General features: G+C 56.5%; 54 protein-coding genes, 1 pseudogene and 1 riboswitch (1 of these 56 only partly in view). Of the genes and pseudogenes, 33 read left to right on the forward strand and 22 right to left on the reverse strand.

Annotated elements, in window-relative coordinates:
* Positions 1 to 386: 386 nt before the first annotated feature.
* On the forward strand, positions 387 to 1610 hold the full coding sequence (locus C2U68_RS16390) for an exo-alpha-sialidase (RefSeq protein ID WP_140913549.1): 1224 nt from the start codon (positions 387 to 389) through the stop codon (positions 1608 to 1610).
* 70 nt (positions 1611 to 1680) lie between these two features.
* On the opposite strand, the gene C2U68_RS16395 is transcribed toward C2U68_RS16390, so the two are convergent.
* The 4 genes from C2U68_RS16395 to C2U68_RS16410 are packed head-to-tail and all read right to left on the reverse strand — an operon-like array spanning position 1681 to position 3530.
* Complete coding sequence (locus tag C2U68_RS16395; RefSeq protein ID WP_140913550.1) at positions 1681 to 2037, reverse strand: YciI family protein; 357 nt, start codon at positions 2035 to 2037, stop codon at positions 1681 to 1683.
* Positions 2034 to 2549, reverse strand: a complete 516-nt coding sequence (locus C2U68_RS16400) for an SRPBCC family protein (protein WP_140913551.1) — start codon at positions 2547 to 2549, stop codon at positions 2034 to 2036. The genes C2U68_RS16395 and C2U68_RS16400 overlap by 4 nt, the downstream gene beginning before the upstream one ends.
* Positions 2546 to 3040 (reverse strand): VOC family protein, encoded by a 495-nt coding sequence (locus C2U68_RS16405; RefSeq protein WP_140913552.1) that lies wholly within the window; start codon positions 3038 to 3040, stop codon positions 2546 to 2548. The genes C2U68_RS16400 and C2U68_RS16405 overlap by 4 nt, the downstream gene beginning before the upstream one ends.
* A gap of 7 nt (positions 3041 to 3047) precedes the next feature.
* Positions 3048 to 3530: a VOC family protein gene (locus C2U68_RS16410; protein ID WP_140913553.1), complete on the reverse strand. Its 483-nt coding sequence runs from the start codon at positions 3528 to 3530 to the stop codon at positions 3048 to 3050.
* A 391-nt stretch (positions 3531 to 3921) separates the two neighbouring features.
* Here C2U68_RS16410 and C2U68_RS16415 point away from each other — a divergent pair, with 391 nt between their 5' ends.
* The 3 genes from C2U68_RS16415 to C2U68_RS16425 all read left to right on the forward strand — a co-directional run bounded on the left by C2U68_RS16415 (position 3922) and on the right by C2U68_RS16425 (position 6882).
* Complete coding sequence (locus C2U68_RS16415; protein WP_140913554.1) at positions 3922 to 5202, forward strand: amidohydrolase family protein; 1281 nt, start codon at positions 3922 to 3924, stop codon at positions 5200 to 5202.
* 94 nt (positions 5203 to 5296) lie between these two features.
* Entirely contained in the window at positions 5297 to 5899 is a 603-nt protein-coding gene (locus C2U68_RS21275; protein WP_186289643.1) for a VPLPA-CTERM sorting domain-containing protein, read from the forward strand.
* A 167-nt stretch (positions 5900 to 6066) separates the two neighbouring features.
* Entirely contained in the window at positions 6067 to 6882 is an 816-nt protein-coding gene (locus C2U68_RS16425) for a PP2C family protein-serine/threonine phosphatase (protein ID WP_140913555.1), read from the forward strand.
* A gap of 7 nt (positions 6883 to 6889) precedes the next feature.
* Here C2U68_RS16425 and C2U68_RS16430 read toward each other — a convergent pair whose 3' ends face one another.
* Positions 6890 to 7582 carry an FHA domain-containing protein gene (locus tag C2U68_RS16430; protein WP_140913556.1) on the reverse strand — a complete coding sequence of 231 codons (693 nt, stop codon included), beginning with the start codon at positions 7580 to 7582 and terminating at the stop codon, positions 6890 to 6892.
* 339 nt (positions 7583 to 7921) lie between these two features.
* Between C2U68_RS16430 and C2U68_RS21280 the strand changes: the two genes are divergently transcribed.
* On the forward strand, positions 7922 to 8086 hold the full coding sequence (locus tag C2U68_RS21280; RefSeq protein WP_186289644.1) for a hypothetical protein: 165 nt from the start codon (positions 7922 to 7924) through the stop codon (positions 8084 to 8086).
* A 153-nt stretch (positions 8087 to 8239) separates the two neighbouring features.
* Here the strand turns inward: C2U68_RS21280 and hemL are convergent, their stop codons facing one another.
* From hemL to gmk, 3 genes are all read right to left on the reverse strand, one after another.
* Positions 8240 to 9517, reverse strand: coding sequence for a glutamate-1-semialdehyde 2,1-aminomutase (hemL, locus tag C2U68_RS16435; protein WP_140913557.1), 1278 nt, complete (start codon positions 9515 to 9517; stop codon positions 8240 to 8242).
* A gap of 158 nt (positions 9518 to 9675) precedes the next feature.
* Positions 9676 to 10140: a hypothetical protein gene (locus C2U68_RS16440; RefSeq protein WP_140913558.1), complete on the reverse strand. Its 465-nt coding sequence runs from the start codon at positions 10138 to 10140 to the stop codon at positions 9676 to 9678.
* A 23-nt stretch (positions 10141 to 10163) separates the two neighbouring features.
* Complete coding sequence (gmk, locus tag C2U68_RS16445; protein WP_140913559.1) at positions 10164 to 10778, reverse strand: guanylate kinase; 615 nt, start codon at positions 10776 to 10778, stop codon at positions 10164 to 10166.
* 118 nt (positions 10779 to 10896) lie between these two features.
* On the opposite strand from gmk, the gene dnaA reads away from it, so the two are divergent.
* From dnaA to rlmN, 9 genes are all read left to right on the forward strand, one after another.
* The gene (gene dnaA / locus C2U68_RS16450; RefSeq protein ID WP_140913560.1) at positions 10897 to 12213 is read left to right on the forward strand and encodes a chromosomal replication initiator protein DnaA; all 1317 of its coding nucleotides are present in this window, start codon (positions 10897 to 10899) and stop codon (positions 12211 to 12213) included.
* A gap of 37 nt (positions 12214 to 12250) precedes the next feature.
* Entirely contained in the window at positions 12251 to 12433 is a 183-nt protein-coding gene (locus C2U68_RS16455) for a hypothetical protein (protein ID WP_140913561.1), read from the forward strand.
* 91 nt (positions 12434 to 12524) lie between these two features.
* Positions 12525 to 13331: an ABC transporter substrate-binding protein gene (locus tag C2U68_RS16460; RefSeq protein WP_140913562.1), complete on the forward strand. Its 807-nt coding sequence runs from the start codon at positions 12525 to 12527 to the stop codon at positions 13329 to 13331.
* A gap of 104 nt (positions 13332 to 13435) precedes the next feature.
* Positions 13436 to 14743, forward strand: a complete 1308-nt coding sequence (locus C2U68_RS16465; protein WP_260839376.1) for a DUF3422 family protein — start codon at positions 13436 to 13438, stop codon at positions 14741 to 14743.
* 117 nt (positions 14744 to 14860) lie between these two features.
* Positions 14861 to 15310 carry a hypothetical protein gene (locus tag C2U68_RS16470; RefSeq protein ID WP_140913564.1) on the forward strand — a complete coding sequence of 150 codons (450 nt, stop codon included), beginning with the start codon at positions 14861 to 14863 and terminating at the stop codon, positions 15308 to 15310.
* 338 nt (positions 15311 to 15648) lie between these two features.
* Positions 15649 to 16320, forward strand: a complete 672-nt coding sequence (locus C2U68_RS16475; protein ID WP_140913565.1) for a TVP38/TMEM64 family protein — start codon at positions 15649 to 15651, stop codon at positions 16318 to 16320.
* A gap of 247 nt (positions 16321 to 16567) precedes the next feature.
* Positions 16568 to 17020, forward strand: a complete 453-nt coding sequence (locus tag C2U68_RS16480; RefSeq protein ID WP_140913566.1) for a TerB family tellurite resistance protein — start codon at positions 16568 to 16570, stop codon at positions 17018 to 17020.
* A 28-nt stretch (positions 17021 to 17048) separates the two neighbouring features.
* Positions 17049 to 17405 (forward strand): hypothetical protein, encoded by a 357-nt coding sequence (locus C2U68_RS16485; protein WP_140913567.1) that lies wholly within the window; start codon positions 17049 to 17051, stop codon positions 17403 to 17405.
* 60 nt (positions 17406 to 17465) lie between these two features.
* A complete protein-coding gene (gene rlmN, locus C2U68_RS16490; RefSeq protein WP_140913568.1) occupies positions 17466 to 18545 on the forward strand; it encodes a 23S rRNA (adenine(2503)-C(2))-methyltransferase RlmN in 1080 nt (359 codons plus the stop codon).
* A gap of 157 nt (positions 18546 to 18702) precedes the next feature.
* On the opposite strand, the gene C2U68_RS16495 is transcribed toward rlmN, so the two are convergent.
* Positions 18703 to 19140, reverse strand: coding sequence for a transposase (locus C2U68_RS16495; protein ID WP_409563861.1), 438 nt, complete (start codon positions 19138 to 19140; stop codon positions 18703 to 18705).
* On the opposite strand from C2U68_RS16495, the gene C2U68_RS16500 reads away from it, so the two are divergent.
* From C2U68_RS16500 to C2U68_RS16510, 3 genes and pseudogenes are all read left to right on the forward strand, one after another.
* On the forward strand, positions 19104 to 19238 hold the full coding sequence (locus C2U68_RS16500) for a transposase (RefSeq protein ID WP_140913569.1): 135 nt from the start codon (positions 19104 to 19106) through the stop codon (positions 19236 to 19238). The genes C2U68_RS16495 and C2U68_RS16500 overlap by 37 nt on opposite strands.
* 221 nt (positions 19239 to 19459) lie before the next feature.
* The gene (locus C2U68_RS21845) at positions 19460 to 19696 is read left to right on the forward strand and encodes an IS3 family transposase (protein ID WP_409563862.1); all 237 of its coding nucleotides are present in this window, start codon (positions 19460 to 19462) and stop codon (positions 19694 to 19696) included.
* A pseudogene (locus C2U68_RS16510) lies at positions 19689 to 20051 on the forward strand (IS3 family transposase); the annotation flags it as partial. The gene C2U68_RS21845 and the pseudogene C2U68_RS16510, both read left to right, overlap by 8 nt.
* Positions 20052 to 20072: 21 nt before the next feature.
* On the opposite strand, the gene C2U68_RS16515 reads toward C2U68_RS16510, so the two are convergent.
* Both C2U68_RS16515 and C2U68_RS16520 read right to left on the reverse strand, forming a co-directional pair.
* A complete protein-coding gene (locus tag C2U68_RS16515; protein ID WP_140913571.1) occupies positions 20073 to 20519 on the reverse strand; it encodes an NfeD family protein in 447 nt (148 codons plus the stop codon).
* Positions 20520 to 20521: 2 nt separating this feature from the next.
* Positions 20522 to 21442, reverse strand: a complete 921-nt coding sequence (locus C2U68_RS16520; RefSeq protein WP_140913572.1) for an SPFH domain-containing protein — start codon at positions 21440 to 21442, stop codon at positions 20522 to 20524.
* A gap of 102 nt (positions 21443 to 21544) precedes the next feature.
* Here C2U68_RS16520 and C2U68_RS16525 point away from each other — a divergent pair, with 102 nt between their 5' ends.
* Positions 21545 to 21808, forward strand: a complete 264-nt coding sequence (locus tag C2U68_RS16525) for a hypothetical protein (protein ID WP_140913573.1) — start codon at positions 21545 to 21547, stop codon at positions 21806 to 21808.
* 8 nt (positions 21809 to 21816) lie between these two features.
* Here the strand turns inward: C2U68_RS16525 and C2U68_RS16530 are convergent, their stop codons facing one another.
* From C2U68_RS16530 to C2U68_RS16540, 3 genes are all read right to left on the reverse strand, one after another.
* A complete protein-coding gene (locus C2U68_RS16530) occupies positions 21817 to 23769 on the reverse strand; it encodes a DUF3488 and DUF4129 domain-containing transglutaminase family protein (RefSeq protein ID WP_140913574.1) in 1953 nt (650 codons plus the stop codon).
* A gap of 2 nt (positions 23770 to 23771) precedes the next feature.
* Positions 23772 to 24611 carry a DUF58 domain-containing protein gene (locus C2U68_RS16535; protein WP_313901417.1) on the reverse strand — a complete coding sequence of 280 codons (840 nt, stop codon included), beginning with the start codon at positions 24609 to 24611 and terminating at the stop codon, positions 23772 to 23774.
* A gap of 107 nt (positions 24612 to 24718) precedes the next feature.
* A complete protein-coding gene (locus C2U68_RS16540) occupies positions 24719 to 25624 on the reverse strand; it encodes an AAA family ATPase (RefSeq protein WP_140913595.1) in 906 nt (301 codons plus the stop codon).
* Between the two features lie 134 nt (positions 25625 to 25758).
* Here C2U68_RS16540 and C2U68_RS16545 point away from each other — a divergent pair, with 134 nt between their 5' ends.
* Positions 25759 to 26103, forward strand: coding sequence for a TraR/DksA family transcriptional regulator (locus C2U68_RS16545; protein WP_140913576.1), 345 nt, complete (start codon positions 25759 to 25761; stop codon positions 26101 to 26103).
* Between the two features lie 64 nt (positions 26104 to 26167).
* On the opposite strand, the gene yihA is transcribed toward C2U68_RS16545, so the two are convergent.
* The gene (gene yihA, locus C2U68_RS16550; protein ID WP_140913577.1) at positions 26168 to 26779 is read right to left on the reverse strand and encodes a ribosome biogenesis GTP-binding protein YihA/YsxC; all 612 of its coding nucleotides are present in this window, start codon (positions 26777 to 26779) and stop codon (positions 26168 to 26170) included.
* 110 nt (positions 26780 to 26889) lie between these two features.
* Between yihA and C2U68_RS16555 the strand changes: the two genes are divergently transcribed.
* From C2U68_RS16555 to C2U68_RS16570, 4 genes are all read left to right on the forward strand, one after another.
* The gene (locus C2U68_RS16555; RefSeq protein ID WP_140913578.1) at positions 26890 to 27570 is read left to right on the forward strand and encodes a c-type cytochrome; all 681 of its coding nucleotides are present in this window, start codon (positions 26890 to 26892) and stop codon (positions 27568 to 27570) included.
* Positions 27571 to 27616: 46 nt separating this feature from the next.
* The gene (locus tag C2U68_RS16560; RefSeq protein ID WP_140913579.1) at positions 27617 to 28234 is read left to right on the forward strand and encodes a thiol:disulfide interchange protein DsbA/DsbL; all 618 of its coding nucleotides are present in this window, start codon (positions 27617 to 27619) and stop codon (positions 28232 to 28234) included.
* A gap of 110 nt (positions 28235 to 28344) precedes the next feature.
* Complete coding sequence (locus C2U68_RS16565; protein ID WP_140913580.1) at positions 28345 to 29883, forward strand: GGDEF domain-containing protein; 1539 nt, start codon at positions 28345 to 28347, stop codon at positions 29881 to 29883.
* A gap of 12 nt (positions 29884 to 29895) precedes the next feature.
* Positions 29896 to 31209, forward strand: coding sequence for a GGDEF domain-containing protein (locus C2U68_RS16570; protein WP_140913581.1), 1314 nt, complete (start codon positions 29896 to 29898; stop codon positions 31207 to 31209).
* Between the two features lie 58 nt (positions 31210 to 31267).
* Here C2U68_RS16570 and C2U68_RS16575 read toward each other — a convergent pair whose 3' ends face one another.
* Positions 31268 to 31951 (reverse strand): hypothetical protein, encoded by a 684-nt coding sequence (locus C2U68_RS16575; protein ID WP_186289645.1) that lies wholly within the window; start codon positions 31949 to 31951, stop codon positions 31268 to 31270.
* Between the two features lie 231 nt (positions 31952 to 32182).
* Positions 32183 to 33856, reverse strand: a complete 1674-nt coding sequence (locus C2U68_RS16580; RefSeq protein ID WP_313901418.1) for an exo-beta-1,3-glucanase — start codon at positions 33854 to 33856, stop codon at positions 32183 to 32185.
* A gap of 284 nt (positions 33857 to 34140) precedes the next feature.
* On the opposite strand from C2U68_RS16580, the gene C2U68_RS16585 reads away from it, so the two are divergent.
* Positions 34141 to 35868, forward strand: coding sequence for a multicopper oxidase domain-containing protein (locus tag C2U68_RS16585; RefSeq protein WP_140913583.1), 1728 nt, complete (start codon positions 34141 to 34143; stop codon positions 35866 to 35868).
* 60 nt (positions 35869 to 35928) lie between these two features.
* Here C2U68_RS16585 and C2U68_RS16590 read toward each other — a convergent pair whose 3' ends face one another.
* Positions 35929 to 37581: a multicopper oxidase family protein gene (locus C2U68_RS16590; protein ID WP_140913584.1), complete on the reverse strand. Its 1653-nt coding sequence runs from the start codon at positions 37579 to 37581 to the stop codon at positions 35929 to 35931.
* Positions 37582 to 37821: 240 nt separating this feature from the next.
* Between C2U68_RS16590 and C2U68_RS16595 the strand changes: the two genes are divergently transcribed.
* Complete coding sequence (locus C2U68_RS16595) at positions 37822 to 40458, forward strand: UPF0182 family protein (protein WP_140913585.1); 2637 nt, start codon at positions 37822 to 37824, stop codon at positions 40456 to 40458.
* Positions 40459 to 40479: 21 nt separating this feature from the next.
* Here the strand turns inward: C2U68_RS16595 and C2U68_RS16600 are convergent, their stop codons facing one another.
* A complete protein-coding gene (locus C2U68_RS16600) occupies positions 40480 to 40926 on the reverse strand; it encodes a sigma D regulator (protein WP_260839377.1) in 447 nt (148 codons plus the stop codon).
* A gap of 90 nt (positions 40927 to 41016) precedes the next feature.
* Here C2U68_RS16600 and C2U68_RS16605 point away from each other — a divergent pair, with 90 nt between their 5' ends.
* Positions 41017 to 41844, forward strand: coding sequence for a hypothetical protein (locus C2U68_RS16605; protein WP_140913586.1), 828 nt, complete (start codon positions 41017 to 41019; stop codon positions 41842 to 41844).
* Positions 41845 to 41918: 74 nt separating this feature from the next.
* Here C2U68_RS16605 and C2U68_RS16610 read toward each other — a convergent pair whose 3' ends face one another.
* The 3 genes from C2U68_RS16610 to C2U68_RS16620 are packed head-to-tail and all read right to left on the reverse strand — an operon-like array spanning position 41919 to position 43872.
* Positions 41919 to 42395, reverse strand: coding sequence for a hypothetical protein (locus tag C2U68_RS16610; protein ID WP_260839378.1), 477 nt, complete (start codon positions 42393 to 42395; stop codon positions 41919 to 41921).
* Between the two features lie 56 nt (positions 42396 to 42451).
* Positions 42452 to 43285 carry an SDR family oxidoreductase gene (locus C2U68_RS16615; RefSeq protein WP_140913587.1) on the reverse strand — a complete coding sequence of 278 codons (834 nt, stop codon included), beginning with the start codon at positions 43283 to 43285 and terminating at the stop codon, positions 42452 to 42454.
* On the reverse strand, positions 43282 to 43872 hold the full coding sequence (locus C2U68_RS16620) for a DUF4124 domain-containing protein (protein ID WP_140913588.1): 591 nt from the start codon (positions 43870 to 43872) through the stop codon (positions 43282 to 43284). The genes C2U68_RS16615 and C2U68_RS16620 overlap by 4 nt, the downstream gene beginning before the upstream one ends.
* A gap of 79 nt (positions 43873 to 43951) precedes the next feature.
* On the opposite strand from C2U68_RS16620, the gene recC reads away from it, so the two are divergent.
* The 7 genes from recC to C2U68_RS16655 form a co-directional block, all read left to right on the forward strand.
* Positions 43952 to 47053: an exodeoxyribonuclease V subunit gamma gene (recC, locus tag C2U68_RS16625; RefSeq protein ID WP_140913589.1), complete on the forward strand. Its 3102-nt coding sequence runs from the start codon at positions 43952 to 43954 to the stop codon at positions 47051 to 47053.
* A complete protein-coding gene (recB, locus tag C2U68_RS16630) occupies positions 47043 to 50555 on the forward strand; it encodes an exodeoxyribonuclease V subunit beta (RefSeq protein WP_140913590.1) in 3513 nt (1170 codons plus the stop codon). Before recC ends, recB begins: the two co-directional genes overlap by 11 nt.
* Positions 50556 to 51086: 531 nt before the next feature.
* Positions 51087 to 51166: riboswitch (cyclic di-GMP riboswitch) on the forward strand.
* Between the two features lie 74 nt (positions 51167 to 51240).
* Entirely contained in the window at positions 51241 to 52071 is an 831-nt protein-coding gene (locus C2U68_RS16635) for a hypothetical protein (RefSeq protein ID WP_140913591.1), read from the forward strand.
* A gap of 81 nt (positions 52072 to 52152) precedes the next feature.
* Positions 52153 to 52941: a hypothetical protein gene (locus C2U68_RS16640; protein ID WP_260839379.1), complete on the forward strand. Its 789-nt coding sequence runs from the start codon at positions 52153 to 52155 to the stop codon at positions 52939 to 52941.
* Complete coding sequence (locus C2U68_RS16645) at positions 52938 to 54638, forward strand: sialidase family protein (protein WP_140913592.1); 1701 nt, start codon at positions 52938 to 52940, stop codon at positions 54636 to 54638. The genes C2U68_RS16640 and C2U68_RS16645 overlap by 4 nt, the downstream gene beginning before the upstream one ends.
* Before the next feature lie 53 nt (positions 54639 to 54691).
* A complete protein-coding gene (locus C2U68_RS16650) occupies positions 54692 to 55270 on the forward strand; it encodes a hypothetical protein (protein WP_140913593.1) in 579 nt (192 codons plus the stop codon).
* A 214-nt stretch (positions 55271 to 55484) separates the two neighbouring features.
* On the forward strand, positions 55485 to 55734 hold the 5' portion of the coding sequence (locus C2U68_RS16655) for a YncE family protein (RefSeq protein WP_222101924.1). The gene runs 209 nt beyond the window's last position; the window shows 250 of its 459 coding nt (coding positions 1-250); its start codon is at positions 55485 to 55487; its stop codon lies beyond the right edge, outside the window.

Genomic DNA, 55734 nt, shown 5'->3' on the forward strand with positions numbered 1-55734 from the left:
GTGAATCGATTGCAGCATGCACCGCCGGCACCGAGGCCGTCAAGTTGGGGCGAGAACTGCTGAGCCTTGCTCTCGATATCATTCGACCGGACAGCCACTCAGCGGGTGCGGCGGCAAACGCCAATTCGGCTCCGGCATCAGCCGAGTTGTTGTCGGGCTGCGACAAAGCGACAATGCCAACGCCTTTCCGATGCGGGGTTCAGTGCGGACAGACGCGATTTGGCGTATAAACACCCAATCGGCGGTTCCAGGATGACCGCCCAATTCGACATTCGCATTATGCCGGATATGGCGTAGTGCTAATCTACCGTTCCCGATTCCTAAGCCGCGCCGGTGGCTCGATTCGGGTGGAATATTAATCCGGCAGCGATGCAGAGGCATTAGGTATGAACATATTCAAGCGGGCGGAAACAACCCGATTTGCAGTCCTGGTTTTGCTGGCGAGCGCTAGTTCCGCGGCCCTCGCCGACCGGCCGATGCCGTGGCGGGAACTGACCGTGCCGGCGGCCGATAATAGCCAACAACACCATCTGGAAAAAACCGCGGCCGGGGAACTGATCCTGAGTTGGGTCGAAGTCGACGGCCGGGCCAGCACCGCCAAATTTGCGGTGCTGGAAAAATCCGGCTGGAGCCTGCCGTTAACGGTAACCCGCGAGGACGGCAAACTGGCCGATCCGCCGGTGGTGCTGGGTTTGAGCGACGGCAGTCTGGCCGCGGCCTGGATGCCGTATCCGAAGGAGTCGGCGGACCGCTACGCTGCGGATATTTACCTGGCGCGCTCGATCGACGGCGGCCTGAGCTGGAGCGCGCCGCTGAAACCCTACGGCGAGGCGGCACGGATCTACGACGCGCAAATGTCGCTGGCGGCTCTGCCGGGCGCGCGTCTGGCGTTGGTCTGGACCGATATGCGCTTCGCCAGCCACGCTCCGGACGCCGATAAAAAAGCCAACCGTTACCAGTTGATGTCGACGGTGGTCGCCAAAGAGTGGCAGGCCAGCCCCGAGCGGATTCTGGACAACGACGTTTGTTCCTGCTGCCGCAGCTACACCGCGGCACTGGGCGAACGCTTGCTAACGGTGTACCGCGACCATGCCGCCGGCGAAATCCGCGATATCAGCGCAGTGCGCTGGCAACCGGCTAACGCAACGCCGCAAATCGGCGGCGTCCACGCCGACGGCTGGGTGATCGGCGGTTGCCCGAGCAACGGGCCGTCGGTCGATCTGGCGCCGACCAATGCGGTGGTGGCCTGGTTCAGCGCCGCCGACGGCAAGGGCCGAGTCAAGGCGGCGTTCTCGCACGACGGCGGCGAAACGTTCCGGGCGCCTATCGAATTGGATGCCGACGCCAGCGGTTACGCCAACGCCGTGTTGCTGGAAGACGGTTCGGCACTGGTCAGTTGGCGCGGCCGGCAGGGGCCGGACGACGAGTTACGCGTCGCCAGGCTCGGCGAGGACGGTAAAATCAGCCGGCGCACCACGCTCTACCGCGGCGGCTTTCCGAAATGGCCCAGCAAGTATCTGGCGACGCAAGTAATCGGCAACCAAGCCTACGTGGCCTGGACCGATCCGGCTCTGAAGCGGGTACGACTGGCCGTGGTCGAATTGAATTGAGCCGGCACCGGTTTCCACTCGCGGCTAAAGCCTAAGTTGCCGGCAGCTCCGAGGCTACGCTTCGGCTAAATCACGACCCCGGCAAACCGTCCAATTCGATCAACGGCCGGACCTCTACAGTGCCCTTGCGCGCCATCGGGATGCGTTCCGCCGCGGCCAGCGCTTGATCCAGGTCCGGCACGTCGATCAGGTAATAGCCGCCGAGTTGCTCGCGAGTTTCGGCAAACGGACCGTCCGTGATCAGAAGCTTGCCGTCCCGCACCCGGACGCTGGTCGCCAGCGCGGTCGGTTGCAATGGGCTGGCGGCGACGAATTGGCCTTTGGCCGCCAAATCCTGCGCCAGTTGGCGCGATTCGTCGTAACAGGCTTGGCGTTCGGCTTCGGCCAGGTTTTGTTCTTCAAAATAGATCAATAGCAGATATTTCAAGTTACCTCCTCCGCTTGGCGATTCTTCAGATAAGCCAGCATTTGCTCCAGCGCCTTGCCCCAGCCTGCCTCGAAGCCCAGCGCCGCGTGTTGCTCGCGGCCGGCGGGGTCGGCGTGCAGTACGGTGGCTCGATACAACGTGCCTTGCGGGTGGTCGCTCAACTCGATGATACCGGTCATCGCAAAATCGCCGCAGGCTGCGGCATTACCGGAGCCGAACGGTTTGGGCCGGAAGCCGGGCAGCAGCGTATTGGTCCAGACCAAACGCCGGTGTTCGACGATTTCCAGGTAGCAGCCGGCATGCGGAAACTCGGCACCTTCCGGCGAGCGCATCGTGGTCAAAAAGGCGCCGCCGGGTTTCAAGTCGATTTCGCAGGCTACGGTCTGCCAAGGCAGCGGGCAAAACCACGGCATCAGGTGTTCCGGCACGGTCCAGGCCTGCCAGATTTGTGCTCTGGGCAGGTCGACGCTACGTTCGAATACCAGGTCGAGTTGCGGGTCGAATAAGGTCATTTGCTGTCTCCTAAAAAAAGCCAGGCCGCGGCGGCCTGTTCCAACGCGGCGATATCGATCTTGCGCATTTGCAGCATCGCTTGCATCACCCGCCCGGCCTTGGCCGGATCGGGATCGCCGAGCAAGCGGCCGAGCGCGGTCGGTACGATTTGCCAAGGTACGCCGAAGCGGTCGGCCAGCCAGCCGCATTGGTTGGGTTGGCCGCCCTCGGACAGTTTGTCCCAGTAGTAGTCGACTTCGTCCTGGGTTTCGCAATTGACGACAAACGATACCGCTTGATTGAAACCGAATGCCGGGCCGCCGTTCAACGCGACGAATTCCTGGCCGTTCAGGACAAAGCCGGCGGTCATCAGCGTGCCTTCCGGCAATGGCGCGCCGGCCGGGTAACGGCTGAGGTTCAGGACTTTGCCGTCCTTGAATACCGACAGGTAGAAATTCATGGCCGGTTCGGCCTGGTCGTCAAACCAGAGACACGGGGTAATCGTTGCCATGGTTGCCTCAAGCGCAATCGCCGCCGGCGGCGAGCAACTCATCCATCTTCGCTTGAAATTCGCTGCCGTCGACATCGGCGACGTGGGTCGCCAACATCCATTGGTGGCCGAACGGGTCGCTAACCACCGCCATCCGGTCGCCCCAGAATTGATCGGCTGGTTCCATTACCGGCGTGGCGCCGGCCGCCACGGCCTGGGCAAATCCGGCATCGACGTCGTTGAGATACATGTGCAGTTTGACCGGGGTACCGCCCAACTTGTGCGGCGAGGCCGAGCCGGCATTCGGGTATTCGTCGGAAATCATGAAATGCGATACGCCGATGGTGAATTCGGCATGGCCGATTTTGTCGCCGGGCATAAGCAGGCGCATGATTTCGACGGCGCCGAACGCCTGCTGGTAAAACGCCAATGCGGCGGCGGCATCGTCGACGGTCAGATAAGGTGTGACGCTTTGGTAGCCTTCGGGGATCGGTTTGATGGGTGAGTTCATCGTTTGCTCCTGTGTCGTAAATGAAAGGGTTCGCCAGCTAGTCGAACGGCAAACCCGGAAATCGACAAACACCAACGATATTTTTCCTCCTGGGGTTCCGTCCGGCCCAATGCCCGCCGCCCAAGCCAATCCGGGCCGGTTAGTCCAGACCGCCGTCCTGTCAATCAAGCTCGCAGTCATTCCGCCCATTTAATCCGTTTGCCATAACAAAGACTCCGTTGCGCATAAAACCGGGCGCGGTTAAACCGATACCATACGCACCGGCCCAGCCAGCAAATATTGCCTGATAACACAATGACTTAGTTGATCATGTACTGCGTTTGGCGATGCGGCGGGCCGAGCCGGTTTTTTATTTCGGACATAACTACAACTCACGCGACAAGGACACCTTATGCCACGCCCCCAAAGATCGTTTACCTTGAATACCCTGGCTTTGGCCGTATTGGCCGCCTCCTGCCCGAGCTTCGCCGCCACCGCTCCGGTATCCTGCAAATTAATCAGCGCTGCCCGTCTGTTCGACGGCAACGAAGTGCAATTCAACAAAAGCGTGCTGGTGGTCGGCGACAAAGTAAAGGCTGTCGGCGATTACGCCAGCCTGAGCGGCCAATGCGCGACCCGTTACAACCTGGGCGACGCGACGATTCTGCCGGGCTTCATCGAGTCGCACGCCCACGTCACGTTTCAGAACGTCAGCAAGGACAAAATCCTCGAGCACGGCATTACCACCGTGCAGGATACCGGCGGCCCGTTGCTGCCTCCCCAAGGCGGCAACGGCAGCCTGCGCCTGCTGAGCACCGGGCCGATTCTGCAAGCGCAGGGCGGTTATCCGCTGAATGTGTTCACCCCGGACGATACCGGCGGCGGTTACGACAAGGTTGGTTTGGCCATCGCCGCCAATGCCACGGAAAGCCAAGTCAGAGCCATCGTGCAAAATCTGGTGGCCGGCGGCGCCTCGGCGATCAAGATCGCATTGGAGCCGGGCGGCGAAGCCGGTGCGCCGTGGATGATGTCGCACGGCCACGGCGAGGTGCCGGCCGCACCCTGGCCGGTATTGTCGCAGCAGCAAGTGGCCTGGATCGTCAGCGAAGCGCATAACCACGGCAAGCGGGTACTGGCTCACGTCGGCGAAAACAGCGGTTTCGAGCTTGCCTACGCGGCCGGCGTCGACATGTTGGCTCATATGCCGTGTTCTGCGCTCAACGCCGAATTGCTGCATTCCGCGGTACACGACGGCATGGAATTCATGACCACGATCGATACCTTGGCCTCGTGCGGCGCCGGCCTCTACCAAAACGCCCATACGGTGGGCCACGTGTACCAGGAACATGCCGGCGAAGGCTTGGCCTTCCCGCTGGTTTACGGCTCCGAAATCGCCCACGACAACGTGCCGTGGGGCATCAACGGCGAGGAATTGCATCTGATGTTGCACATGGGCAGCGGCGATTCGATCGATTTCAGCGACGTACTGAACGTATTGCGCTCGGCCACCTCGGCCGCCGCCGCGCGTTTGGCCACCGGCATTCCCGGACTCGGCACGCTGTCGACCAACGCCCCGGCCGATTTGATTGCGGTCAAGGGCAATGCGCTGGAGCGCTTCAAACTGCTGGAATACCCGGATCTGGTCATGTCCGGCGGCAAACTGGTGGTGAATAAATTCTCGCCGACCCGCTAACCGTCGCGCTAGCGACTACCCGTCGGCGCAGCGCCATCGCGGCGGCGGGTATGTACCGGTTTCCATTCTTTAATCGCTTTTATCCGATACGGCCATGAAAAAACTTCATCTCGCATTATTTTGTTTCGCTTTATCCATTCTGAAGGTCGGCAACGCCGATGCCGCCATTTTGAGTTTCGACGACGTGACCGCCGATGCGGAAGCAGCGATCGCCGACGGCTACGCCGGGTTGAATTGGTCCAATTTCTGGGTGCAGAACCCGCAATTGGCCCAGGTCGCGGATTTCGATTCCGGCTTTTACCACGGCGTGGTATCGGCGGACTATTCGGCCTTCAACGCCGACGGCGGCCCGGCCAGTATTCGCTCGAACAGCTTGTTCGATTTCCGCTCTGCATATTTCGCTGCCGCTTCGCGCTGGGGCATGCAGATCACTGCCAGCGGTTACCGGAACGGCGACCTGCTTTACCAACAGCAATTGCTGGTCAACACCGACGCCGCACAGTTGTTCAACCTGAACTTTGCCGGCATCGATACTTTGGAGTTCGTTGCCAGCGGCGGCGAGGACTATCTCGGCGCCGGTTTCCATTTCACGCTGGACAACGCAGACATCGCGGCACCGGTGCCGTTACCGGCGGCAGTGTGGCTGTTCGGTGCCGGCTTGGCCGGACTAATGGGTTTGCAGCGACGTAGCGCATAGATTGCTGACGATTCCGTACAAACTGAAACCGCCTGCGGGCGGTTTTTTTATGCGGCTTGCTGGCGTTGGGGCCGGCAATTCGGCGCCTCGACCTTGACAATTGGGCCGGTTACGGCCACTTTTCGCTAGCGCAGTTCGATAAATTGCCCGTTCTGAAGGATACCGCCATGCCGGCCGCACCCATTTTCAACCGTTACTTCGTTTATGGCGCCAGCGACCGGGGCCGAGTACGCGAGATTAACGAAGACACCATCCTGCTCAGTCCTGAAACCGGGATCTGTTTGCTGGCGGACGGCATGGGCGGGCATGGCCGCGGCGATATTGCCAGCCAGCAGACCGTCGCCGAGGTCGAGCGTCTGATCGCCCGCCATCTGCCGCCCGTGCCCGCCAGCCGAACGCCGGCTTGGCTGGGCCGCTGGTTCAAGTCGGCCGAACCGTCCGATCCCCATCTGCCGGCGCGGCAACTCGATTTGCTGGCGGACCTGCTCCGCGAAGCCAACCGTACGCTTTACCGACGCAACTGCGAACGGGGAGCCGCCGACGGTAGCGGTTGCGGCACGACCTTGGTCGGCTGCCGGCTTCTGCCCGACTTAGCGGCGATGCAGATATTTCACATCGGCGACAGCCGTTTGTACCTCTGGCGCGGCGATGCGTTACAGGCCTTGACCGCCGACCACTCGTTGCTGCGGCAGTGGCAGGATGCCGGCCGAATCGGCGAACCGCCGCCCGGCAACCGCTTATACCAAGCTATCGGCCCCAATCCGGCAATCGAGCCGGAAACCCAAGTGGTTGAGATAGCTCCCGGCGACGGCTTTTTATTGTGTTCGGACGGTTTGACCGGCATGTTGGGGGACGCTGAAATCGCGGCCTTGCTGGCGGGTCTGAGCCCGGCAAATCTGGAAGCAAAAACCCTGGCTTTAATTGCCGCCGCCAATGCCGCCGGCGGTAAAGACAATATCTCGGTGATATTGATCTGCCAGTAATGCCGTTCTATTGCTCGACGTATTTCATCAATACTTTTTTCACCAGAATATTGTCGTCGTGAACCAGACGAACTTGCTGGCCGACTTCGCGGCCGTTCAGGCGGATGTGTTTGTCGACGACGGGCGTCAGGTAATAGTGGTCGCCGAGGCGGATGATTTCTGCGATCAGTTTCGGCGTAAACCAACCGCCCACCCGCACGTTACACTGCGGGCCTTTGCCTATCGTGTAGTAATCCTTGTTCAACAACAATTTATTGATATTGCGTGCCTCGCCGTGCATCAGCAAGGCCTGGTTGCCGGGCCGAGCAGCCGCTGCGGGCTGGCTCGAACCGGTCGCCGGGTTGACCAGCAACGTGCGGTCGAAATCGTCTAATTGGGCGGAGAGGGCCGGGTTCAGGCCTGGCGCCGTGGGTTGGTCCACAAATTTCAAATCATGCTTGCCGACGGTAACGACGTCGCCGAAACGAAGTTTGTGCCGGCCGGCAATCTTGGTCCCGTTCAAATAAGTGCCGTTGGTGCTGTTCATGTCCTCCAGCCACCATTCGCCGTCTTGGCGGGAAATCGCCGCATGCACCAGCGATACACCCTTGTTGCCGATATACACCTGGTTATAGGTCGCCCGGCCGATACTGCAGGCCTGATCGCCGATCTCGACTACGTTTTGCAGCGAGCTGTTGAAATAAATCTCGACAAAACTCATAGCTCCACCCCCGCGCTGAAATTGGTCACCCGCACAAGTATTGGCCGGAGCGGTCAAAAAGTCATGAATTAATTCGGTTTGGCTGGCCTGGAAAAGCGCGTCGTCCGAGATTTGGACGCCGAGAAACCTGAGCGGGCGTACAAATATCGGCCGGCGATTTTACTTTCCTTACCGCCAAGCCTTGCCAAATTCGGCGTGAAATCGTATTAGTCGCGGCACAATGGCGCTCGAAAATCGGCAGCGCTATTGAAAAACCGGGATGGCGCCTCCATGTTACCGGGCCGGCCCCCCAGATCGGGCTGATTAGCCTTAAAGATTCAGACTTAACGGAGAAAATGTATGTTGAAGAAATGCCCTCATTGCAACCGTGTCAGCGACACCGACGATTTTTGTACGTTGCATGGTAAGGCTCGGGTCACGATGAAACCGGTGATCGATTTCAAATCCACGGCCATTCAAGAGCCTAAGGTACAAAAGACTGCAACGGACCAGGATCTGCTCTAATCCGGCCAAAACCGACGGCGGGCGGCTCTTCCGACGGCCATTCGGCCTGGAGCCGCCTGCGATCTCTGATCCCGGCCGCAGAATTCGACCGGCCGCCAGCAACTCCCCCCGCTTTCTTATCCGCCGCCGATTCCGCTCAGGCGGACTACCGGCCTAAACCTTAAAGACCGTGGTGGCGGCCTCTACGGTAGCCTGCAAATCTTGATCGGTATGCGCCGCCGAAACAAACCCTGCCTCGAACGCCGACGGCGCCAGATACACGCCCTGATCCAGCATCGCATGGAAAAAACGTTTGAAGCGCTCGACATCGCAGGCCATGACCTGGGCGAAGCGGGTGATGGATTTTTCGGGGCTGAAGAACAGGCCGAACATGCCGCCGACCTGGTTGGTGGTGAACGGGATGCCGGCTTGGTCGGCGGCGGTTTGCAGGCCTTGCAGCAGTTTGGCGGTTTTGGCGGCCAAGGCGTCGTAAAAACCCGGCGCGGAAATCAGTTCCAGGGTTTTCAGGCCGGCGGCCATTGCCACCGGGCAGCCGGACAGGGTGCCGGCCTGATAAACCGGGCCGAGCGGGGCGAGGTATTCCATGATCTTGCGGCTGCCGCCGAAGGCGCCGACCGGCAAGCCGCCGCCGATGATTTTGCCTAGCGTGGTCAGGTCCGGTTTTATGCCGTACAGGCCTTGTGCGCCTTGCAGGCCGACGCGGAAGCCGGTCATGACTTCGTCGAAAATCAATACGCTGCCGTAGCGATCGCAGACCTCGCGCAGGGTTTGCAGAAAGCCCGGCTCTGGCGGGATGCAGTTCATGTTGCCGGCCACCGGCTCGACGATGATGCAGGCGATTTGCTCGCCAAGTTCGGCGAAGGTTTGTGTGACCGCGTCGCTGTCGTTGTAAGCCAGGGTGATGGTGTCGGCGGCCAGTGCGGCGGGGACGCCGGGCGAGCTGGGTACACCCAGCGTTAATGCGCCGGAGCCGGCCTTGACCAGCAACGAATCGGAATGGCCGTGATAGCAGCCTTCGAATTTGACGATTTTGTCCCGGCCGGTGTAACCGCGCGCCAGCCGCAGGGCGCTCATCGTCGCTTCGGTGCCGGAGCTGACCATGCGCACCATGTCGATCGACGGCAGCAGCTCACAGACTTTTTGCGCCATCACGGTTTCGATTTCGGTCGGCGCGCCGAAGCTGAGGCCTTTTTCGGCGGACACTTTGACGGCGTCGATCACCGCCGGATGGGCGTGGCCCAAGATCATCGGCCCCCAGGAGCCGACGTAATCGATATAGCGCTTGCCTTCGCTGTCCCAGACGTAGGCGCCCTGGGCGCGGTCGAAGTAAACCGGGGTGCCGCCGACGCCTTTGAAGGCGCGTACCGGCGAGTTGACTCCGCCGGGAATGACTTGTTGGGCTTGGGAGAATAGTTCGCTGGATAGTGTCATGGTCTGTGCAATCGGATTGAAGTTGATCGAGCCTGAAGCGCGAGGCTGGCGGGAGCGTTTCCGGGAGCGCCGGCCGAGCTGCCCGGTCAGGGCAGCCGGAGCGAATCGGGCCGCCGGGGCCGGCGGTGTTGCCGGACGCGCCCGCGGCCCGTTTGCCGTTAGTTGGCGGAATTATCCGAAGGTTTGCCGAACAAATGCGGTCCTTTCGGCTGCGGTTTGCTTTGCAAGCAGAAATACGCGGCAGCGTCGAATTTGATGCCCAGGGTCTGGGTATCTTCGTGGTCCTCGATATATTTTTCGGCGTCGATTTCCGACAGGTCTTTCATAATGTGCTCGGCGATGCAATCGCAGGTTTGCTTGAACCGCGGCTCGTCGACGTCTTTATTGACCGAGTTTTTCAACTCGCGCTCGACGCATTTGGCCGAGAACTCCTTTTCGAATTGGCGTTTTTCCGCACCGCTGGCTTCGCCGGTGTCGTCGCGGTGTACGGATTTTTTCAAGGCGCCGGTTTTGGCGGCTTTCGGGGCTTCTGCTTCGGCTTTGTCATCGGAGCAGGCCGACAGCAGTAATAGGACAGGAAGCAAGGCGAGGGCGAGGGCCCGTTTCAACGAGTTGTTTTTCATGATGTGTGCTGTCTGATTTGGTTTTAGTTGAGTAAGTCCTGTAACAACGGGGCCAGCGTTTGCTGCTGGCTATCCTGGCGCAAGCGATTGGCGACGATGATGCTCTTCAACTGGCGCAAGGCCAGTTCGAAATCGTCGTTGACGATCAGGTAATCGAACTCCGGATAATGGCTCATTTCGGTTACCGCGTCGCGCATGCGCCGGGCGATGACCTCGGCATTGTCCTGGCCGCGGTTTTGCAGGCGTTCGCGCAGTATTTCGATCGACGGCGGCAAGATAAAGATCGATTGACTGGCCGGCAGCATACGCCGCACCTGCTGCGCACCCTGCCAGTCGATTTCCAGAATCACGTCCAGGCCGGACGCCAGATTGTCCTGCACCGTCTGTTGCGCCGTACCGTAAAAGTTGTCGAACACTTGTGCGTGTTCCAGAAACGCCTGGTTTTCGATCATGGTTTTGAATTCAGCGACCGAGACGAAAAAGTAATCGGTACCGTGACGCTCGCCGCTACGCATCGGCCGCGTGGTATGCGAGACCGACACCGTCAATCCGTCCAGTTCGGTAAACAGCTGTTTGACCAAGCTGGTTTTACCGGCGCCGGACGGTGCGGAAATGATATAAAGTCTGCCCGTAGTCATTTATTTATTCAGGGTTATCCATGCGGCCGCCATTCTTTTCTGATAACGCCTAAGAGTCAAGCCCCGCCGCGTGCTGTGGTATGATGCAAGGCCTTTCTCTGCCCCTTCTTTAACGCCGATGAGTGTGATTTGGAACAACTGCCTGGCCAAACTGGAACATGAAATCCCGAGCGCGGATTTCAGTACCTGGATCAGGCCGCTGCAAGCTGTGGAGTCCGACAGCCAACTGAAGTTGCTCGCCCCCAACCGTTTCATTATCGACCATATCAAACAACACTTTTTTTCGATCATCGAAGACGCGGTCAACGAATTCTCGAATGCGACGCTGTCTGTCCATTTCGAGATCGGCTCCAAGAAAGCGCCGGCCATCAAAGCGCCGACCTTGAGCAAGAGTTCGACCCAGAAAAAGAACCAGCCCAATTTTCTGAACAAGGCCTTCACCTTCGAGAGCTTCGTCGAAGGTAAATCCAACCAGTTGGCGCGGGCGGCATCGGTCACGGTATCGGACAATATCGGCAAGGTCTACAACCCGCTGTTCATCTACGGCAGCTCCGGCCTGGGCAAAACCCATTTGATGCATGCCATCGGCAACGCGGTACTGCTGAAAAAACCGGATGCCAACATCGTCTACCTGCACTCGGAAAAATTCGTGCAGGACATGGTCAAGGCTCTGCAACAGAACAGCATCAACCAGTTTAAAGAGTACTACCGCAGCATCGACATCTTGTTGATGGACGACATCCAGTTTCTGGCCGGCAAGGAGCGCTCGCAGGAGGAGTTTTTCCATACCTTCAACAATCTGCTGGATAACAAGCACCAGGTGGTACTGACCTGCGACAAATACCCGAAGGAAATCGACGGCCTGGAAGACCGGCTGAAATCGCGCTTCGGCTGGGGCTTGCCGGTGGCGATCGAGCCGCCGGACTTGGAAACCCGCACCGCGATTCTGATTAAAAAAGCCTTGCAGGTCGGCGTCGAGCTGGATCAGGAAATCGCTTTTTTCATCGCCAAACGCATTCCGTCCAACGTGCGTGACCTGGAAGGCGCGCTGCGGCGGGTGGTGGCCAACTCCCAGTTCACCGGCCGCGAAATCACGCTGGAATTCACCAAGGAAGCGCTGCACGATTTGATCAGTCTGCAGGACAAACTGATCAGCATCGACAACATCCAGAAAACCGTGGCGGAGTACTTCAAGATTCGGGTCGCCGATTTGTCGTCGAAAAACCGTAAGCAATCGATCACCCGGCCGCGCCAAGTAGCGATGAGCCTGGCGCGCGAGTTGACTTCGCACAGCTATCCGGAAATTGGCGACGCTTTCGGCGGCCGCGACCATACCACCGTGATCAACGCCTGCAAACGCATCGCCGAACTAAAGGAGGAGGACGTGAAAATGGCCGAAGACTACAAAAACCTGCTGCGGACCTTATCGCATTGATCGGTCCTGACCCGCTTTCCCCGCTGTTGGCTACACCTTGAAACACCATCTACTCAGTGCCGCGATTTTTCTGGCCGCAACCTTGCTTTATCTGGTAGGTTATTCCAAAACCAGCGCTGCCGCGGCGATCGCCGGAGGCGTATTCGAAGCTTGGTTTTGGCTCAGAATGTTCGAACAGCCGCAGAGCGACGATATCGACCCGGCGAACCGATCAAATTAGCCTCAGCCCGGCTACGAGCGCCTCGATCCGCGCTCATGGAAAACGGCGGAAAGGACCGACTAAGCGATAAGGAACAGATCAAGGATTCAACATGAACGGCCCGCAACGCATCGTCTGTTTGACCGGCGAAACCACGGAAGTGCTTTATTTGCTGAACCAGCAATGGCGGATTGCCGGCATCTCCGGTTACACCACCCGCCCGGCCGCAGCACGTAAAGAAAAACCCAAAGTCGCTGCCTTCACCTCGGCCAACATCGGCAAGATTCTGGCATTGAATCCCGATTTAGTGTTGACCTGCACCAATCTGCAGGCCGACATCGCCGCAGCGCTGATCAAAGCCGGCATCGAAGTGCATGCCTTCAACCAGCGTTCGTTAGCCGGCATCCTGCAAATGGTTTCCACGCTCGGCGCACTGGTCGATGCCGCCGAAGCCGCCGCCACATTGCGTGCCGAGTTAGAGCGGCAGATCGCCTCGGCCCGCGCCGCAGCCGAATCGATGGCTGTCAGGCCGAAAATTTATTTCGAGGAATGGAATGAGCCTCTGATTAGCGGCATCGGTTGGGTTTCGGAGATTGTCGAACTGGCCGGCGGCAACGATTGCTTTGCCGAGCTGGCCGGTCAGGCCTCGGCCAAAGGCCGGATCATTGACGACCCGAATCGGGTCGTCGAGCGCCAACCCGACATCATCCTCGGCTCTTGGTGCGGCAAGAAATTCCGCCCGGAACAGCTTGCCGGCCGCCCCGGCTGGGACCTTATTCCGGCAGTACGCGACGGCTTCGTCCGCGAAATCAAATCGGCCGACATCCTGCAACCCGGCCCCGCGGTGTTGCAGCACGGCCTGCGGCAGATGCAGCACATCGTCCGGCAATGGTCGGCATGGCAGGCGGCACATGGTTAAACCAGCCGGCACGACAAATCCAAAACCATACTCGACCCGCTGCCGCAGCGTTACGTTTTGCTGCGGTATGGCGGCATATCTTTCAGACTTTTAATCGACGTCCCGTGGCTACTTTATTTCAAATTCCGCCGAACCACCCGCAACGCTTCGTCCTGCATAACGAAGTCCATGCCCGCGCCTCATCGATTCGCAGCCTGCCGGTACGGGCCAGCTACCTGGCCTTGGCGCTGTCCGGCGAGGAAAAGCTGCGCGAACGCCAGCATCTGATCGCGCTGTGCCAACGCTACGGCGCCGCCGCGCCAGACCACGACGCCGACCATTTCAGCGCCGGCTTCGACGCGTTTCAGATGAGTTGGGAACAGCACGGGGAATTCAGCACCTACACCTTTTATGCCTACGACGGCGAGAGCGAACCGTTTGCCGAACCGGCCTTAAAAAAAGTCCCGGTGGACTGGCTGTCGAAAATCGCCGGCCAAACCATGGTGGCCGCCCATGCCTGCGTGGTGACGGCCGCCGACATCGATTACCAGGACGGCATGGATTTAAGCCCGCTGTCCGCCTATTTTGCCGGCAACCCGATCGTCGGCTCCAAGGTCACCGGCGGCGCGGCGTCGGTCTTCACCGATTTTCGGATCCACGTCGACGGCTTCAGCCGGTTCCTGGTCGTCGACCAAAACCTGAAAACCGCGCAAGCTGGCCGCCTGCTGCACCGCCTGTTCGACATCGAGGTTTACCGGGTACTGGCATTGCTGGCTTTTCCGATCGCCCGCAAACTCTATCCCGAATTAAAAAGGGCCGACCGCCAGTTATACGCAATCACTAACTCGATGACCCAGCCGGACGCCGACGACGCCAAATTGCTCGACGAACTGACCGCACTGGCCGCCGAGGTGGAAAACCACATTTCGTCGCACCAGTTCCGGTTCGCGGCGGCCAGCGCTTACTACCATCTGGTCGGCCAACGTCTGACTGATTTGCGCGAAGCCCGGATTCAAGGCATTCAAACCCTCGGCGAGTTCATCAAACGCCGCCTTGAGCCGGCAATGAACACCTGCGCCTCGACCTCGCACCGGTTCAACTTGGTTTCGGAACGGGTCAGCAACGCCAGCCAACTGTTGCGTACCAAAGTCGATATCATCATCGAACGCCAAAACCAGGGCTTGCTATCGTCGATGGCCTTGCGCGCCAAGATGCAACTACGTATGCAACAAACGGTCGAAGGGATTTCGATTGTGGCGATCGCATATTACGCCGCCAGTTTGGTCGGTAAAGTTGCCGAAGCCCTGCATAGCGCGGGCTGGCATGTGAACCCCGAAATTGCCGAGGGTATCGCTATCCCGTTTATTTTGATCGCGATCGGCATCGTCACCAAACGCATCCACCGCATTATTGAAAACACGACGGATTTGTAAATCATATTCCGCCGTCGCTTTGGAGTTTATTGGTTATTTTAACTGCGGCGACAAACCGCCGGCGTTACCCGGATTGAATCTAAATCGACCACATTACATCTTGAAACTAAACTAATAATGAAACTTCGCGTTATTCTAAAAAGATTCTCGCATCCGCAAGTTAGAAGGCGACTGAAAATCGGGTTGTCGCTTTGGGCGGCAGCCATCGTTTTAAGTTTGATTTCCAAAATATCCTACGATATCGGCTATTTCAAAGCCCAGTCGCTGATCGACGAAAAAAATGCGTCGAATCAGGTGGCACGGCAGCTTCTGACACCGGAGACTGCACAGCGCATTGTCACCGGCGCATTGAAGGAAGACCCCAATAACCCGAAAACCGTGGTAGTCCAGGTCACCGACAATAACCCGAAACTGTCGACAATCATTATCGAAAATAATAAGCAAAAAAGAATCGCCTGGATTATAGATTTACACTTGTATTTTACCGGCGACCTATATAGCGATAACGGCTACAATTTAACCCAATCCATGGAGTATCAAAATAATATTATTACCGGCCCACGTTAGATTGGGACCGCTTATGTATTTAACAGGTTGGTGAAAAACCATATTTCAGACGCTAATTTTGGTCAGCTTAATCAATATATAGTGTCTGCAGCATCATACTTCAACTAAATACAGACTGAGTCAGGGTCAAAAATGAGTTTTTCACCAACCTGTTAGGCCGAGTGCCGATTATAAAACCGATAGCCGACGCTACAATCAACCGCAGTAAGGCGAAACCCGGCCGATTGTCATACCCCGGTCATATCGCTATGTTTGGATAGCAGGCCAATTCCTGCGGCAGGTATTCCCCGGCCGATATTGGCTCAGCCGTCCCCTCAACCGGAACCCGATCCAAAAGCATGCGCACCCAGTCGACAATTCTCGCCATTTTGTTGGTAACCTTGCTGGGCATCGCCGCATTTCGACACGGTACGCCCGGATTGCAAGATATCGAACTCCACAAACAGGCCATCGGCCTTTTCATCGACAGCCATTACGGGGCGGCGGTCGTTTTATTCTTTTTGTTGTGCACGATTTTCATCAACTCACCGCTACCTTTGGCCGCGGCCATGAAAATCCTGTCCGGCTATTTTTTCGGGTTTTACCTGGGCGCGGTTTACAACGTCGGCGCAACGCTATTGGCATGTTTAATGGGATTTTGGCTGAGCCGTTACGCCCTCAGAAGCCGATTCGAGCGCTTGTTTTACAGCCGCCTGGAAGCCATCGAACACGAAATCGAACGCAACGGCTTGTATTATTTCCTTAGCCTGCGCGTCGCTATGGTGGTGCCCTATTTCCTGATCAACATCGTCGCCGGATTATCCAGACTATCGCTCAAGGATTATCTGCTCAGCACCTTGCTTGGCGTGGTGCCAGCCTCGTTGATTTATGCGAACGGCGGCGAACGGTTGGAACAGATCCGCTCCGCGGCCGACTTGTTCGAATGGCATACTGCCGGTTCGCTGGCGTTAATGGCAAGCGCCAGTCTGATCCCGGTATGGTTTCGGCGCAGCAGCCGCTACTCGGATTAGGCCGGCTGATACTGCCTTCAAGCCTTAGCCGCCGAGCGACTGGTGAAGCCGTTCTCAAATCATCGATCTTGGCGTTCAACATCCAACGGCGCCGGCCGACAGCCACAATTCAAGCAACAGGGGGCTTCTCCTGTCTAACGCCGGTGCCGGTAGACCCAACCCGCCGCCTCGTCGGATTCCCCGTTCCCGATTAACTTTTAGCCCGGTAACCTATACACACTTTTCAAACCCATTTTCACTATGACCGATGCTAGACCAAATTAAACTATTTTTTGAGAAACACCTCGCCCTGCCATTACCGGCGGCTGCCGCAGAAGCCCAACTTCAACAGGCCTTGGTTGCATTGTTCATGGAAATGATGACGATGGACGATGTTTGCCAGGAAACCGAGCGGACGGCGATTTTATCGCTCACCAAAAAATGTTTTTCGTTATCGACCGAACAGGCCGAGCATTTGATGGCAAATGCAGAACAAAAACGTCAACACGCGGTCGACTATTACGAATTTACCTCGCTGATCAACAAACGCTTCAGTCCCGGCGAAAAGGTCGGGTTGATACAATCGCTCTGGCAAATTGCCTATGCCGACGGCCAACTTGACCCACAAGAAGAATATCTGGTGCGGAAAATTGCAGATCTTTTGGGTGTCTCTCATACCGATTTTATAATGACCAAACTTCGGGTGAATGGCAAACCCTAAGTCCGCTCAAAACTTATCCGAATCACGCATGAAAAAGCAGAAGAAAAACAAAGACCTCTGGTTGAATCAAACTGATATCGAAGTCGGTTGCTTGTACCTGACGACCGCCCGGCAATACCGTGCGGTGTTGGCGATGAAGGGCGACTTCTTGATCTACGCGCCCAGTTCCGAAGCAATGGCAGCCTTAGCAGCGGATGCCAACATGCCGTTTGAAAATTCTCCGTTCAAAAAATGCCAAATCGCCACTTTCGCTCAGAAAGAATACCAAGCATTCGAATGGCAAGACACTCAAGCCATCCGCCACAAACTGACGGCCGACCAACTGGCCGAAGCGATTAGCCAGTGCAATGCCAAAGCCGCCATTGAGGTGTTATTGGCCGAGTAACCAACAGCGCCTTTAGCAACAAATTGAAATCCTCAATTATCCTCATCAGGAGAGCCCCTTTTGAAACAATCCTTTTATGATCTGAGTTATTCGGATTTAGAGGCCGTTGCCAGTGAAAATGATTTAAGCCCTTCAGTGCCGGCAGTCCTGTTTAATTGGCACTACAAGAAAAAAGAAATTGATCGCTGCCGCAATAAAATTTCCAAATCATCCTCTGCCTTCTTCGATGCCCATTTCGATTTTTCGCTGCCGGAAATCGATACGGTCTATGAATCGAACAAAGATCGAACAGTCAAATTTCTGTTCAAACTCAAAGATCAGCGCAAAGTCGAAACAGTCCTCATTCCGTTCAATAACAAATATTCTATTTGCCTGTCGTCGCAGGTCGGTTGCGCCATGAATTGCTCCTTTTGTTTTACAGGAGAACAAGGGCTTAAAAGAAATTTGGCGACCAACGAAATTATCGGCCAATTTCTTCGGGCTTGGCGCTGGTTGGCAACCAACAGACCTGGCGAAGAGCGGATTTTAAATATTGTATTTATGGGGCAAGGCGAGCCTTTACATAACTTTGATGCCGTCAAAAAAGCCTGCGAAATTTTTTTATCGCAATACGGCACCTCAATCGGCAGTCAAAAGATTACGATCTCAACGGCCGGGTATATTCCTGGGCTTAAAAGATGGAGCCAGGAAATACCTGGCGTGAATCTGGCTCTATCACTGCATTCGCCTTTTACCGAAAAGCGAAATGAATTGATTCCACTCAACAAAAAGTACCCGCTAGCCGAAGTAGTATCATATATTGACCAGATACCGCTGCAAAAGAAGCAGTTTATTACCTATGAATATATTCTGATAAAAGGCTTCAACGATACCGCCGATGATGCGAATAAACTCGGCAAGATGCTTGCCGGTAAAAGTGCATATATAAACCTGATCCCTTTTAATGAATTTCCGGGGTCGCGTTACACTTGCCCTGATGCTGCGGCAATTGAAAATTTCAAAGCGGTTTTAGATACTTACAAAATTCCGACTTTAATTAGAGGCGCCAAAGGCGATGATGTATTAGCCGCATGCGGACAACTCAATTCAAATCAACAAATTCGGAAACAATCCTTGAATCCCGCCGAAATCATTCCGTAAAAACCAGGCAAGATTAAAACTACTTAAGGAACCTCTGAAAAACAGCCGTTTTGAGCAACAGAAATTTCTAAGATGAGGCAAAAATTTCAATAATCGAGCGTATTTTCGCCAAAACAGCCGGTTGCTCTGGAAAACAAGCCCTTTTCTGGGCCCATGTTCAAATTACAGACGCAATGTGGCAGCGACGTTCATACGCATCACCGCGCAACACATTCGCAATCGCGGTCAAAAAGGTTAATCGGGCGGCGTTTTTGGCTAAACCGCGATAGCGATTCTTGGCGTAACCAAATCGGACTTTAATGTCCCGAAACACGTGCTCGACTTTGGCCCGGCGGCTGGCCAGATCGCGGGCTGCCTCGTGCAATTGCCGGGCTTCTTCGCTATCGTCCTGAGTTAACTTGGCCAGCTTGCCAGGGCGCATCGCAATGACACACGCGGGTGGATTTTCGGTTGGCATCTCGGGGCGCTTGTCCAAGCCTTGATAGCCGGCGTCGCCTGATGGGGCTACACTAAACCGGACACAATTTTTAAAATATCCGAAAAAAATTGTGATCCAAAATGAGCAGAGAAAAACCCAATACCTATACGGCAGAATTTAGAGAGTCGGCAGTCAAATTAGCTAATAAATCCGATCAATCGGTGGCTCAGGTCGCCAAAGAGCTTGGAATCAACGTCAATACGCTCCACACCTGAATTGCCAAATACAGCAAAGCCAAAACGACTGATAAACCTGAACGCACTGACGAGCATCTTTACGATGAATTAAAACGCTTGCGTAAAGAAGTAGCCCGCTTGACCGAGGAGCGCGATTTATTAAAAAAAGCCGCGGCGTACTTTGCCAAGGAGCAGCGGTGAAGTACGCCTGGATTAGCCAACATGCCGCCGATTTTGCCGTCAACAGGCTCTGTCGACTGATGAACGTTTCAAGAAGCAGCTATTACGCTTGGCTGCACCGTCCGCCGAGCGCTACAGTAAAAGATGACCAGAGCCTAACGAAAATCATTGTGGAAGCCTTTAAGAAGAGTCGGGAGACTTACGGAACTAGACGACTTAAAAAGGTGCTTTTTCGACAAGATCGAATGGTCAGTCGCCGCCGGATCGGTCGCTTGATGCGTGATGCGAAATTAGCTTGTACCCAAGGGCATAAATAAAACAAAGCGGAAATTTAAAGCGACGACGAACTCCAAGCATCATCTTCCGGTGGCCGATAACCACTTGGATCGGCAATTTGCAGTGCAGCGACCGAATCAGGTCTATGCGGGCGACATCACTTACATCCATACCCAGGAAGGTTGGTTGTATTTAGCCGTGGTCATCGATTTGTTTTCCCGGCAAATCGTTGGCTGGTCAATGGCCGAACATATGCGGACCAAGCTGGTGAATGATGCGCTATTGATGGCCATTTGGAAGCGTAAACCGGCACAAGGCTTACTCTGGCATACCGACCGAGGGAGCCAATATGCTTCGGAAAGCCACCGGGCGCTATTGAAGCAACACGGCATTTGCCAGAGGTATGGAAACGCTTTATTAGCCGCAAACCTCCACCTCAAACTCCGTCCCTTTCACTGCGGTAACTTTGACTTTGGTGCCCACCGGGCTATCCGGGCCGCGAACTGTCCAGATCGTGTCGTCGACTTTGACTTTGCCGTGGCCGTTTTCGATCGGGGCGATCAGATTGAAAGTGCGGCCGACGTATTGGGCGCCGCGCCGATTCAATAACGGGTGGTCGCTAACGTCCGTGGCGCGGTTGCGGGCGTATCGGCGCCAGACCAGTACCGACGACACGGCCAATAGCGAAAACAGCAAGACCTGGACATTGAAGGCGGTGGTTTCGACTAACAGCACTACCGAGCCGACGATGAAGGCTGAGACGGCCAGCCACAGGAAAAAGAAGCCTGAAGCCACAATTTCCAAAGCCAGAAAGCCGACCGCCAGCACCCACCAGTACCAGAATACGATGTCTTGTTCCAACATGTTCAACCCTTCTTGTTCATTGCTTCTTTGGCCAGCTCGCCGATACCGCCCAAGGCGCCGATCACGCTGGAGGCCTCCAGCGGCATGAACACCAATTTGCTGTTACCGGCGGAGGCGACGTCTTTCAAGGATTCGATATATTTTTGGGCGACGAAGTAATTGATGGCCTGTACGTCGCCTTTGGAGATCGCTTCGGACACCATCAGCGTGGCGCGGGCTTCTGCTTCCGCCAGGCGTTCGCGGGCCTCGGCGTCGCGGAACGCGGCTTCCTTACGGCCTTCGGCTTCCAGAATCTTGCTTTGTTTCAAACCTTCGGCTTTCAGGATTTCCGCCTGACGCAGGCCTTCGGCTTCCAAAATTTGGGCGCGTTTTTCCCGCTCGGCTTTCATCTGCCGCGCCATCGAATCCACCAAATCCTTGGGCGGCGCGATGTCCTTGATTTCGATCCGGGTGACTTTGATCCCCCACGGCGAGGTAGCATCGTCGACGACGGTCAACAGGCGGGCATTGATTTCGTCGCGGCGGGACAGCAGTTCGTCCAGGTCCATCGAGCCCATCACGGTGCGGATGTTGGTCATCACCAGATTGATGATCGCCACGTCCAGAAAATTGACTTCATAGGCGGCCTTGGCGGCATCCATGATCTGGTAAAAGATCACGCCGTCGACGCGGACCATGGCGTTATCCTTGGTAATCACCTCCTGCGACGGCACGTCCAACACTTGCTCCATCATGTTCAGCTTGCGGCCGATCTGGTCGATGATCGGCACGATAATGTTCAAGCCGGGCGTCAAAGTCGCGGTATATTTACCGAAGCGCTCGACGGTATATTCCATCCCCTGGGGGACGGATTTGACGCTCATGAACACCATCAGTATGGCAAACACCAGTAACACGGTTACAAACAAGCCAAAGCCGCCCATAGCGCCTCCTAAATTTGAAGTTTATTTTTGTTTATTGCCAACGTTTGGTCGGCTAATAATAATGTATGTCCCTTTAACTTGCTGGAAACAGGACCCGGATACATGAATACCTTGATCTACTACAGTTTTAACGTGATGATCCTCGCGGTGGTGATATTGATCGTCGGGATGTTCAAGCCCAAGTGGATTCTGTTGTGGATGGATAAACCGGGGCGGCTGCCGGTAATCGCCATTGCCGGCGCGATTTTCATGGCCGCCGCAGTGATGTTCGGCGAGGGTAACAAGCAATTACAGACTGAAAAAGCCAAGCAGGCTCAATCGCAGCCCCAGCAAAAAGCCAAGGAAGAAGTGCCGGATCTTCATTAAGCTCTCGCTCAAACCCGCAAGCCGCGAACCAGCGCTTTCAAGACCTGCAAGTCTTCGGCCGCAGTGCAAGGTTCGTAGCGCAGGCGGATAAAAACCGTTGCAATCCGTTCGATTGCGTCAGCCAAGTCCGGCCGCGCGCTCTTGGCGCGTTGCGCCAGGGTCTGCGGGCCGTCGCCGGGACCGAAGTCGACGCCGGCCTGGCGCAGTTTGTCGCAAAACTGGCGGTAGGCCAGCAATACCGGGTCGCGCCGACGCCGGTTCGGCCTTAACAACCGCCAGGCCAACAGGCCTCCTAACCCGCTCACGCTGAGCACCAGCCAATAACCCAGCTTGACGAAGTCGTCGATACCCAGGCTTTGCAACAAAGCCTGTTGATTGGCGGTATCGTAGTTGATGACCCAGCGCTGCCATTGGTAATCGACGTTCTGCCACAGTTGCCGGCTGCGTTGTAGCCAGGTCAAGGTTTTGGCATCGAGTTGAATCGGGCTGAAATTCACGGCTCCGCTGGCGATCTGCAAATCGACGTTCACGCTTTGTTCGATCCGTTCCGGGGCTATCGCGGCGGTAGGGTCGAAACGAACCCAGCCCTTACCGTCCAGCCAGACTTCGGCCCAGGCATGGGCGTCGGCTTGGCGGATTTCCAGAAAACCGCCTAGCGTGTTAAAGCGGCCGCCTTGGTAGCCGCCGACCACCCGCGCCGGGATTTCGGCGGCCCGCAGCAGATAAACGAAAGCCGTGGCGTAATGGCTGCAAAACCCGGCGCGGCGTTCGAACAGAAACGTGTCGACCGGATGCTCCGGCATCGGCTCCGGATTCAAGGTATAGCGAAAATTTTCGCGGTGGAAGTACTGCATTAAATTAGCGATCAGCACCTCCGGCGATGTCTCGCCGCCGCGCAACTGGGCGATCAGATTGCCAATTTGTTCGGAAGGCTTGCCGGGCAATTGCAAATTTTCCCGACTCTCGGCCGGGTTGATGTCGCCGGTGTTGTAGACCGGCGTTGATGAAATCCGATATTCGGCGCGGTCGCCGGGATCTTTGTTGGTGGTTAACTGGTACAACTCGTTGCGGCGCAGGCCGGCGCTGAATGTGCTCGGCAATTCCAAAGCAAACACCCAGTTTTGTTTTTGCGGTTCCATCATTAAGGTGTAAGCGTAAGTCTTGCCGCTGAAGACCGGCTGATCGGGATTGGCCGCGCGGAACAAGGCCGGCGCCGCCTTCCAGGCCGAGCCATCGAAAAGGCTATAAACCGGGCCGCGCCAGTAACGCTGGGCCGGCGGCGGCAGATCGCCGTCGAACTTGACCCGAAACACCAGTTCGGGGGACAGGCTCAATTCGGTGATCGAGCCGGGTTCCAGCGTATCGCTCAAGCCGCTTTTGGCTTGATTGTCGGCATCCAGCCAACTCCAGCGCGGCGCTTCCAGCCTGGGAAACAACACAAACAACACCATGGCAATCGGCAGACTTTGCAGAATCAGCGTCGCGGCGGTTTTCAGGGCCGGAACGGTTTGCGGCGAGACGCTGTTTTGGGTGATCAACGTCGCTAACAGCACCGCGCAGACCAGCACAATGTAAAGCGCCATCAAGATGCTTTCTTCGTACAAAAACTGGGTTGCGGCGACGATGAAGGCCAGATAGACGATGATATACACATCGCGCTTGCCCTGAATTTCCAGTAACTTCAGTCCCAGCGCTACGACAAATAACGCGGTGCCGGCGTCGCGGCCGAAAATGCCGCGGTGCTGGCTGTAGACCAAGCCAATGCCGGCCAACGTCAAGCCAAACAAGGCCAAACGATTCGGCAACCAGTCCGGCCGGCTTATCGCCAACAGCCGCCAAAGCCAGGCCAAGCCAAAAAAACCAATCAACAACGGCGGAACATGCCAGGCATGCGGCAAGGTAATCAGGCCGATCGAACCCGATATGAACCATAACAGGCGGGAGGAGGGTTGGCCGTTCATGCTCAAAACAGGGCCAAGGCTTGCAGACATTGGCGGTAGTGGGCCGCGCCGGTATCGGGCTGTAGGCGTAGATTGGGCAGCACCAGCCCGTAGCGCAATCCGGCTTTTTCCGCATCGATGATCCAGCGGCAGAGTTGACTGAGGCGTTCCTCGCGGTTGTGTCCCGGCGCCTGTTGATAGTCCAGCCATAGCTCGCTGGAACCGGCGCCGGCGTATTGCTTGCTGAAGACGCCCTGGCCCTTGGCGAACGTTTTCCAATGAATCTGCCGAATCGCATCGCCGCGTTGATAAGGGCGCAAACCGTAAAATTCGTCGCCCTGGCGCCGGCTCTGCCCCTCGGCGACGGCACCGTCGTCGCTCTGCGGAAACGGCAATTGCCGCTTGGCCGGTTTGGGATAAACCAGCAACGGGCTGTCGAATCGTAGCGGCGCCCAGGCTCGAAACAATCCCAACGGATACAGGCTGGATACCGTCAATGTCTGCGGTTGCAGCCAGCCGCGGCGAACTGTCGCTTGATACAAAGTTGCGGTTTGGGTTTCGGCCGGCGCCAGGCTGATAGTCAGCTCGGTTTGCAAATGTAGTTGGACGGCAAACCGGCTGAGCCGGCCGGGATTACTGATCTGAAAATTAAAGGCTCCCGCCTGGCCGGCAAACACGGCCGGTTGTCGGCCGGCCCTGACGATCAACCCGGCCAGGGCTTTGAAGCTGTGCAAAATCGCGACAAAAAAAATGCTGGCTAACAAAAAGCCCAGTAAATAAGCCAGGTTATTGCTGTAAACGAAGCCGATCAACAGCAGCAACAGGATCAGCAGGACGAACCCCAAGCCACGCTGGGTCGGCAAGATAAAGATCCGGCGGTGGCTGAGCGTGATCGGGCCGGCGGCTGGCGCTTCGCCCCGGAAAAACCGCGACAGGCGAAAGCGGTCCGGTAACGATAACGCCGCCGAGTTCAATGAACCGGCACTTGCGCCAGTATCGGCGCGACGATGCCGACCGAATCGCTGGAACCGGCATTCAAGCGGTGGCCGGCCACTGCCGGTAGCACGGCTTGCACATCTTCCGGTAGCACCGCGTGGCGCTTATCGATAAAAGCCCAGGCTTTGGCGGCGGCCAGTAAGCCGAGGCCGGCACGAGGCGACAAGCCGTTGACGAAATCGGGCGACTGCCGGGTGTAAGCCAACAGGGCTTGCAAATAATCCAGCAAAGCGGGCGAGGCGTGCACGCCAGCCGCCGCTTGTTGCAGTTCGACCAGCTGCGTCGGGCTCAGGGCTTCGGGCAGCTTATTAATCAACAGATGGCGAGGTTGGCCGGCCAACAATTCGCGCTCGGCCTGGCGGCTGGGATAGCCCAGTTCTATCCGCATCAGAAAACGATCCACTTGCGATTCCGGCAACGGAAAGGTGCCGATTTGATTGGCCGGATTTTGGGTCGCAATCACGAAAAACGGCTGCGGCAAAGTATAGGTCTGGCCCTCCACGGTTACTTGGCGCTCTTCCATCGCTTCCAGCAACGCACTCTGCGCCTTGGGTGTGGCACGATTGATTTCGTCGGCCAGAATCATTTGTTTGAAGATCGGGCCCGGGTGAAAGCTGAATTGCTGCTTATGAGTGTCGAATACCGTCGAGCCGATGATGTCGGCCGGTAAGATGTCGCTGGTAAATTGAATCCGCTGGTATTCCATGCCGAATAGTCGCGCCAAGGTGTGCGACAACGTGGTTTTGCCGACGCCGGGAATGTCTTCGATCAGCAAATGGCCCTTGGCCAGCAGGCAACAAACCGCCAGCTGAATTTGGCGTTCCTTGCCCAGAATGATCTGGTTGGCGGCGGCGAGTAGCCTGTCGAGAGCAAAGTCCATCGCGAGATTCATGGCAGAAATGTCGATGTTTCGAGTATAGACCAGCTTGGTTGCGCCGGCAGGAGCTTCGTTGTATAAACCAAAAGGCCGGCACCGGCCGGACCAAGCCATGCAGCACCGCTGCGGAGACTGAAATGAAAGAATATCAAGACGTGCGCGACCAACTGCTGAATATGCTGGAAGATCTCGACGACCGGCTGGGTAAGATTACCGCCGATGTGAAGCACGCCGAGCATCCGCTGGATAAGGATTTCTCCGAACAAGCCGTCGAAACCGAAAACGATCAAGTGCTGGATGCCTTGGGTAATGCGGCCCGCGACGAAGTCGAAAAAATCAAACAGGCCATTATCAGAATCGATGCCGGCACGTATGGGGTGTGTGTCAGCTGCGGCGAACCGATTCGGCAGGAGCGGCTGGCAGCGCTGCCGTTCGCCAACCAATGCCTGCGTTGCGCCGAACACAGCCAGAGCCGGCAATAGTCCGTTCCAGCTACGGCCGATCCCGGCTAGCGGAGGATTTTGCTGCCGCTATCGGCGGCACATGTCAGAGCGCTGCCACGGAAAATCCGAACCACTCGTCCAGAATCTGGTGCACGTCGTCGACGCCGACTTTGTCTAAGGCCGAAAACAGCTGCAAGCTCACGACAATATCGACCCGGCTCAACTCCTTCTGCACTTGTAGCAACGTGGTTTTAGCCGCGCCGAATTTGAGTTTGTCGGCCTTGGTCAACAAGATATGCAGCGGCAATTTGCGGTGTTCGCACCACTCGACCATTTGCCAGTCGAAGTCGGTCAACGGATGGCGGATATCCATTACCAACACGATGCCGCACAAAGCTTGGCGTTGGTTCAGATAGGTTTCCATCATTTTTCGCCACTCTTGTCTCATCGCTTCGGGGACTTTGGCGTAACCGTAACCGGGCAAATCCACCAGTTTTCGCTCTGGGTCGATTTCGAAGAAATTCAACAATTGGGTGCGGCCGGGTGTCTTACTGACTCGGGCGAGCGCATTCTGCTGTACCAGCGTATTGATCGCGCTGGATTTACCGGCATTGGAACGGCCGGCGAACGCAATTTCCTTGCCCTGATCCGGCGGCGCATCCTTCAGTTTGGGGGCGCTGTTGATGAACTTGGCCTGGTGGTAGATCGGATTCATCCAGTCTCGCTTACAGTGATTAAATCGGTTAGAATCCGGCCATTATAGCGCTTGGCGGCCGACGGCCGCGTGCTTTGTGCCGATCAACCTTTCCTGAGCAGGGGCCCATAATGATAAGAAAATTCCTGACTGTTTCCATCTCTTTGGCGTTGGCGTCCGCCGCCGGTTATGTCCACGCCCAAGGCAACGCCAGCGCCGGCAAGGCCAAGGCCGCCAGTTGCGCGGGTTGCCATGGTGAAGACGGTAACAGTACCATGCCAAGCTTCCCGAAGTTGGCCGGCCAGCACCAGGGCTATCTGGTGAAGCAATTGCAGGCCTTTAAGAACGGTAGTCGAATTGCGCCTATGATGGCGCCGTTGGCGGCCGGACTGGACGATCAAACCATTCAGGAAATCGCCGCTTACTACGCCGGCAATAAAATATCCGCCAATCCTGCTCCGGTTTTGCCGGCCAGCGACGACGATGACGACGCCCCGGCCAAAACCGACGAGCAGAAAAAGGCCGAGTTGGCGGCATTGATCGCGCAGGGCAGCGATTTGTACCGCAACGGCAATTTAAGCCGGGAAGTCTCGGCTTGCGTGGCGTGTCACGGCCCTTATGCGGAAGGCAACAAACCGGCCTCGTTCCCGTCGTTGCATTCGCAACATGCCGATTATCTGATTAAAACGCTGACCGATTTCAAGACCGGCGCCCGTAGCAACAATCGGGAAAACATGATGCACATGATCGCCACCAAGATGACCGATGAGGATATCAAAGCGGTTTCTTATTACATCTCGACGATGAAATAAGCCCATCGAAGCCGATTGTCGGGATTATTTTTTACGGAGAACTTTGATGTTAAAAATTATTGCGTTGCTGGGGCTGTTCGGTTTTGCCACGTTGGCGAATGCGGAAGGCGGTTATGATCCCGTCTCGCCGGCGCAACCGGTGCAAAATCCGGCTAAAGTCGAAGTTATCGAGTTTTTCTGGTACGGCTGCCCGCACTGCTACAGTCTGGAGCCGGCAATGGTGGCGTGGCTGAAAACCAAGCCGGCCAACGTCGAATTTATCCGCCAACCGGCGGTGTTCAGCGAGCTGTGGGGCAAGCACGCTAAAGCTTATTACACCGCAGAAGCTCTGGGTGTATTGGAAAATGTGCATGCCGACCTGTTCAACACCGTCCAAGCAGCGCTTCGAGACAAAAAGCCGGCACTAACAGACGAAGACGACTTGGCGAAATTTTTTGCCGCCCACGGCGTGAAAGAGGAAGATTTCCGTGCCGCCTACAGCTCGTTTCTGGTCGACGCCAAATTGCGCCAGGCCGAATCGATCGGGCCGCGCTACGGCATTACCGGCGTGCCTTCTCTGGTGGTCAACGGCAAATACAAGGTGACCGCGCAGTCGGCCAAATCACAGGCCAATATGCTTAACGTGGTCAACCAGCTGATCGCCCAGGAAAGCCCCCAAAAATAAGGCTGCAACAGCCTTGGCAGCTTCCGGCAGGGACGCGGAAGCCGTCCGTCGCAATTTTGGCCATAGGCTATACTTGGCCCGGAGAAAGTTTCGATATTGAGGCGGAGTTCATGGTTTTTTTCAAAAACAAGGAAGAAGGGCCGGAAAAGTGGAAGGAGAAATATCTCCGGCTACTGGATGAGCAGGAGCAAAGCGAAAAGCAGTTCAAAGCCAACGAAGAATTACTCTGCAAAACCATCGTCCGTTTTGCGTTAGCGGTGAAAGGGCTCAACCGGCAGTTAGACCCGCATTTGAACCGGATCCGCAATTTGTTGAAAAGCGGTCTGCAAAGCCAACAGCTACAACAGGAATTGTCTGCCTTTTCGGCCGCGTTGGCCAAATTGGAAGATTCGGCGGAAACCAATTTTGCCGATGCGGGCTTGTTATTCGAATTTCTCGGCAAACAATACCCGCCGTTGCAGCTTCGCTTCGACCACGTTCGCGACGATTACGAAAACCGCCGGTTTAATAACAACCAAGGATTGTTCTTGGCGCTGTTGGAACTGATCGAAGCCGAAAACAAAGCTCAGGCGCTGCCGGCTCTCGGTGTAGAGCTGCCGGCCGGCGACATCGATGTCGATGCGATCCACATTCAGTTGATACGCTTGCTGGACAATGCCGAGATCCCGTCGTTTTTCGCGGCGGATGCCGAGCAACTGAAACGGCGGATCCAGAACGAACGGCAGCCTTTGGGACGGGTGTTCGACGATACCATCAGCCTGTTGCTGTCGATAAAAAACCATCTGGAAGCCGAGCAGCGCGAAATGGCGGTATTTCTGGCCGCGTTAACCGAACAGTTGACGGAGCTTGGCATCAGAGCCACCGGCGTCAACTTGGCCGCCGAAAACAGTTTGAAAAAACGTAACCTGTTGGATCGCACCGTATCCGAACAGATTCAGGAATTGAAGGAAAAAGCTGAAAATGCCACCCAATTGGAACCGCTCAAGCAAGTCGTCAGCAGCCGGCTCAGTACCATCAGCGAGCAAATTCAGGAACACAATCGCCGGGAACAACAGGAACGCGATCGGGTGAGTCAAGAAATGCAGGCCTTGGCAACGAAATTGAAGGAAATGGAATCCGAATCCGGCGAATTGCGTTCGCGGCTGGATGTCGCCCAGCAGCGGGCAACCCGCGATCCATTGACGGGTTTGCCGAACCGATTGGCCTTAGAAGACCGGCTCGCCGACGAAATCGCGCGCTGCAAGCGGCACAAGTCGCCGCTGACGATGATCGTCTGGGATGTGGATTTGTTCAAGGCTATCAACGACACTTACGGCCATAAGTCCGGAGATAAGGCGTTAGTCATTATCGCCAAGTTATTGACCGAACATTGCCGGCAAACCGACTTCGTTTCCCGTTTCGGCGGCGAAGAATTCGTCATGTTATTGCCTGATACCAATGCCGCGGCCGGACTGCAAGTCGCCGAAAAACTGCGTAATACGGTACAAGGCTGCAGTTTCAACGCCAATGGCAACAAAGTGAACATTACCCTGTCCGGCGGCTTGAGTCAGTACCGGGAAGGCGATAGCACCGAGGCCTTATTCGAACGTGCCGATGCCGGCTTGTACCAAGCCAAGCATTCCGGACGGAATCGTTGCGTCGTGGTTTAGAGCGATTGTACGATGGCGATTCAGTCTCCTTATTCCGCCCCGGTCGATATCGAAAAATTTCTGTATAAGTTGGTCATCCAACTTTTGATTTTCAGCCAGGGCAGCCACAAATTGCTGGAGCCGCATCTGGTTACGATCGGCGCTAGATTGCGCAGCGGCGCAAATTTGCATGACTTGTTGCAGGAGCTGCAAGCCGTGTCGAAAACGTTGCTGCAAATATCCAAGCAAGCTAAGGAAGAGCCCGGAAGCGATAGTTCGGCCGCTGCCCAGCACGACTACGTGTTTCAACGCCTGGAGGAACTGTTAGGCGAGGCCGAGGTACCGCTAAGATTTCAGCAGCAGACTACGCTGCTCCGGCAACGCGTCCACGCCAGACAAACCGGGCAAGCTTATAAACGTGTAATCGACTCGGCGATCGAGTTGTTGTTGAACATCAAGGACTACGGGGCTTCCGAGAAAAAGGATCTTGATCTGTTTCTGGCCGACTTGACCGACCAACTGGGCGAAATCGAGCAACAGGCCGAAACCGCCAGCAAAGCCAACAAATTGTCGATGGACAATCGCAACGACCTGAGCGAAAGAATTTCGCGGCAGGTCGGCGATTTGAAGGACTCTGCACAATCGGCGCAAGGACTGGCCGAGTTGAAAACCCACACCAGCGAGCACCTCGACCGTTTACTGGAACAGTTGCTCGAACACAAGCAGATCGAAGACGTGCGCCAGCTCGAAGCGCAGCAGGAAATCGAGATCATGACGCAAAAATTGCAGGCCTTGGAAACCGAAACCGAGACTTTGCGCACCAAGTTGAAAATCGAGCACGACAAAGCAATGTGCGATTCGCTGACCGGGTTGCCCAACCGGTTGGCTTACAACAACAGAGTGGAAATGGAAACGAATCGCTGGAAGCGCTACAAGGAGTCGTTGGCGTTGGTGATTTGGGATATCGACCATTTCAAGCAGATTAATGACAATTACGGCCACAAAGCCGGCGACAAGACTTTGGCTTTGGTCGGTCAATTATTGTCAAGCAACTGTCGGGAAACCGATTTCGTCGCCCGATACGGCGGCGAAGAGTTTGTGATGCTGATGCCCAACACCCCTGAAGACCAAGCCCTGGAAGTCGCAGACAGCATTCGCAGTATTGTGCAGCATTCCGGATTTCATTCCAACGGCGAGGAAATCAATTTAACCTTGAGTTGCGGCGTCAGCGAATTCAAGGAAGGCGACCAGCACGAAGACGTTTTCGTTCGAGCCGACCAAGCGTTGTACCGCTCCAAACAACAGGGGCGAAACCGTTGTACTTTATTCACCGACGATCTCGGCTAGGGGCGCGGTAAGCGCCCGCCTGCGCTATCTAACGTAATTGCCGGGCGGCAAGGCGGGATTAGTTGAAAAAGAAAGGGTAGCGGGCGGAACGGTAAGGTCGGGTAGCGGCCATACAGCGATCGAACACGGTAATTGCTTGGTCGCAGGAAATCACTTCTTGCTGGCTGTCCAAAATGTAGTGGGCCAAATTCAAAATGCATTTCCAATGCCGGCGATCGTCGATAATCCGGAAGGCTTCGGCCAGTAATTCCTGCATTTTCTTTTCGCGCTCGGCCCTGGATGAAATGAAGTGCTCCAAATAGCTTGAGGCGGTCTCCAGATCGCTGTATCCGCCGTAGTTGTGCAGCGCGTTGAAATTAATCAGGTTGAGATTGAACACCTCGTCGTCGCGGATTGCCACGTATTTGGCTTCGGCTAACGGGCCGGCCAGCAGATTCACGACATCGGCTTCGTAAGCCCTTTGGCAACTGTGCTGTTGATGTTCTGCAAGTAATGAAAAACTTTCGACGACGGCGATCGGCAGGTTTTGGATCAGATTACCGTCCACCACTTTGGCAAAGAACTGGTCTTTACCCGCTCCGGGGCGTTGGACATGGATTTCGAAAAACACGGGAGGTAATTGCTTTTGCCGGTTGCCAAGGTAAATGGCCGCTGCGTGGCCGGCTTCGTGAAAAGCGGTGCGTAAGTCCAATTCGTCCGGATGCACGAAAGTGGACGTCGAAGAATGGTAGTTTCTTTCCATAATGACAACCTCGTCCAAAAAAAGATGCGGCGCAAGGCCGCATTGAGGAAGGATATTAAAACTCTTTACCCTTTAGGAGAGGGAGCGCATACATAAGAGTTGCATATAGTTTACTGGCGGGCTAGGGATTTGAGAATGTGACAAATTGCCGCGCGGCAAACTGTCGCTCGATATTGAGGCTTGGAAAACATCGCGCCGAAGGCACGGTTTCGGCAGCCGAAGTATCTAGCATTAGCGATCAGCGTTCTGCGGTTTGCCGAACCAAAACGGTAACGACAGCACCGCCAGATAAACCAGCCAAGTCGTTAATTGCCGGTTGTTCAGCGTGTAACTTAGCGCGACCGGCAAGCCTTCGGCGATGCCGGGATGAGCCTGGATGAAATCCCGGCCCACCATAAATGCCAGGCTTTCGCCGACCACCATTCCGGCAATTGCGAAACACAGTAAGTAGGCGACGACACGGCTATGTTTGAGGCCTGATTCCCAGCCTATCAACTGATCGAACGCCAGCAAGCCGCCGTTGGATTTCCCAGGTCCCAACCATCGGGACACGATTAGCGCGACCAAGCCGGAAACCGGAACCGAAAACTGTTCGATCGGGAAGCTCAGATAGCGGCCATTGACTGCCAGGCCGTAAGTTTTGTACAGCGCCAAGCCGACAAACAGTAAGTATCCTGTCCGCAATGCCTTTGCCAGCTCCAGCGATCCGGGGCGGCCGGCCAGGATTTGCTGCACCCGGCCAAGCAACAACCCGGCCATTGCCGCGTTGGCCACCACTATTAATAAGGTGTAAAGCCTTTGCCAGTCGCTGTAGCTGGTATACCAAAGGAAATCGGCCAGCGTGACCAAACAGGCGCTGAAGGTCTGAATCGTCGCCAAAACCAGCAGCATCGCCCGCCAAGGCAAGGCTTGCAGCTTGTTAAAAAAGACTCCAACCACCGCCAAGCTAAGCAATGTGGCCGCCGCCAAGCGCCATGTCCAGTTCGGCGTTTCCAGCACCGGCCCGGTTAACGGAAATACCGGTTTGCGGGAAGCCGAGAACAGGCCCCAGTTAGCGCCGACCACGCCTTCCAACTCGCTTTTCCAGGGCTGATTGAAGGCTTCGACAATGTTGTAATCGAAATTATGGCGCTGGGCGACCTGGATCATGCCGCGGATGAACTTGGCTTCGTTGACCACGCTCGGTACTGCCAGGCCCCGCTGGCGACCGGCACTGGGCCAGCCGGACTCGCCGATCAGAATCGGTTTGCCGGGGGCGATGCCGCGCGCTTCGTCTTCCACTTGTTTGACGATTTTCTCCAAATGTTGCGTCGCATTTTCCACCGAGATCGGCTCGTCCTCCCAATAGGGCAGAATATGAATGGTGATGAAATCGACCTCGTTGATCAGTTGCGGATGCTTCATATACATCGACCAGACGTCGGCATAAGACACCGGTTGCTTGACCGCCTGCTTCACGGCGCGGATGTAACCGATCAGCCGATCGACATCCATTTCGCCGCGCAACAAAACTTCATTGCCGACGATGACCCGTTTCACGACATCGGGATTCGCGTTCGCTGATTTGATCAAGGCTTCCATTTCCCGTTGGTTGTCGAGATAAATCGCATCGATCCAACAACCCTGAATCATCTGCAAACCGTATTTCCGTGCTAATTCGGGCGTGGGTTGCATGCCGCCCAGGCTGGAATAGGTGCGGATGGTTTCGGTTTTATCCGCCAATAAACGCAAATCCTCATCGACGTGTTCGGGCAGCGGAAACTTTGCCAGCAACGGATTGAAGCCTTCACGGAACGGCGCAAACGACAGACTCATCAACTTGCCGGCCGGAACGTCGGTGCCGGCATCCTGCGGGCGGTTACTGAGCCAGGCATAGCCGCCGTGAACTGATAAAATTAGGATCAAACAAAGCAGGAGTCGGAGGCTGGGCATAATGTCGCGTGCTGAATTAACGGGCAAATATTTTGTCCGACGATTAGCAAAAAGCGCCGGTTATGGAATTATAAGGCATAGCCGCTTCGCCCGATTGCAAGGTTTTCTCGGCTGGCGAACCGAGCCGCCTCGGCGGCAAAATTGTTAAATAATTTCTGTACTTTACCCATGGGTTCTGGTTACAGTATCGCGCTTTTTCTGATGTTCGGATGCCCTGTCGAGCTATCCGCTAATTTGTCTGTTTTATGAGGTTTTGTATGCATAAAAAGGTTATCCCCATGCTGTGTGGCGCGATGTTGCTGTCCGGTTCGCACTGGGTTTTGGCGGCGGCGGACAAGCTACCGGCAAGTACTAACGTCAAATTGGGGGCGGCAGAAGAGTTTTGTTCAGAATTTACCGATCCGAAATGGCGCGAGGCACAAGTGATCGACGGTGTGGAAATTCAGGAGTCGCGGATGTGCAATCCGGACAACCCTGCCGAGATCGCTGCGTTTGTAAAAGGTACCAACAATATTTCCATGGCGACCCTGATGGAAACCCAGTTGGCCGCCGATGCGATCACCGTCAGCAACGACATGGACGGCGACGGCGATCCGGACCATTACATCATCAAGCTGGAAATTGCCGAGCTCAACGGCCATTCGCCGGACATGAAGGAACCGACTACGACTTTCGACATTGCCCCCGGCATTCAGCCCACGTTCTGGGTTTATGCGCCCAAAACCCGTGACATGTCGACTCTGAGTCTATACGAACCGGTGGCAAATCCGCTGTTGCGTGCACCGTCGCCGGTAATCCGCGTAGAGCAAGGTGACATCGTTTGGATTGTGTTGGAAAACAGTCACTACTTCCCGCATTCGATTCATTTGCACGGTATCGATCATCCTTACATGGACCATGGCGGCGAAGGCAACGACGGCGTCGGCCAGACCGGGCAAATGGACGTGATGCCGGGCCAAAGCAAAACCTATGTCATCAAACCCCGTCAGCCGGGCACGATGTATTACCATTGCCATGTTCAGCCCCACACGCATATTCCGATGGGTTTGCAAGGTATTTTTGTGGTGGAAGAAAACCGCCCGAATAACTGGGTCCAGGTGTTTAACGTCGGTGCCGGCCAAGTCCGCCATCCATCGGTAGCGGTCAAGGAAAAATATGCGGGCGAATACGATCTGCACTACCAATCCGCGGACAAGGAGCTGCATGAAATGGTGCGTTCCGCTAACGATCCGCGGATTATCGCCCGGCGCATGAATCAGGAATACGATATCACCGAAGCCAAGCCGGATTACTTCATGCTCAACGGCCGCTCGTTCCCGTACACTTTACGCGAATCGTTGATCCTGATGGAAGAGAATAAAAAGGTCAAAATTCGCGTCCTGAACGGCCACGAGGAAGAGTTCGCGTTGCATATCCACGGCCATAAACCGATGGTGACGCATTACGACGGCGTCGATAACGGCCCCTCTTCTTATATCAAGCGCGACGTGCATGGCATGGTTCCGGCACAGCGACTTGATCTGGAACTTAGCGGCGTCGACGACGGCTTGAATAGTTTCGGCCAAGGCGTCTGGATGTTTCACGACCATGTCGAGAAATCGTTCACCACCAACGGTATCGGCGAAGGTGGCGACATTAGCTTGGTGGTTTACAAAGGCTACATGGACGAGCGCGGCATCCCCAAAGTTCACGGCATGAGCTTGGCACCGTATTTCACCAAGGAATTCTGGCAAGGCAAATTCCCCGCTTGGCAGGATTACGATGCCTGGAAAAGCCTGGGTTTACCGGACATTTCCAACAAGAAACAAGCTGCATTCGTACCGCCACCGCCTGCACCGGCTAAAACCGATGCCGCTGGGCAACCGGCGTCCGCCGAACAATCGTCATTTTTCGGCCAATTGGTTACCGGTCTGATTTTAGGCGGTTTGGCTTATGTCGGTTTTGCCAATCGGCAACGTATCCTGGATTTATTCGGGAAAAAGTAATCCGAACTAGCCGCTAAAACACGCCGGTGTCGAGCTTGTCTCGGCACCGGCGTTTTGTTTTCAGCCGATGTAATATTGGCGCATCATGCCCAAATCTTCGTGCTCCAGATTGTGGCAGTGATACAGGAATAAGCCCTTGTAATCCTGGAACGGCTTGATGATGTTCACCTCTTCTCCCGGCATCACCAATACCGTATCCTTCCAGCCCGAATCGATAAACCCGTCTTTCACCGTTGCATAGTCTGCGGCTTTGGTATTTGCACCGTTGCGGGACAGGATCTGGTACTGCTGGCCATGCAGGTGTATCGGATGGGCCATTTCCATCATCATGCCCCCCATTCCGCCCATGCCCCTGCGGTCCGATTCCGCGCCGCCGCGCATGCCGCCCATCCGGCCCATGCCCATACCGCCGCTGTGTTGGCCGTCCGCGCCACCATGGTCGTGGAAGATTCTGATTTTTTTGATCGAGCCCAGCGCCACTTTCTCGTAATCCATGACCCTGTCCATCGAGAACGAAAGTCCGTTCAATAGCGGCCGCATATGGCGAATCGACAAAGCTATCGGAATCGGGTTGTCCCGGTTGTCGACATTGGCTTCGCTTAGGCGCTGCAACGGCACCAGGGTTTTCGGCAACTTCGGCGAGTCGGCAACTTTTTCGCTGACCTTGAACGCCGCGATCGGAAATTTCGCGCCCTGCGCCAACTTGCCATGCATCATGCCCATGCCGCCATGCATCCCCGGCAAGGCGCCGGAATAGGCCAGGCTGTTTAGGGTCAAGCGCGTGCCAACGGCTCTGCCGCTGAAATCCAGCCACAAATCGACCCGCTCGCCCGGAGCCAGCATGATGTAGGGCCGGGTTTCCGGCTGCGCCAGCAATCCGGCATCGGTACCGATCGCTGTCAATGGCGTGCCGTCGTCCCAACCGAGTTTGTAGATTCTGGAATTGGAGCCGTTGACGGCACGAAACCGGTATGCGCGGGATTTGACGTTGAATTCGGCCTGCGGTTTGCCGTTGACCAATATCGTGTCGCCCAAAAAGCCCATCATCCGCTCCGGCATCGCCTGCAGATATTGCAATTGGTTTCGCTCGTCGAAACGCCGGTCTTGAATGACAAGCGGCAGATCGAATTCGCCGCGCGGCAAATCGAGCTTGGCTTCGTCGGCGTCGTTGACCACGATCAAGCCGGCCAAACCGCGATAAACTTGTTCGGCGGTCAAGTCGTGGGCGTGCGAATGGTACAAACTGGTGCCTGCCCGATTCAGTACTTCGAATTCGTAAACGTATTGCTCGCCGGGCTGTATCGAATACATCGGGTGGCCGTCGCTGTGCTGCGGCACATGCAGACCGTGCCAATGAATGATGGACGGTTCCTGCAGGCGGTTATTGAAAAATATCCGTACCTTCTGGCCCTGCTGCAAGTTTAGGATCGGGCCGAGATAATTGTCCGGCAGTGTCCGCAATGTGCTCGCCGGCCCCTTTAAAAGCGAGGCGCTGTAGGTTTGTACCCGTGTGGCCGGGCCGTCTGCAAAAACGCGTACTTGCGACGTTTGCGCGGAAAACTCGATTTCGACATCGGCATTAAATCCCGGCGTGGCTTTGCGCAGCAGGCTGCTGCCGGTCGCCGCCGACAATCCAGGCAGCGCCGCGAAGGCTGCTCCCGCTGCCGAAGTCTGCAAAAACCGCCGTCTGCTGTGGTTGGTTTGATGCGTCATTTTCCTCTCCCCCTGTTGGCCCTTTGAAAAAGCTCATAATTATTGGGTTTGAACATACTCCAAATTCCGGTGCCGAACAACTTGCCCTTAGGCCTTGACCGCCAGCCCGCGGCAACCCAATCACAATCCGGAATTGGGTGTTAGAATGCTCGGCGAGCGATATGCAAACGCCTAACCGGGCCGATTTAACTCCGGTCGGGGCCACGGCGGGCAAGCGTAAAACTATTAAAAGAGGACATTATGCGTAACTGGAAACTGTTGCCGGCGCTGATGGCGGCAACCCTGGTAGTAGCTGCCGTTTTGTACGTGGCGTTCTACTTCGTGTTTCTCGATTTTTTCGTCGATTTATGGTGGTTTCGCTCGCTGGAATTCGAAACCTACTTTTGGTTGAAGCTGCTCTATCGCTTTATCTTTTCCGGGGCGGTTACCGCATTCTTCTTTGCAATCTTCCTGTTTCATTTCTGGATCGCCTCCCGTTACCTGGGCCTTAACCCGCCTGACGACATCTTGATGGACGACGGCAAACGCCGCCGTTTTCAGCGTTTTGCCGATGTGTTTATGACCGGCTCGGCTAAGGTTTACACGCCGGTCTCGCTAGTGTTGGCGATCGCGATCGCGGTCCCTTTCTACTTGCAATGGGAACAAGCGCTACTGTTCTTCTTCGGCGAAGCCGCCGGCATCACCGACCCGGTATACGGCAACGATGTCAGCTTCTACATGTTTTCGTATCCGATTTACATGTTGATTCAAAAGGAATTACTGACTACGGCCGCGCTGGTGCTGTTGGCGACAGGCGTGTTGTATTGGCTGGAACACGTGTTTGTACCCAACCAAAGTAAGGAGTTTCCGCTCGGCGCCAAAATCCATCTGGCGGTTCTGTTCGGCTTTGTCGTGCTGTTCGTGATCTGGGGCTTTCTGCTGGACCGGTTTTCGCTGCTGTATTCCGACCAAAACGAACCGGTGTTTTTCGGCCCCGGCTTTGTCGAATTGCATTACCAATTGCCGTTGATTTGGCTGGAAATATTTTTCATCGCCGCGATCGCGGTCTCTATCGTGTTTTATGCATTTTCGGAACGGCACCGCAGCAAAACCCCGACCATCGTTGCCGTGCTCGGTTATCTGGCGGTCTGGGGGCTGAGCGGCTCGCATACCATTCCGGAAATGATCGAAAAGTTTATCGTCAAGCCTAATTTTACCCGGACAGAGGGCGATTCGATGCTGCACAACATCGATGCGACGATGGCGGCTTACGACCTGAACAACATCAAAGTCGTCGATTTCAAAGTCAATCTCGACGCGACCAAAGATATCGAGGCCTGGTCCAACGTCAAGCATTTCGAAAACATTCCGGTCTGGGATCGCGAGTTTTTGATCGACAGCTACATGCAGTTGCAGGGTTTGCGCTCGTACTACGTGTTTCCGACTGTCGACGAAGACCGCTATTTCATCAACGACCATTTTCAGCAAGTCAATCTGGCGGCGCGGGAAGTCAACATCGAGCGCATGCCGAAGGAAGCCCAAAACTGGGAGAACACCCATCTGCGTTTCACCCACGGTTACGGTGCGGTGGTTTCGCCGGCGGCGCAAGACGCCGGTATTCCAATCGTCTGGTATCTGCGCGATTTGAACATGAGCTCCGACGTCGGCTTTTCGGTCAAATATCCGGATATTTATTACGGTCTGGAAAAGTATCGTTATGCCATTGTGCCTAACCAACTGGCGGTATCCGATATCTCCACGTCGGCACCCGACGAAGGTAAAGATTACCGCGGCAATACCGGCATCCCGATCCCATCGCTGTTTAGAAAGCTGTTGTTTGCCTTTTATTTGAAAGACGAAAAAATCTTTTTCTCGCCAAGTATCTCGGGCGACAGCAAATTATTGCTGCGCCGCAATATCGACGAACGCATCAGCGCGTTGACTCCGTTCCTGCATCTGGACAAAGACCCGTATCTGGTCATCGACAAAGACCGGTTTTACTGGATCCAGGACGCCTATACGCTATCGAAATACTATCCGGTCTCGAAACCGGCCGCCGACGATTATCTGGACGGCAGCCACCAGTTCAATTACATCCGCAATTCGGTCAAAGTGGTGGTCGACGCTTACGACGGCAGCGTCGACTATTACATTGCCAACCCGGACGACCCGATTATCAAGGCATACAGCCGAGCCTACCCCGGACTGTTAAAAAACCTGAAGGAGATGCCGGATCACTTGCTGAAACATTTGCGCTATCCGCGCGATTTGTACTTCATGCAAATGAAGATTTACGCCAAGTACCACCAAAACACGCCGGAGTTGTTTTACGAGCAGGCCGAAACCTGGCAATACGCCACGGTCGACGGCCAATCGGTTTTGCCCTATTTCATTACGATGGATTTCAACCGTTGCAACGACACCGAAGAATTCGTCATGATCAATCCGATGACGCCGATTCGCCGCGACAATCTGAGCATGGTCGGCCTGGCCGGCACTTTGGACGAAGCCGACTGCGGCCGCGGTTACAAACCGGGTATTACCATCTTCAAATTTCCGAAGGATGTACAGGTCAACGGTCCGTCGCAGGTCAATGCCTTGATCGACCAGAATCCGGAAATCGCCGCCCAATTCACGCTGTGGAACCAACAGGGTTCTGAAGTGAAAAAAGGCCGCATGGTGATTTTGCCGATGGGCAATTCGATTTTGTACGTGCAGCCGATTTACATGCTGGCGACCAAAACCAAAATGCCCGAGTTAGCCCGAGTTATCGTCTCGATCGGCAATCAAGTGGTGATGGATAAGACGCTGCAGGCGGCATTCGACCATTTGAAAGCGCAGTTTATCAAAGGGGCTAACGGCCCGGCCTCCGGCATTTCGGCAGTCGGCGGCAAATAAGCCTTTGGTGGTTTCTACGGTTCAATGCAGCAGCATGGAGCAAAGCTGGTCTTCCAGCTCCATGCGTTCTGCCAAGTGCTCGCCGAGTACAGATAAGTCTTGCGCCAGATTATCGGTTTTGAATTTGCGCCGGCCTTCGTCGTAGGTGTCGCTGAACGATACCGCCGAGGCTGTGATCTTGGAAAACGCCGGATAAATCCGTTCCGCATAGTTCAGTGCCGTAGATTCGTCCTGTGTTTCGGTTAATAGATGCTCGTAAATGCCGAAATGGCCGAGTGAAATATAATCGATCAGTAGCTGAGAGAATTCGGATAGCACGGAGCGCAAATGACTGTCGCCATTGAATGGCAGCATTTTCCCTATCTGGCAATACAACTCCCAAACCGCGGAGCGTTCGGCCAATAATGTTTCGACCCAATGCCGGGCGCTGGCGCTTTTTTCGGCGCGGTAGACGTTAGACTCGATCACTGAAGTTCTCCCTAAATAAAATGACGAGCCTTAAATTTAAGTCACTTATTAACAATATTCAACAACACATTAAAAACAAAGCATTTTTTAATGAAAAATGTGAACGACTCAGCACCTGAGATTTTTGTTTTTGTGGCCCTGCCCTGTGAAGCAAAGCCCCTGGTTGCCGCCTGGAAGCTTAAAAAAAACACGCAAATACAAGCGTTTGCCACTTACCAGAATCAAAACAGCGTTCTTACGGTTAGCGGCCTGGGAAAAGTAGCGATGGCCGCAGCAGTGGCCTACACGCTGGCGCGCCACCCGGATGTCGCGCAACCCTTGTTGTTGAATTTTGGCGTGGCCGGACATCGCAATCTTCCGCTAGGCAGTTGCGTTTTGGCTGACCAAATCATTGACGCCGACAGCGGCCGGCGCTTTTATCCGCAGTTGCCTTTCTCGGTGCCGTGTCCGACATACGCTTTAAAAACAATGTCCCAAGCAGATGAGACATATAGCGACGGCTACATCCGCGACATGGAAGCCTCCGCCTTTTTCGAAACCGCGGTTAAATTCAGTTCCAGCGAACTGGTTCATTGCTTGAAGGTGGTATCCGATAACGCCGACTCGCCGCTGGCGAACATCACTGAGGATGCGGTAACAAACTGGATTGGCGGCCGGCTTTCGGTTGTGGCAGACCTGATAGTTGCGCTGAGGGAGTTGAGAGCTGTAATAGCGGGGCCTGACGGGCGGGATTGTCAAGGCATCCTGAGTCGATTTCATTTCACCGCGAGCAATGCTGCAAAATTACAATCGCTATTGAACCGGTGGCATTTGATGAATGGCGTGTCGGTGGATTTAGCGAAAATCGATGCCAAAAACGCAAAAGACTTGATTGCGCAACTGGAAGCCTTAGTGGCTGAAAAGCAATTTTATTTGTAACGGGAAGGCCGTTCTGGAACGGTAGAGCAGACGGGATAAAAAACAGGGCGCCGAAGCGCCCTGCCGCGAAACGATTACAGCAATTTTTTCAAGCCATCGATGCCGGCTTTCGCTTTTGCCAAGTGCTCTTTAGACTCTTGCAGGTTGGCGGCTTTAGCAGCGGTGATAGCGGCTTTCAGGTGAGATCTGACTTTTGAATTTTCTCTGGCAACTTTATCGTTGGCATTGATTTCTTCGGAAAAATCAGCGGCTTTTTTGATCAGGGCTGCAACTTCAGCGTCTTCAGCGCCGTTGTTAATCGCAGTCTCGGCAGCAGCGATACGCTCTAAAACGCCATTGATCGCATCAATAGGTTTGTAGGACGTTCTGCCGGCTTCGGCAACCGCAGCAGTCGAAAAAGAACCCATAGCGGCAGCCAAAGAGAACGCGATAACAGCACTTTTTAAAATTTTCATGTATTGAACCTCACAGTTATTTTTATAAGAACATATAGCTGCTAATCCAACCGATTTAGCCACCACATGTTGGGCCGGGATAATAGCATAGTTCATGCGCTTTGCTAGCGAGTTTATTGGCGAAAATCAGGGTTTTTCCGGCCCGTTTCGCCTCATTCGACGCTGACCAGTAACTTATCCAACCACGCTGTCGGCAGCAGGCGTTTCAGCCAGGCAAACAGATGGGTCGGGACGGTCACCCGGTAACGGATTTTAGGTCGCGCGGACTCCAATGCCGCTGCGACTTTTTCGGCGACTGCCGTGGCCGGCAAGGTAAACGGCGCCGCCGGACCTTGCTTTTGCAGGCGAGCCTCCATGGCTCGATAGGTTTCTTTGTGGACGCTGCGTTCCGGGTCGATGTTTTGCCGGTACAAGGCAAACGCGTTCTGCCGGAAACGGCTCTCGATCGGCCCCGGCTCGATCAATACCACATGCACGCCGCTGCCGCGCAATTCCAGACGTAAAGTATCGACCAAACCCTCCAGCGCGAACTTGCTGGCGTTATAGGCGCCGCGGAATTTCATCGCTACAAAACCCAGCACCGAACTGTTGTAAATGATCCGGCCGTGGCCTTGCCGACGCATCACCGGCAACAACAAATTGGTTAACTCGTGGACGCCGAAAAAGTTGGTTTCGAACTGGTTGCGCAATACATCCCGACTCAGATCCTCCACCGCTCCTGGTTGGCCGAACGCGCCGTTGTGAAACACCGCATCGAGCTTGCCGTCGGTTAACCTCAATAACTCGTCTACAGCAACACGAATGCTTTGCGAGTCGGCCAGATCGAGTTGCAGGCATTCGTAGCCCTCGCCGCGCAAGCGTTCGACATCCTCCGCTTTGCGCGCCGAGCAGATCACCCGGTGGCCGCGCAATTTCAGATACAGAGCGGTGCTATAACCGATGCCCGACGAGCAACCGGTAATAAAAATGATTTTGCCTTGGGTCATGGCTGGCTCAGGTCGCTTTCGCTGAAGGTATAGGTTTTACCGCTGCTGCAGTTGATCGAGAACACCAACTGGTCCAATTTGCTTTTGCCGTTCAGTTCGTCGGCTTCGACCCGTTGGCATTCGCCGCCGGCCAAGGCTTTCTGAGCTGCTAAACGCCGAAATTTCTCGACATCCGGCAGCCGGGTTTCGAACGGTTTGATTTCAACCGGTAATTTCTCGGGATCGTAGGGTGGGACGGCAAAAGCGGAAAACTGCAGCGGATTTTGCTTGATCAGGCTTTGGGTTTGCTCGCTTTCCGATTTGGCCGCCTGCTTGGTTTGCGCGATCAAGTCCAGTTTGGCCTGCTGCGCCGCGCGCTCCTGCTCTGACTGCAATTTCTTCAATTCGGCTTCGTCGGCTTGCTTCTTCTCTTGTGCGGTGATGTCGACGCTGCTGCCGGTCTTGGGATTCATTTGCACCGCTTTATGTTGCTCGGTGCACGGCGACGACTGATAGTTAGTATGGCCGCTGGCATCGGTGCATTTATAAACGCCTGCCCAGCTGTCGCAAGACAGACACAGGGCAAAAACAAAGAACAGATTTTTCATTGTATTCCTGTTGGTTAAACGCTACTGTAAAACTATCACTTAGCTTGCCCTTACTGTAAACAGATTTTTCAATCCGCCGATGTTCGTCCTGCACAGCTCCAACAAAACCGAAAACCTGCTGGAGCACCTGGTCACGGTCATTAGCGCCGCACCGTTATCGTCGCCGTTCGCCGCCGAGTTGTTCTTGATTCAAAGTCAGGGTATGGAACGCTGGCTATCGCAGCAACTGGCAGCGCGGCTGAAGGTTTGGGGCCATTTCAGCTATTTGTTCCCGGCCAAATTCTTCGCCGAAATCGCCGCGACGCTGCACGACGAACTCTACGAGCCAGCCTTCGACCGCCATTGGATGCTATGGCGCTTCGAAGCCTTATTGCGCGATCTCGACGCCGAAGTGTATCAGGCTTTGCGGCAATATCTAGTCGGCGAAAACGCCGAGCTTAAGCGTTACCAATTGGCGCAACAATTGGCGCGGGTCTACGACCAATACCAGATGCTGCGGCCGGACCTGCTCGAGGCCTGGCAAGCGCGGCGCCTGCTATACGGTAGCCCGGCGGAAGCCTGGCAAGCCCAGTTGTGGCGCGCCGTCGTTGCCGAAATCGGCCAGCGTCACCGCGGCGCGCACTGGCTGCAAGCGATCGCCAAACTGCAGCAAGCGGAACCCGGTGCGTTCGCCGGGCAATTGCCGGAACGGGTTTCGGTATTCGGCGTCAACAGCTTGCCGCCGCTGATGCTGAACTACCTGCAGGCCTTGTCCCGCCATTGCCATGTCCACCTGTATCTACTAAATCCGGTCCAGGGTTACTGGGCCGACCTGCCGCCGAAGCGGCTGCTGGCCGAATTGCAACAGTTCGACGGCCATCCCTTACTGGTCCGGCTGGGTCAGCAAGGCCGCGAATTCCAGCAAATGTTGCTGGAGCAGGCCGAATTCGCCTTCGAACCCAGCAGCTTCGAGCCGGCTGAGCCAGAGACCGTGCTGCAATGCCTGCAAAACGACGTCCTTGCCAACCGGGTACCGCAGCAAATCCGGCTGGCGGCCGACGCTTCGATCGGTATTCACGCCTGCCACTCGCGCCTGCGCGAAGTGCAAGTGTTGAAAGACCAGCTATTGCAAACCCTGGAACAACACCCCCATCTGGATCTGCGCGACATTGTCGTGATGGCGCCGGACATCCAGGCCTACGCCCCGTTCATCAGCGCGGTATTCGACGACATCCAGCATGCCGTCGCCGACCGCAGCCTGAAAATCAGCGATCCGCTGCTGGACGCTTTCATCCGTTTTCTGAAACTGTCGCAAAGCCGGCTGGGCTGGCGCACAGTCATGGATTTACTGGAGCAACCGCAGATTCACACAGGCTTCGGTTTGGCGGCTGCCGATCTGGAATTGATCGCCTATTGGCTGCAGGAGTTGCACGTGCGCTGGGGGCGTTCGGGCGAGGCCAAGCAAGCGCAGGGCCTGCCGCCGACGCCGCAGAATACCTGGCAGGCCGGCCTGGAGCGGTTGTTCATGGGTTATGCCCTGGCCGAAGACGAGTTCGTCGACGACATCCTGCCCTACCCGGATATCGAAGGCTCTTCGGCACAGGCGCTGGGTGGCCTGAACGCTTTCCTGCAACTACTGTTCCGGGCCGGCGACGAGTTGGCGGCCGAGAAAACCCTGAGCGAATGGCAAACCTGCCTGAGCCGCTACGCCGACGGCCTGTTGGCCGGCGCCGAAACGGCGCAACGCCAAGCGCTGAATGAGCTGCTGGCCGAAATGGCGGAGATGGCCGCGATTCACGACCGGCCGCTGGCTTTGGCCGTGATCGTCGCCTGGCTGCAAGGCCGGATGGACGAAACCAAATCCGGCGCCGGCTTTCTGCGCGGCCAACTGACTTTTTGTTCGATGCTGCCGATGCGGTCGATCCCGTTTCAGATCATCGCCTTGTTGGGTATGAACGACGGCGAATTCCCGAAAATCGAACGCCAGCCGACCTTCGACCTGCTGGCTGCGCATCCGCGCTTGGGCGACCGTTCGCGCCGCGCCGACGACCGCTACCAATTTCTGGAAATACTGCTGTCCGCCCGCCGGCAATTGATCGTTACCTATCTGGGCCAATCGCTGCGCGACAATAGCGAAATTCCGCCGTCGCCCATCGTCAGCGAATTGCTCGAGGTACTGCGCGACGGTTACGGCCTGGACGGCATCGTGGTTCGCCACCCGTTGCACCCGTTCAGTCAGCGTTATTTCCTCGGCCAGGATCCCAACCTGTTCAGCTACGCCCGCCACGATTGCGACACCGCCCGCCGCCTGCGCGGCGAGAAACCGGCGCCGCAGCCCTGGTGGTCCGGCGCGTTGCCGGCCGAAACCGACACCGTGATCGAAATCGACCGCTTACGCCAGTTTTTCCACCACCCGCAACGCTATTTTTTCCGCCACTGCCTGGAACTGCAGCTTCCCAGCTTGATAGTCGACGCCGAAGAGCGCGAACCGTTTGCCTTGAACAGCCTGGAAGACTATTTGTTAGCCCAGGATTGGCTCGATGCCGAACTGCAGGGCAAAGTATTTTCGCTGGCAAAATTGCAAGCCCGCGGTTTGTGGCCGGCCGGCGCCGCCGGCGAAATCGCCTGGCGCCGCCGCCAGCCGGCAATCACCGAATTCGCCGCGATTATCGCCGGCAAACAGCTGGGGGAGCCGCTACCGCCCCAGGCTATCGATCTGGCTATCGGCGATTATCGATTGGTCGGCAAACTGGGGCGTTTACACCAACACGGCGGACTGATTTACCGCTTCGGCAAACTGAAAGGCCGCGATTTTTTCGGCGCCTGGTTGCAGCATTTGATCGCCAACCGCATCGCGCCGCAAGCCACCCACTTGGTATGCGTCGATGCGGACTTACGTTTTCCGGCCCAAGCCGAACCCGACGACGCGCTACCGCAACTACTAGCGATTTTCCAGAGCGGCCAAAGCCGGCCCGACGCGTTTTTTACCGAAGCGGCATTGGATTTCGTGCGCCATAACGACCCGGAAACGGCGCTGGCCGCAGTGACCAAACGTCTGGCCGACGCCATCGAACAGGGTTACGAAGCGGAAATCGGCCAACTGTTTGCCTACCGCGACTTGAGCGATTTGCTCTGCGACGCATTTAGTGGGTTCTGCCGGGATTGGCTGGAACCGGCCTGGAGGGCGGCGCATGCAGAGTAAGGCCTTCGACGCCACTCGCGGCAAGCTGGAAACCGGCATTAATCTGATCGAAGCCAGTGCCGGTACCGGCAAGACCTACACCATTGCGATGCTGGTGCTGCGCTTTGTGGTCGAATGCCAGCTCGACATCAAGCAACTGCTGGTGGTGACCTTCACCAAAGCCGCCAGCGAAGAACTGAAGGACCGTATCCGCGCCCGCCTGGTCGAGGCCCGGCAAATGCTGCTGCATCCGGCGCCGGGCGACGATCCGGCCATTACCGCTTGGCTGGCAGGCTTGACGCTGGATAGCGCCAGCATTCGCCAACGCTTGGAACTGGCACTGCTCGATATCGACCAGGCGGCGATTTTCACCATTCATGGTTTCTGCCAACGGGTGCTGGCCGAACACGCGCTGGAAAGCGGCCAGTTGTTCGATTGCGAACTGAGCGGCGACGTGGCCGAATTGAAGTTGCAGTGCGCCGACGACTTCTGGCGTCGGCAAATCTACCAACGCCCGGCCTGGCAAGCCGCATTGCTGCTGCGCGCCTATCCGACTCCGGACACCTTGCTGGATAGCGTGCTGCGCATCGATCTGCAGCAAAACGCCTACCCGCTGGATACCGATCTGGACGCCGATTTGGCGGCGCTGCCGGCCTTGCGCGCGGCCGCCGCTGCGCAATTGCCGACGGTAGCGGCAACCTTGATCGATGCGCTAGAAGCCGGCTACTTTAGCGCAAGCTTCGCCGCCGGTTTGCCGCAACGGCTGCAAACCCTGGCAGAGTGGTTGCAAGACCCGGAGCAGGATTTGCCGGATTTCGACTGTCTGAACCAAGTCACGTTGCTGGCCGGCCTGAACGGCATTAAATTCCGCAGCAGCAAGAACAAGCCGCTGCCGGCCGAGGAACAGAAGCAGCAGTATCTGGCTGGTCTGAATATCGATTGCGCGCCGTTCGAGGCTCTGGCCGATACGGTGCGGCGGTTGCCGGTCGCGTTGCGCGCCGCGTTGCTGGCCAGCTTGCGCACGGAGCTGGACCGGCGCCTGTTGCGGGAGAACGTGTTGTCCTTCGACGACCTGATCACCCGCTTGGCGGCGGCGCTGGACGGCGACAACGGCGCCTTGCTGGCGGCGGAATTGCGCCTGCGCTTCCGCGCGGCGTTGATCGACGAATTTCAGGACACCGACGCCAAGCAATGGCGGATCTTTTCCGGTGTATTTGCCAGCGCGGAACATTACTTGTATTTAATCGGCGATCCGAAGCAGGCGATATACAAATTCCGCGGCGCCGATATTTTTTCCTACTTCGCGGCCCAACAGCGCGCCGACCGGCATTACACGTTGCTGCACAATTGGCGCTCGCATCCGCATCTGGTGCAGGCGGTGAACCGTTTGTTCCGCCGGCAAAAACCGTTTTTGTTCGATCAATTGGATTTCACGCCGGTCATGGCCGGCCGCCAGCCCGGCGACGGCAGCATCGCCGGCGCGCCGCTGGTCCTGTGGCAGCTCGATAAAAATCCCGGCAAGCAGGAGCATTGGACCGCGCGCAAAGGTAGTTGCGGGGAAGTCTCGGCGCTGATCGAGCACGCCGTCGTCGCCGAAATCAGCCGGCTACTGACGGCCGGCCGCATCGCCGAAAAGCACGGCGCGGAACGGCCGGTGCAAGCCGGCGACATCGCGATTCTGGTGCGGAGCAATGCCGCTGCCGCCGCCTATCAACAGGCGTTGCTGGCAGCCGGCATATCGGCAGTATTGAACAGCAAGCAGTCGGTATTCGCCTCCATCCAAGCTTTCGAGTTGTACCACGTGCTGCGGGCGGTGGCCGGCGCCGGCCAAATCGATTTGTTGAAGCAGGCGTTGGCCACGCCTTGGTTCGGATTGGACGGCCAGCAATTGTACCGGCTGAGCCAGGACGAGGCGGAGCTGGACGCTTGGGTGTCGCGCTTTCAGGACTATCTGCAATGCTGGCGCAACCAGGGCCTGCTGGCGACGCTGCAGCAACTGCTGCGGCGGGAACGGATCGAACAACACCTGTCGGCGCAACCCCAAGCCGAACGGGTGCTGACCAATATCCACCATTTGGCCGAGCGGCTGCAGCAAGCGGCGATCGACGAGCATCTGGCGATCAACAAGACGCTGGACTGGCTGCGGCGGGCGATTCAGCAAGCGGCGCAAGACAGTAGCGAAGACCGCCAATTGCGGCTGGAAAGCGACGAGGACGCGGTCAAGATCGTCACGCTGCACAGTTCCAAAGGCCTGGAGTACCCGCTGGTGTTCTGTCCCGATCTATGGCGGCGCAGCGACCGGCTGAAAACCGAAACCGCTTTGGTGCAATGCCACGAACACGGGACGATGGTTGCCGACCTGGGTTCGGCACAATTCGCCGAACGCCGCGAACAAGCCTTGTTCGAAGAATTGGCCGAGGACCTGCGCTTGTTTTACGTCGCGTTGACTCGCGCCAAGTACCGCTGCTATCTGAATTGGGCCGACGTCCGCACCAAGGAGCGGGCCAACGATTCGGCCATGGCCTATTTATTCGAATTCGCCGACTGCGATTTCGCCGGCCAGCAGCAGGTGCTGCAACAGCTGGCAAGCGCAGAACCGGATTTATTCGAGTACCGCCTGCTACCGGCCGAAGCGGCCGGCGAGCTGGCCGAATTGCCGGCCGACCGCCGTGCTGCCGACCTGGCGTTGGCGCATCGCCGCCAAACCCGCAGTCTGCACAGCATCTGGCAAATGAGCAGCTACACCGCGTTGGCGGCGCTGAGCCTGGAGCAGACGCCGGAACTGCCGGCGGATAAAGCCGAAGAAAGCCACGACCAGCCGGCCGGCGATGAAGCCCTGCCGCGCGGCGCCCACACCGGCAACGTGATCCACAGCCTGCTGGAGACCGTGGCGTTTGCCGACTTGGCCGGTCGGCGCGACATCGGCCGCGCCAGCGCCCAAGCCTGCCTGCGCTACGGTCTGCAGTTGGCGCAACCGCAAATTTTGAGCGAGGTGCTGTACCGGGTAACGGCCACGCCGCTCAGCGAAGATCCGGGGTTTTGCCTGAAAAATCTGGCGCCGGCGCAGTGCATCAAGGAAATGCCGTTTTACCTGTCCATGCCGGGCCGGGTGGATACCGCCCGCATCAACCGGATCCTGGCCGCCTGTCCGGCCTACCAGGCGCTGGACGCCAAACAAATCAGCGGCTATCTGACCGGCTTCATCGATCTGGTCTGTTGTTACGGCGGCCGCTACTTTGTAATGGATTACAAAACCAACGCCTTGGCGGACTATAGCCAGGCCAGCCTGCTGCAGGCCATGCGCGAACACAATTACGGCCTGCAATATTGGCTGTACAGTCTGGTATTGCACGCATACCTGAGCCAACGCCTGCCGTATTACGATTACGCCCGTCATTTCGGCGGCGTCAAGTACTTGTTCGTGCGCGGCATGGAGCCCGAGCGGCCGGCAAGCGGTGTGTTCGCCGACCGCCCGGAGCAAGGTCTGCTTGGCGATCTGGCCGATGTGTTCTTCCGTACCTAGCCGATTTTCAGCGCTGCTACGATTTAAAAATCCGATTTTGCCTATTCTCGTGGTGGCTTGGCGGCGTCGATCCGGCCAGGGACAATCTAAATATGTTAAATCACCCAGGCCGGTATCGGGATTTGCCGATATCAAGCCAAAGAGCCAGCCAATACAATAAGTTACCATTTGCCGCTTAGGGGGTGTTTGGGTTAAATCCCCTAGCTTCCGCCGTCCGTTTCATCGCTTGGGCTTGTCGTCATCAGACCAAGCTGGAGCGGACATCCATTCTCTCAATCGCGACTCGAATCTCCCGTCCACCCTGTCAGGCCCCGCCGTTCCTGATATTTCAGCCGCTCGGCTTCCCGCTCCAGCCTGCTGAATCGGCATCTGGTTTTATTTGTTAGGACTGGCATGGTATCTGCTGAACTCCTGTTGTAGCGTTTGCCAGCGTTCTGGTGGCGGCTGTGGCCCGCCCGACCGGTGCGTTAGCAACCGCCGCTCACTAAAGGAATATGCCGTTCGGGGTCCAGCCGTCCGGTTTTCAAGTAGGGAGCACTTCGCCACATCCGCCGCAAGGTGGAGCCGGAAAGCCGCGGATCTCGCAAGCTCGAGACAGCCGGGCCGCCTCTCTTGCGAGAGTCATCGACGGCTTGAGTCGTTCAAGCCGCTTATAGCGTTTATATCTTTCATTTAGGAAAAAAGTATGCAAAAGATCGGATCGAAATCGCTGCGGCTACGCTGCGTCCTGGCTGCCGGCGCGCTGGCAATCGCTAACGTGGCAAGTGCAGGCACGCTGAACGGCGGGGTGTTCCAAATTTCCTATGACAATCCCGATGATTTGTTGTCGGGCTTGACCTTGGGCGACGGCGCGATCACTTCGTATTATGTCGCCAATTATTTCGACAAGTCGTTGGCGGACAATATGAATGTGTCGCAAATGCTTGGCGTGGCAAACGATACCTACCCGGCGCCTGCGACGCTGTCGTTCGACATCAACCCGTCCAGTTTGGCCGGTACCGGCATTCCGTTCGGTAGCGGCGGCCGCAACAACAAAGCGACCACGTTAACGTGGGGAAGCAGTCAGGACACGTTGACCAACTCGTCGACATTTACCGCCAGCGGCGTTGCCGGGCTAAACGGTGTGGTAATGACTCGCGGCAGTTTCACCGGTACGCTGCTATCCGGCGATTACCAATTCGGCTACGTCGCCGCTCGCAATAATGGCGTCAACAGCGGTTGGGCTCTGACCAACAACGTCAGCTTCTCGTCCACCACCTACGATACCCGCAACATCAGCGTCACCACCGACGGCGACAAACTGCTGTTTACCGGCGAACTGTGGTATTCCGCCAGCACCAGCGCCTTCCTGTTCGGCGGCGACGGCGTCAGCCAAGCCGGCCGCGCCGGTACCTTCAGCCTGATTTCTCCGGCTCCGGCCGCGGTTCCGGTGCCGGCAGCGGTCTGGTTGTTCGGTAGCGGTTTGTTCGGCGTGATGGCCTCCACTCGCCGTAAACGCACAGCCATTCCGGCCTAAGCCGGCTTTCGCACCCGGGCATACCCGGGTGCTTCGGCTTGGCTGGCACCGCTTTTCAAGATTATTTCCCTCAGCATGACTATGAGTATTCATTTAGCTAGATTTTCGGCGCTCCGCTTCGGCTGGGGTATGTTGCTGGCCACGGCGTTGTTATCCCCGGCGGAGGCCGCCACGGTATCCGGCGGCTGGTTGGTCGTGAACTTGGATCGCGACGCGTTGGCCGCCGCCGTGGATATCGACGAAACGCCTGCCCGGTCGATGTACCTGGAAGAGTTTTTCGACGCGCAAGCCTCGCGCAGCCGGAGCTATAGCCAAATTTTGGAAGACCACCTGGTGCCCGGCGTGGCGGAGATTCCCGCAACCGGATTGACGTTTGCCGTTAACGGCAGCTCGGTCACCAACTTAACCAACCGGCGGAGCAAGCCGACGACCATCGATTTCGATCCGGCCGATTTCGAGGCCACGGTGACGGGTGCTATCGGCTTGGCCGGGGTGTTCCGGTTTCGGGTCGATACCGGCTCGGACTTCAATCGCATTTTATCCGGCGATTACACCTTGGAATACGACGCCGCCAATATCGACCTTGCTAGCGGCCGCTCGGCCTGGAGCCTGTACAACCACGTTTCTTTCCGCTCGCAGTCTTACAACCTGTTCAACGTCGTGATGGGACTCGATTCCAGCCGCTTCAGTCTGTCGGGCGATTTGGGTTTGGGAGAGGGCTACGACCACCTGAACGGTACCCGCGATGCGATTGTCGGCAATTTCAATCTGCAAACCGCGGTGGTGCCGCTGCCGCCGGCATTCGCGTTGTTCGCGGCCGGCTTGGCCGGCTTAGGTTTTTGCCGCAAGCCAAGAGGACACATGTTATGAAAATTGACCTAGGCCAAGCGGCTACCACCTGTCCGCGCCGTTACGCGCCCCCGGCGAAGCGCTTGGTGACGGCGTTGGCGGCTTCGATGCTGACCGCCGGCTGGACGCAGTCCGCGATCGCGAATCAATACAGCCAGGGCGCTTATATCAGTACCCAAGTCAATGTCACCGCCGACGGCAAAAATATCGTCGGCGATGCCGCCAACGAACCGAGCCTGGCGATCAATCCGCTGGACCCCGCCAATATGGTGGTTTCCTGGCGCCAGTTCGATTCGGTGGACTCGTCGTTTCGGCAAGGCGGATGGGCTTATACCGCCGACGCCGGTGCGCATTGGCATTTCAACGGCACGATCACCCCGGGCGAAGGCCGCAGCAATCCGACCCTGGATGTCGACGCCTTGGGCAATTTTTACTACCAGAGCCTGCATTTCGATCCGAGTTATACCTTTGTCCAAGACATCCAGGTCATCAAATCATTGGACGGCGGCCGCAGTTGGGAAGCGCCGGTGTTCGCTTACGGCCAAGGCGGCGACAAGGCCCAAATGGCCGTGGACCGCAGCGGCGGCACCAGCGACGGCCATGTCTACCTGAATTGGCGCGACTGTCTAGCGGAAAAATGCTTCGTCCGCTCGATCGACAGAGGCGCCAGCTTCCAGCCGCCGCTGGCAATCCCGGAGACGCCGACCTTCGGCACGATGCGGGTCGGCAACGACGGCGAGCTGTATCTGGCGGGCAGACGGGAGCCGTCGGAATTCGACGAGGAACACCAAGACCGTAACCTGCATCACCACCTGTTTTCCCGGTCGTTGAATGCCCGCGATCCGGCGCAAACCCCGACCTTCGATACCCGCGAAATCGACTTGGGCGGTCTGGCTCCGCTATTTTTGTTTAAGCAAAACCCCAACCAATACGGGCCTACCGGCGACGTCCAAGTCGGTGTCGATAGCTCGGCCGGCGCGATGCGCGGCCAGCTTTACGTTTTGGCGACGGTCGATCCGCCGGGGGCGGACAATCTCGACATTACCTTCGTCCGCAGCAGCGACGGCGGCGACACCTGGAGCGTCCCGGTACGCATCAACGACGACGCGCAGAGCAAAAATAACTGGAATTGGTTCGGCATGATGGGCGTGGCGCCCAACTCGCGCATCGATGCCGTCTGGTACGACACCCGCGATAGCGGCAATTACAAGGTGTCGCGGCTGTATTACAGCTACTCCTGGGACGGCGGGCAAACCTGGAGCAAAAACGTTCCGGTCAGCCCGGCATTCGACACCACAATCGCTTACCCGCACGGCTCCACCAAGATCGGCGACTATTCCACCTTGGTGTCGGACAAGGACGGGGCCAGCCTGGCCTACACGGCAACCTATAACGGCGAACAGGACGTGTACTACCTAAACGTGTTTCCGGACTGTAACCAAAACGGCCAATCGGATGTAACCGACATTGAGCGGCGCCGGGTCGGCGACACCAACACCAACCATGTGCCGGACGTGTGCGAGGCCATCACTGTGGCCGGCGATCTTGACGGCGACCGCGATGTCGACCAAGTCGACATTAACCGGATTCTGGCGGCGCGGGGCAGCAAGATTGCCGCCGGCGACCCGCGCGACATCGACCGTAACGGCGTCGTCAACCTTCTCGATGCCCGCAAACTGGTGCAATCCTGTACCCGACCGCAGTGCGCGACCAACTGAACAAATTTCCACAGACCGTTGACCAGTCCATCAAACATAAGGAGATACCGCAAATGAAAAACCGTTTTAGCCTGACTCTGCTCGCTGCGTGGTTATTATCGATATCGGGAACGGCAGGGGCCGCGATCGAATTGAGCCTGGTGCCGATCACGCAGACCGCTTCGTCGCTTAGCGTCGGCGTTTCGATATCCGGCTTGGGTAACGCTGCGGCGCCGTCGTTGGGAGCCTACGATTTGGACCTGGTTTTCGACGGCGATCATTTAGCGTATGTCGGCGCGGTATTCGGCGATCCGGTTTCGGGTAAGGCATTGGACCCGCTGGATTTGGGTTTGAATCCGTCGGCGGCGGCACTGGCCGGCGCCGGCCGGTTGAATCTGTTCGAATTGTCTCTGGATAGTGCGGCGACACTAAACCAATTGCAGGCGGACAGTTTCATCCTGGCCGTGCTCAATTTCGATTTTCTGATGGCCGGCAGCAGCCAATTGAGCCTGAACATCAACGCGCTAGGGGATGCCAACGGCGATCCGCTGCAGGCCGCCGCGACGCCGATCGCTGTCACTTCCGTACCCTTGCCGCCGGCTTTTGCCTTGATGGCCGCCGGCTTGGGGCTGTTGTACCGGCGCTGCGCTTAGTGCCGTTTCGACTCGGCCGCATCTCGCCGGCCGGGTCTCGATATTCCTTTATCTTGCCGCGAATGCGTTTACGCGCGGGAAGGGTGGCCGTCGCTACGCTTCTTGCCGCTGCCGTGTCGTGTGCATTACCCGAGGGTGTTATTCGTCCGGCCGTGCTGTGAAAGGCAAGTATCGGCGGATAGGCGCCGCGTTTACCCGTCAGGAGGAGATCAAAATGTTGGGATCGATTCGTCGCGCGACCGTGCGTGGGCTCTGCTTTGTCATGCTGTTGCCGGCATGGTGTCCGCTGCCGGCAAACGCCCAATCCGGTTTTACCCTGTTCGAAAGCGGCCAAGTCCGGCCGTTGGCGCTGTCGCCGGACGGCAAGTTGCTGTTTGTCTTGAACACGCCGGATAACCGGCTGGAATTGTTCCGGGTCGGCGACCGCAGTGCAGTGCCGTTGGGATCGGTCCAGGTCGGGTTGG

Source organism: Methylomonas koyamae, from assembly GCF_006483455.1.
Lineage (GTDB): Bacteria > Pseudomonadota > Gammaproteobacteria > Methylococcales > Methylomonadaceae > Methylomonas > Methylomonas koyamae_B.

What these genes read in the sequence shown, in the direction of transcription:
- C2U68_RS16500 (WP_140913569.1), top strand. Translation starts at nt 19,104, where the DNA reads ATGAGCAGAGAAAAACCCAATACCTATACGGCAGAATTTAGAGAGTCG.
- C2U68_RS16520 (WP_140913572.1), bottom strand. Translation starts at nt 21,442, where the DNA reads ATGGGCGGCTTTGGCTTGTTTGTAACCGTGTTACTGGTGTTTGCCATA.
- recC (WP_140913589.1), top strand. Translation starts at nt 43,952, where the DNA reads ATGTTCGTCCTGCACAGCTCCAACAAAACCGAAAACCTGCTGGAGCAC.
- C2U68_RS16405 (WP_140913552.1), bottom strand. Translation starts at nt 3,040, where the DNA reads ATGGCAACGATTACCCCGTGTCTCTGGTTTGACGACCAGGCCGAACCG.
- C2U68_RS16565 (WP_140913580.1), top strand. Translation starts at nt 28,345, where the DNA reads ATGGTTTTTTTCAAAAACAAGGAAGAAGGGCCGGAAAAGTGGAAGGAG.
- C2U68_RS16430 (WP_140913556.1), bottom strand. Translation starts at nt 7,582, where the DNA reads ATGAGTTTTGTCGAGATTTATTTCAACAGCTCGCTGCAAAACGTAGTC.
- C2U68_RS16635 (WP_140913591.1), top strand. Translation starts at nt 51,241, where the DNA reads ATGCAAAAGATCGGATCGAAATCGCTGCGGCTACGCTGCGTCCTGGCT.
- C2U68_RS16440 (WP_140913558.1), bottom strand. Translation starts at nt 10,140, where the DNA reads ATGAAAAACAACTCGTTGAAACGGGCCCTCGCCCTCGCCTTGCTTCCT.
- C2U68_RS16485 (WP_140913567.1), top strand. Translation starts at nt 17,049, where the DNA reads ATGAAAAAGCAGAAGAAAAACAAAGACCTCTGGTTGAATCAAACTGAT.
- C2U68_RS16610 (WP_260839378.1), bottom strand. Translation starts at nt 42,395, where the DNA reads ATGAACTATGCTATTATCCCGGCCCAACATGTGGTGGCTAAATCGGTT.
- C2U68_RS16590 (WP_140913584.1), bottom strand. Translation starts at nt 37,581, where the DNA reads ATGACGCATCAAACCAACCACAGCAGACGGCGGTTTTTGCAGACTTCG.
- C2U68_RS16475 (WP_140913565.1), top strand. Translation starts at nt 15,649, where the DNA reads ATGCGCACCCAGTCGACAATTCTCGCCATTTTGTTGGTAACCTTGCTG.
- yihA (WP_140913577.1), bottom strand. Translation starts at nt 26,779, where the DNA reads ATGAATCCGATCTACCACCAGGCCAAGTTCATCAACAGCGCCCCCAAA.
- C2U68_RS16650 (WP_140913593.1), top strand. Translation starts at nt 54,692, where the DNA reads ATGAAAAACCGTTTTAGCCTGACTCTGCTCGCTGCGTGGTTATTATCG.
- C2U68_RS16595 (WP_140913585.1), top strand. Translation starts at nt 37,822, where the DNA reads ATGCGTAACTGGAAACTGTTGCCGGCGCTGATGGCGGCAACCCTGGTA.
- C2U68_RS16560 (WP_140913579.1), top strand. Translation starts at nt 27,617, where the DNA reads ATGTTAAAAATTATTGCGTTGCTGGGGCTGTTCGGTTTTGCCACGTTG.
- C2U68_RS16620 (WP_140913588.1), bottom strand. Translation starts at nt 43,872, where the DNA reads ATGAAAAATCTGTTCTTTGTTTTTGCCCTGTGTCTGTCTTGCGACAGC.
- C2U68_RS16415 (WP_140913554.1), top strand. Translation starts at nt 3,922, where the DNA reads ATGCCACGCCCCCAAAGATCGTTTACCTTGAATACCCTGGCTTTGGCC.
- C2U68_RS16575 (WP_186289645.1), bottom strand. Translation starts at nt 31,951, where the DNA reads ATGGAAAGAAACTACCATTCTTCGACGTCCACTTTCGTGCATCCGGAC.
- C2U68_RS16545 (WP_140913576.1), top strand. Translation starts at nt 25,759, where the DNA reads ATGAAAGAATATCAAGACGTGCGCGACCAACTGCTGAATATGCTGGAA.
- C2U68_RS16515 (WP_140913571.1), bottom strand. Translation starts at nt 20,519, where the DNA reads ATGTTGGAACAAGACATCGTATTCTGGTACTGGTGGGTGCTGGCGGTC.
- dnaA (WP_140913560.1), top strand. Translation starts at nt 10,897, where the DNA reads ATGAGTGTGATTTGGAACAACTGCCTGGCCAAACTGGAACATGAAATC.
- gmk (WP_140913559.1), bottom strand. Translation starts at nt 10,778, where the DNA reads ATGACTACGGGCAGACTTTATATCATTTCCGCACCGTCCGGCGCCGGT.
- C2U68_RS16615 (WP_140913587.1), bottom strand. Translation starts at nt 43,285, where the DNA reads ATGACCCAAGGCAAAATCATTTTTATTACCGGTTGCTCGTCGGGCATC.
- C2U68_RS16390 (WP_140913549.1), top strand. Translation starts at nt 387, where the DNA reads ATGAACATATTCAAGCGGGCGGAAACAACCCGATTTGCAGTCCTGGTT.
- C2U68_RS16460 (WP_140913562.1), top strand. Translation starts at nt 12,525, where the DNA reads ATGAACGGCCCGCAACGCATCGTCTGTTTGACCGGCGAAACCACGGAA.
- recB (WP_140913590.1), top strand. Translation starts at nt 47,043, where the DNA reads ATGCAGAGTAAGGCCTTCGACGCCACTCGCGGCAAGCTGGAAACCGGC.
- C2U68_RS16645 (WP_140913592.1), top strand. Translation starts at nt 52,938, where the DNA reads ATGAAAATTGACCTAGGCCAAGCGGCTACCACCTGTCCGCGCCGTTAC.
- C2U68_RS16470 (WP_140913564.1), top strand. Translation starts at nt 14,861, where the DNA reads ATGAAACTTCGCGTTATTCTAAAAAGATTCTCGCATCCGCAAGTTAGA.
- C2U68_RS16605 (WP_140913586.1), top strand. Translation starts at nt 41,017, where the DNA reads ATGAAAAATGTGAACGACTCAGCACCTGAGATTTTTGTTTTTGTGGCC.
- C2U68_RS16540 (WP_140913595.1), bottom strand. Translation starts at nt 25,624, where the DNA reads ATGGACTTTGCTCTCGACAGGCTACTCGCCGCCGCCAACCAGATCATT.
- C2U68_RS21275 (WP_186289643.1), top strand. Translation starts at nt 5,297, where the DNA reads ATGAAAAAACTTCATCTCGCATTATTTTGTTTCGCTTTATCCATTCTG.
- C2U68_RS16425 (WP_140913555.1), top strand. Translation starts at nt 6,067, where the DNA reads ATGCCGGCCGCACCCATTTTCAACCGTTACTTCGTTTATGGCGCCAGC.
- C2U68_RS21845 (WP_409563862.1), top strand. Translation starts at nt 19,460, where the DNA reads ATGAACGTTTCAAGAAGCAGCTATTACGCTTGGCTGCACCGTCCGCCG.
- C2U68_RS16640 (WP_260839379.1), top strand. Translation starts at nt 52,153, where the DNA reads ATGAGTATTCATTTAGCTAGATTTTCGGCGCTCCGCTTCGGCTGGGGT.
- hemL (WP_140913557.1), bottom strand. Translation starts at nt 9,517, where the DNA reads ATGACACTATCCAGCGAACTATTCTCCCAAGCCCAACAAGTCATTCCC.
- C2U68_RS16530 (WP_140913574.1), bottom strand. Translation starts at nt 23,769, where the DNA reads ATGAACGGCCAACCCTCCTCCCGCCTGTTATGGTTCATATCGGGTTCG.
- C2U68_RS16525 (WP_140913573.1), top strand. Translation starts at nt 21,545, where the DNA reads ATGAATACCTTGATCTACTACAGTTTTAACGTGATGATCCTCGCGGTG.
- C2U68_RS16400 (WP_140913551.1), bottom strand. Translation starts at nt 2,549, where the DNA reads ATGACCTTATTCGACCCGCAACTCGACCTGGTATTCGAACGTAGCGTC.
- C2U68_RS16570 (WP_140913581.1), top strand. Translation starts at nt 29,896, where the DNA reads ATGGCGATTCAGTCTCCTTATTCCGCCCCGGTCGATATCGAAAAATTT.
- C2U68_RS16410 (WP_140913553.1), bottom strand. Translation starts at nt 3,530, where the DNA reads ATGAACTCACCCATCAAACCGATCCCCGAAGGCTACCAAAGCGTCACA.
- C2U68_RS16585 (WP_140913583.1), top strand. Translation starts at nt 34,141, where the DNA reads ATGCATAAAAAGGTTATCCCCATGCTGTGTGGCGCGATGTTGCTGTCC.
- C2U68_RS16555 (WP_140913578.1), top strand. Translation starts at nt 26,890, where the DNA reads ATGATAAGAAAATTCCTGACTGTTTCCATCTCTTTGGCGTTGGCGTCC.
- C2U68_RS16480 (WP_140913566.1), top strand. Translation starts at nt 16,568, where the DNA reads ATGCTAGACCAAATTAAACTATTTTTTGAGAAACACCTCGCCCTGCCA.
- C2U68_RS21280 (WP_186289644.1), top strand. Translation starts at nt 7,922, where the DNA reads ATGTTGAAGAAATGCCCTCATTGCAACCGTGTCAGCGACACCGACGAT.